Here is a 57,671-nt window from a genome sequence, read left to right on the forward strand (position 1 = left end):
CAATTGCTACCACACTAATGGCAATTGGAATGAGGATATACTGTGCGCTAAATATGTACATCATCATCATACTACCCACTGCTAATAGTGCAGCAATTCCATATACTAGCCAAGTTTTTGAACTAGTTTTTTTCTTAACAGGTTCATCAGTTGCTGTATTATCATCATCTCCTCCAGTATAAAGGGTCGTTAAAAAGTCACAGTAATGCTCTGGAAGTAATTTATTCGTTTTCCAAAACGCAATTTCATGTAGAATGATGTCTTTTTTCTCCTCTTGCACGGTAAGTCACCTCCTCGCTAATCAACCTTTTGCGTCACAATATAGCGTTAAAGGTATCAGGCTTCTTCTAATTCATCGGCATAAATTGTTTTATCTTTTACTATTTTCAGGAAAATTAGCGAAAAAGAATTTAAGACACAAAAAAAGAGGCTAAGTATTAACTTAACCTCTTATATTTTATTCCAAGAAATCTTTTAGACGTTTACTACGTGATGGGTGACGTAGTTTACGAAGCGCTTTTGCTTCAATTTGACGAATACGTTCACGTGTAACACCGAAGACTTTACCTACTTCTTCAAGTGTACGTGTGCGACCATCATCTAGACCAAAACGTAAACGAAGTACGTTTTCTTCACGGTCTGTTAATGTGTCTAAAACATCTTCAAGTTGTTCTTTTAATAATTCATATGCCGCATGATCTGCTGGAGATTGTGCTTCTGAATCTTCGATGAAATCACCTAAATGTGAATCATCTTCTTCACCAATTGGTGTTTCAAGAGAAACAGGCTCTTGTGCAATTTTTAAAATTTCACGAACTTTTTCTGGTGTTAAATCCATTTCTTCACCAATTTCTTCTGGTGTTGGTTCGCGGCCTAAATCTTGTAGTAATTGACGTTGTACACGGATTAGTTTGTTGATTGTTTCAACCATGTGTACTGGAATACGGATTGTACGTGCTTGGTCCGCAATCGCACGTGTAATTGCTTGACGAATCCACCATGTTGCATAAGTTGAGAATTTGAATCCCTTACGGTAATCGAATTTTTCAACGGCTTTGATTAGACCCATGTTACCTTCTTGAATTAAATCAAGGAATAACATCCCACGACCAACATAACGTTTCGCAATACTTACCACTAAACGTAAGTTTGCTTCTGCTAAACGTTTACGTGCTTCGTCATCGCCTTGTTCAATACGCTCTGCAAGTGCGATTTCTTCTGCTGCTGAGAGTAAGTCTACGCGTCCGATTTCTTTTAAATACATACGAACAGGGTCATTGATTTTCACACCTGGTGGCACGCTTAAATCATTTAAGTCAAACGTTTCTTCTGCTTCTTTTAAAAGAGGTTCTAAATCAGAATCTTTATCACCATTTAATTCGATATTATTCGCTTCTAATTTGTCGATGAACTCTTCAACTTGATCAGCTTCTAACTCATAAGTTTGTAGCTTATCTGCGATTTCCGCGTAAGTTAGTTCACCTTTCTTTTTACCTGCTTCTAGCAAGCTTTTTTTCATTTCTTCTAAAGTATGTTCTTGTTCTGCTTTTTTATTCGCTGCTGTACGTTTAGACTTTTCTGCCATTAGGTGTATTCCTCCTTATAACATCTTTAGCTACATGCTTGCTAAAGATTTCGTTAACTCTATTACTTCTTTTGAAAGTGTCAGAGCACGTTTAAAATCATGCATTTTTTCAGCTTCTTGGAGCTGTTGTTTTTTTTGTGCAACTTGCTGCTGCACTTTATATTTCGCCACTTGTCGTAAGCAATCATCCCACTCTTCTTCTAGATGGTCTAAATCGCGCTCTACAAGGGCTGCCTCCATCACAAGCTTACGAAGTTCTGAGTCGGTTAGCATCTCTGCAAACCGCTGAAAATCCGGCTTATAATGATGGGCATAAAAGCTGAGTAAGTGAATATAAATTGCGACATATTCATCTCGAACAAATGGTGGTTCCACACCATCTAACTGCAAGCGCTCCACGATATCAATATCGTTTAACATACGTGCTAAAATGAGACGTTCCGCACGGTCTATTGCAGTTAATTTCCTGCTAGATGTAGGCTTTTGTTCAACACGAACAGTACGTCTTTCAGGTTCAGTTCGTCGTTGTGCTTCTTTATGACGTAATTGAGTTGTCAATGTTTCCTGCGTAATACCGGTTTCTTGTTGCAATTGCTTTAGGTGTAATTCTCGCTTTACAGCAGATGAATCAAGCGCTACATATTGCAGTGCCTCCTCTACATATTGCTCGACATCGGTCGCATACTGGAAATTTTTATTGCGTTTAGAATAACTCATCATAAAACTCGTAAAATCTAGGGGCTCTCCGATGATTTTATCTCGAAAAGCTTCCGTACCATATTGCTTTATATAATCATCTGGGTCTAAGCCTCTTGGGAGAACGGCTATTTCAACTGATAGTTTCTCTGCGTGTAATAAGTCCGCAGCACGTTTTGCAGCCTCCCAGCCAGCATTATCGCCATCATAACAAACAATGATATCATTCGATAGTCGCTTCAGCTTTTGTACATGTTCAAGCGTCAAGGCTGTCCCCATTGATGCGACGCCATTGTGTACATTAGCTGTTTTTGCACTTAATACATCCATAAACCCTTCAAAAAGTACAACTTTCCGTTCCTTACGAATAATCGGACGTGCTTGATCTAAATTATAGAGTATCTTTCCTTTATGGAAAATGGGCGATTCTGGGCTATTCATATACTTAGCATTTTCGCCTTCTGTATCGATTACTCGTCCAGAGAAACCGATAACCGTTCCCGCTTCATTACGAATCGGAAACATGACACGCCGACGAAAACGATCAAAATAGCCATTACTGTCTTCTTTTTGAATAACGAGTCCGGCCTGGGCCATTTCCGCTAAATCATAGCCTTTACGTGACAGTAATGTTGTTAAGGCATCCCAACTTGGCAATGCAAAGCCAATGCCATATGCCTCAATCATCTCCCGTGTAAAACCACGCCCCTCTAAATATTGAAGCCCTTCTTCACCATCTTCTGTATTCAATAGTAAATGTTGAAAATATCGTAAACAAAATTGATGCGCCTCAATCATACGCTGTTGTTCAGGAGATACTTCTGTCTTATTCACATGCTGATGTTGATGCTCGGCAATATCTACTTCAATTCCTGCTCGCTCACCTAAACGAGCTACAGCATCCTGAAACGGAATATTATCAATATCCATTAAAAATGTAATGGCGTTTCCGCCTGCACCGCAGCCAAAGCAATGGAAAATCTGCTTGTCGACAGATACAGAAAAAGACGGTGTCTGTTCCCCATGAAATGGGCACAGACCAAAGTAATTTCGACCACGTTTCGTCAGTTGCATATACTCACCGATTACATCGACAATATCTGTTTGCGAACGAATTTGCTCGATTGTTTCTTCTGGAATTCGTTGTGCCATCTCATCACCATCTTTGCTTCTAACTCTTTAATTCGAGATATTACCGTAAAAATCCTTCTTTCTCGAATAAAAAAATTCTTTTTTCTTTTAAAACTACTTAATTTCTTTTTACCACAATTCTTCATTATAAAACATATTGCTCATTTATTCTATCTATTTTCATAATAAAACAAAAAAACTCCCCTACTAAAAGGGGGGCTTGTATTACTCTTTTATTCGACGCAAAATGTCATTTGCTGTTTCTTCAACAGCTTTATTCGTCACATCAATGACAGGACATCCAATACGGTCCACAATGCGATAGAAATGATTGATTTCTTCATCAATTCGTTCAACTTTTGCATAACTCGCACTATCATTTAAGCCGAGTGCAATTAAGCGCTCTTTCCGAATATTGTTTAGTTTTTCTGGTGAAATAACTAAACCAAAGCATTTTTCCTTTGGTACATGGAATAGCTCTTCAGGGGGCTCGACTTCTGGCACTAATGGTACATTCGCTACTTTTAAACGCTTATGCGCAAGAAACTGCGACAATGGCGTCTTCGATGTACGCGACACGCCAATTAATACGATGTCTGCCTTCAATAATCCTCTTGGATCCCGGCCATCATCATATTTTACAGCAAATTCAATCGCTTCAATCTTTTTAAAGTAATCATCATCGAGCTTACGAACAAGACCTGGCTCTTCAATCGGCTCTACTTGTAGTGCTGTTGTAAACATCTCCATAGTAGGACCCATTAAATCAATATTCGGGATATTTTTACGTGCACATAATGTCTTTGTAAAGTCGCGCATTTCTTCTTTAACGAGTGTATAGACGACCATCGCTTGTTGCTCGATTGCAAACTGCAGAATTTCATTAATTTGTTCGCGATTTTCAATATGTGGGAAACGTCTTACAGCAACATCCTGCATTCCTGGACGAAATTGACTAATAGCAGCCTTTGCTACTAATTCACCCGTTTCACCAACTGAATCTGAAACGATAAAAAATTGAGATTTTTTTCCATTTAATGCACCCACCTCACAAATCATGGTTTTCGGCGAGCGATAAAAATGCTCGCGTAATATTCGTTTTCGTTAAACGCCCAATTACTTCGAGGCCATCTGTATGTTCAATGACAACTGGCAATGCATCAATTTGTCGTTCAATTAATTTATTTGCCGCCTGAATAAGACCATCTGTTTTAAAACAATAGGCAATATTCGGCATTCTCGTCATAATGATATGTACGGGAATATGATTTAAATCTTGACTTCCAATTGCAGTACGCAAAAGGTCCTTTCGAGATAAAACCCCTGTTAAATAAGAGTTTTTATCTACAACGAATAATGTTCCTACATCCTCTAAGAACATTTGACAAATGGCATCATAAACAGAAATATTTTCACTGACCACGACAGGAATAGATTGAAAATCCTTCACTTTCATATTGGTCATACTCTCTGCTACCGCTTGTCCTGTTTGTTTACCAGAATAAAAATAGCCTACACGCGGACGCGCATCTAAAAATCCAGCCATCGTCAAAATAGCTAGATCTGGTCGCAATGTAGCTCTTGTTAATGAAAGACGTTCCGCAATTTGTTCGCCTGTAATAGGGCCGTTTCCTTTAACAATTTCAACTATTTCTTCTTGACGTTTGTTGAGTTCGATCACGCTCACCGCCCCAAATGTTATATACTTTATTCTTAATAAGTATATACTATTTCATTCGATATTGCGAAGAAAACTATTGCATGGTACAATGTTGCCAAACGATATAAGGCGATGAATGAGTAATAAGTAGTTTGCAATAAAAGCGAGTAGTGATGGTGAAAGACTACACCGCAAACAAAAAGGCGCTCAGGAGCTAACAGTTAGAAAGTGGATCATCTTCTATGTTAATAGGATGATCAATCGGGGTGGAACCGCGGGCGCATACACAGCACTCGTCCCCGGGCAAAAGTTGCCCGGAGACGGGTGCTTTATTCTTTTTACTGGAGGTTTTTCAAATGGCAGAAAAAACAATGGAAAATGTAGTTAGTTTAGCAAAACACCGTGGCTTTGTCTTCCCAGGCTCAGAAATTTACGGTGGTTTAGCAAACACATGGGATTACGGTCCCCTAGGCGTTGAATTAAAAAACAACGTAAAAAAAGCATGGTGGCAAAAATTCATTCAAGAATCTGAATACAATGTTGGCTTAGACGCCGCAATTTTAATGAACCCTAAAACTTGGGTAGCTTCTGGTCACGTTGGTAACTTCAATGACCCAATGATCGACTGTAAATCTTGTAAATCTCGCCACCGCGCAGATAAACTAATTGAAGATGCTTCATTAGAAAAAACAGGTGTTGAAATTGTTGTTGATGGCATGACATTCGACCAAATGAAAGATAAAATGGAAGAATTAGATGTTCATTGCCCAGACTGTGGTGCAAAAGAATTCACGGACATCCGTCAATTCAACTTAATGTTCAAAACATTCCAAGGTGTAACAGAAGATTCTACAAATGAAATTTTCCTACGCCCTGAAACAGCACAAGGTATTTTTGTAAACTTTAAAAACGTTCAACGTTCTATGCGTTTACGTACTCCATTCGGTATCGGTCAAGTTGGTAAATCATTCCGTAATGAAATCACACCAGGTAACTTCACATTCCGTACACGCGAATTCGAACAAATGGAACTTGAATTCTTCTGTAAACCAGGTACAGAGTTAGAATGGCATGCTTACTGGAAAGAATTCTGTAAAAACTGGTTACTAAACTTAGATATGCACGAAGATTCTATGCGTTTACGTGACCACGGTGAGGAAGAACTTTCTCACTACTCAAATGCTACAACAGATATCGAATTCCGCTTCCCATTCGGTTGGGGTGAACTTTGGGGCGTAGCTTCTCGTACAGACTTCGACTTAAAACGCCACATGGAGCACTCTAGCGAAGACTTCACTTATATTGATCCTGTAACAAATGAACGCTATGTACCTTACTGCATCGAGCCTTCTCTAGGTGCAGACCGTGTAACATTGGCATTCCTTTGTGATGCATATGATGAAGAAGAATTAGAAGGCGGCGACTCTCGCAAAGTATTACGCTTCCACCCAGCACTTGCACCATTTAAAGCTGCGGTTCTTCCATTATCTAAAAAATTATCAGAAGAAGCACATGGTGTATGGGCAGAGCTTCGTAAGGCATTCCCTGTAGACTATGATGAATCTCAATCAATCGGCAAACGTTACCGTCGTCAAGATGAAATCGGTACACCATTCTGTATCACATATGACTTTGACTCAAAAGAGGACGGTCAAGTAACCGTACGTCACCGCGATACAATGGAACAAAAACGTATGCCAATTTCAGAAGTAAAAGCATATATCGAAGGTTTCCTACAATTCTAATTCAAACAAATAAAAGCCGTTACTTCATAAGAAGTAACGGCTTTTCATCTTCACTACATCAGCTCTTATTTTCGCTAGTATTCACCGAGAAATAAGGTCATTTCTTACAAAAATAAGTCAATACACCCAAAATGCTTGCATTATAAGACGTAAGATTTTATGATATTTAATATTTACGATGTAATTATAGATTTGGACCATCTATGATTCCTTTCGTCAAAGCCAACAACAGAAGAGACACGGTAACGATACTGGTTACCGTGTCTCTTTTTTATGAATAGCTATTCACCATCGGTATTGCTATACTAATAAAAAGCAAAAAGGAGTGAAAAGAATGATTGAAGTAGAAAAAAATCGTATTTTCTCAACATACGGACCATTAGAAATAGTCGAGCATATTGTGAAAATCCCAGGCGCACCCATGAATGTCTATAGCTTTTTATTAGATGGCGTCCTCATTGATACGGCTTCTCCTGGGTTACGCACACAATTTTTTGAATTTATTGAGCATAAAACCGTTGACCATGTGCTGCATACACATTTTCATGAAGACCACATCGGTAATACCGCTGAAGTGATCCAAAAATTCGGTATCGAAGCTTACATACATCCGATAAGCGTCACAAAAACGACGACTGAAATGCGTCTACCCCGTTATCGCCAAAACGTTTGGGGGCCACCACCAACGCCTTTTACAAGCCATGCCTATAGTTCAACATTTGCTTCTAAAAATAGCGTCTGGGACATCATTCCGACACCCGGGCATACAGAGGATCATGTCGCGCTTTATAATCGGCAGCATGGCTATTTATTTACCGGTGATTTATTCGTGACGCCAAAGCCAAAAATCGTACTCGTCGATGAAAATATTTTAGCGACAATGGCTTCGTTAGAAAAAGTACAGAAACTTGATTTTGATACAATGATTTGTCACCATGCAGGTGTGCTTGAAAATGGACAGGCATTAATTGATATGAAACTGAATTATTTAAAAGAGCTCCAATATCGTGTTCAAAAGTTCATGAACGAAGGGCTAGATGTTTTCGAAATTACCAAAACCATTTTTCCAAAACAATACCCTATCGTCGAGCATTCTAATTCTGAATGGTCAGCTATGCATATGATTCGCGTCTTTATGAATAACGGTTGACTAAAAACAGTGCCTCTGTTGGCAATAAAAAGAAGGGTTCGCGCTGACGCAAACCCTTTTTTTCTTATAATTATTTTTTCCAACCGGAACTGTCTATTTATACTAGCTTTTTTTATATTGATTTACCAATGTAAGAAATTCGCGCCAATCCGTTAAGCGTGTCCACGTTTCGTCGCGATTATACGCCTGGTCACGAATAATCGAAAGCGTTTGAACATCTTTTAATGTACGTAAAACGGTTGGCTTATCATCTACATAAACATCTAACTGCAATGTTTGAATCGTCGCGATTTTTTCAGCATCCTCCATACCACAGAAAAAATGCCCTTCTGCAATCGGATAGCCTTGCTCTTTCATCCATGCTTTAGAACGTGCACAATATTCTTTCGGACGCGCCGTAATATAAAATACCTCATGACCATCCGCTACAAGCTGCTGTAGTGTTTCTTTAGCGTATGGAAAGCTTGGACAGGTAGTGAAATAAATCGCTTCTAAATGCGCTTTCCACGCCTCATAGCCCGCTTCATCTGTTAGGCCGAACGGTTCATGAATTTCCACACGCTTAATCTGTTCAAAAACATCCATACTAAGCGTTTGATGAAATGTTTGATTGTACAGTGAAAATGCATGACGACGTAAATCAATTAACGTATCATCAATATCAAAACCGAATCTCATAAAATCCTCCTAATGCACCGCTTCAAATTGCTGCGCAAAATGCTGTTCTTCTCGTAGCTGCTCATGCTGTAAATGGTGAATCGTCGAACGACGCGATGCTTCGAACTGCTCGATTTGTGCATTCGATAACGTTCCTTCATCCGTGATAATGGCTGCTAAGTACTCTGCATCTACTAAAGCACTATTCAACCCAAATGCTCCTGTTGGTGTCATCGTATGTGCTGCATCCCCTAATAAGACAACGCCATTACCACCCCAACGATCTGCATAAGAACTGTGCACATCAAGTAGTACAAAATCGCTCCATGACTTAATTGTGTCATCTACAACATCCGTTAACGTTGGAAATGCCTCTTTTAACTGTGCAATAAAGGGCTCAAATGGCTGTTTACGCCATTCTTTAAAACTTCCCTTATCGATGTTCCATCCGACTTGAATGCGGTCCTCAGCCTGCGTAAAGAGCGCTAACTGTTTCCCATCAATTAAAGCCATGCGAATAATTGGCTCCCAATCCTTTGGACGTGGAATACGTGCCCACAATAAATCATAGCCATGCTCCCACGTATGATACGGAATATGCGCTTTTTTGCGAACTGCTGAATAACGACCATCCGCTCCGACAACGAGCTTACTATGTACGCTAATGCGTTCTCCGTTCATTTCTACAACTGTTCCAATAACTTGTTTATTATCATATAAAAGTTCTCTCATACGCGTATTCAACAATAATTCGAAATTAGGCGCCTGCATAATTGGCTCTAAAATCGCCGCTAATAAATAGCGTTGAGGTACATGAATTCCTAGATGCCCCACTGTAATTTCTGGAAAAATCGTGTTATAACATACGCCGTCTTTCCAATTTTCCAAGCGTGTCATCGGAAGCATTCCACGTGCTTTGACACCAGCTAATAACGCGTGACGCTCAAGCACCGCTTCTCCTTGTTCATTCACATGCTCTCCTCGAAAAGCTTTACCAAGTGAGGGACTACTTTCAATCAGTGTAACATGTAAGCCCCGACGCACAAGCAATGTTGCCAGTAATGCGCCGGCAGGTCCTGCTCCAACGATACAAATATCCGTTGTTCTTTCCACGTTAAAAGCCTCCTAGTGCTTTGGGTAAGCAACGATGCGTAAGTCATTGCCTACAAAGTTTACCGTATCAAATTCAAAATCACGCGCTTCACTCATTTGCTGTGCATCACTACCGCCAACAGGTGTAATACTATTCGTCCCGCCTAACACTTTTGGCGCCATATAAATAATGACCTTCTGTACAAGCTGTTGACGGAAAAATGAAGCGTGTACACCTGCTCCCCCCTCTACTAGAATGTCTGTAATGCCCGCTTCATAAAGTGCATCAAGCGTTGCCTCTAAATCTAAGCCATCTGTTGTTTTTTCAACACGAATGATTTCAACACCTTGGGCAAACAATGCCTGTGCTCGCTCTGCAGGTGCCTCATTCGATGTCACAATAATCGTTCTTGCTTCAGCTGTTTGTGCAACCGCTGCAGTTGGTGGTGTTTGAAGTTCGCTATCTAAAACGATGCGAATAGGGTTTTTGCCTTCTTTTGAAACAAGACGTGTTGTAAGTGATGGATTATCTGCTAAAACCGTACCGATGCCAACAAGAATCCCATCCATTTCATGACGATATTCATGCACATCTTCACGTGCATCATCACCTGTCACCCATTTGGAATCACCTGTAGCAGCCGCAATTTTACCATCTGCTGTCATCGCATATTTTGCTACGACAAACGGACGCGCTGTCAGCATGTTATGAATAAAACGTTCATTTAATTTATACGCCTGTGCTTCTAGTACACCTACCTCTACTTCGATACCGGCATCACGTAATAGCGCAATGCCGCGTCCTGCGACACTTGGATTGGGATCAGTCATTGCGACAACGACACGTTTTACGCCCGATTCTTTTACTAAATTGGCGCAAGGCGGCGTTTTCCCGAAGTGTGAGCACGGCTCTAGCGTGACATACAATGTAGCACCTGCTGCATGGTCTCCCGCCATACGAAATGCATGTACTTCTGCATGAGGCTCTCCTGCTTTTCGGTGTAGGCCTGTACCTACAATCACATCATTATTAACAATGACGGCACCTACCATTGGATTGGGATTTGTGTTCCCTCGTGCACTCGATGCTAAATCAAGCGCTAACTGCATATAATATTCATCATTTCTAAGCATACCTGTTCCCCCTAAATCGCTAGCGAATATGTCCTGATTTTTCACGTTTCGTTTCTAAATAGTAATGGTTTGTCGCATTTTCACCACCCCATAATGGTACATGCCCATTCGTAGATAAACCATGTGCTTCAAGTGCCGCTAATTTTTTCGGATTGTTTGTAATTAATGTTACGGGTTTTTGACGTAGTGATTCTAATACTTTTAACGACTCTTCATATGAACGTGTATCATCTTCAAAACCTAATGCATGATTTGCCTCTACTGTATCAAGTCCTTCTTGTTGCAATAAATAAGCCATTGATTTTGAAAATAAGCCAATGCCACGGCCCTCATGATTTGCTAAATAGAAAATAGCCCCTACACCGTTATCAACAACCATTTTCATCGATTCATGTAATTGGTAGCCACAGTCACAGCGTTGACTTCCGAAAATATCACCCGTATGGCAAATACTATGCATCCGTACAAGTGCATCAGGCGCATGTTCAAAATCACCGTATACTAATACCGATGATTGTTGCCCAAAGGCTAAATTCATTGTATTTAAATGATTGATAACTTCTTTTTTAGACCAAGATTTTTGTACTGTTGTCCAACAGTACCAATTAAAAGTTGCTTCAAAATCCCCCTGTTTAATTGGTAACTTAACCGGCCCTACCACACAAATATTTTCTTCATTAGTAAGCGGCACGAACGTCATCTTTTCTTCTATCATAGTTAAATTTGTTTGTGTCATTTCCATATAGCGTCGCTCTTTTCATTTCGTTTTATTTGTTACTTTTCGTAACTTACTATATTGTAGTAAGTTTTGAATGTCAACTATTTCAATCTGAAAATAGTTTCATTCGATTTTTCATGCAAAAACCTCTATACTGAATTGTATGTGAAAAAGAGAGGATGATTATTGTGGGATTTCCTACCCATCATAAAGTGTACCGTATTTACGCTCAAGGCACCGTAGTTGTCCTTTTTAAAGGTGCCTTAACAAATCCATCTGATTTAGAGGAAGATTTAACCGTCTCAAACGGTTCATTTGATATTGAGCTTAAAATCAAAAACGCCTCAATTGTATCATCAATTGCCCCTGATATGTTAAACCTTACAGTGGAGACGATTTTTAGCTATACAGCCAAAGAGCCTTTATCAACGAAAGAGCTTCATCAAATGCAATTATCAATTTTAAACGGCCAAAATATTATGATTAAACCAAATTCGTTCCCATATGATGTTCCCGTTGTTTCAAGTAATATTTTTTGGGATTCGATGAGTTATCGCGAGGTCGAGCATTTAGATGCTTATCGCTAATCATACGAAAAAGCCTCTCATACACATATGAGAGGCTTTTTTTATTCGTCTTCTTGTTCTTTAAATAGCAGCGGTGTACGTTCTAATTGATCAATAAATTTCTTTGATTTAAAGCGCATACCCGTTTGCTCCTCATAAATTGTTGAAACAATATTTTTGATAAATCGCTTTGTTTCTTTTTTTAACGTTAACGAACCTACTTGCTCGATCGGCATCTTATAAAACATCCGAATTAATTTGAGTTGCGTTGGCGTTAAACGAATAATATACGGGTCTTGATGAAAACAGCGATGACATAAAAAACCGCCACTTGAAAATGAAAATGCAAATTCCCCTTCTGTAGCACCACATGAAGCACATTGATGTAAAATAGGTTGCACCCCTGTATACGGAAGCATCTTCCATTCGACAAACAAACTAATCGATTCTGGGTCATACCCTTCTTCGATTGCATGAAGCGCTTGTAATAGCACATTATAGGCGTACTCATCAGGCGTATCTTGCTCGGTTAGACGGTCTACAATTTCAACACAATAACTCGCATACGCAGTCGCGACAATATCGGTTTGAATATGTCGCATCGAATCAATGGCCTCACCTTGTTGCAATGTCCCCATACCACGCCCATGATGAACAATAAAGATTCCATGCATGAATGGTTGACAAATACCTGCTAGACGACTAGAGGGCTTTTTCGCACCTCGCGCCATCGCAGCTACTTTCCCCGCCTCGCGCGTTAGCAATGTCACAACCTTATTTGATTCTCCGTACGGTTTTGTTTTTAAGACAATGCCTTCCCATTTATTCAGCAATTGCCCCACTTCCCTTATTAGTATTCATCATCACGGTAGCCGTAGTCACGTAATTGTGAAGAACGGTCACGCCAATCTTTTTGTACTTTTACCCATAGTTCTAAATACACTTTCGAGCCAAGTAAATTTTCGATATCTTTACGTGCGCGTGTACCGATTTCTTTTAGCATTGCGCCACGTTTACCGATAATAATCCCTTTTTGTGATTCGCGTTCGATAATGATTGTCGCCATTACATGGACACGGTCCTTATCTTCTTCACGACGGATTTTTTCAATTTCCACTGCGATTGAGTGTGGCACTTCATCGCGTGTTAAGTGTAATGCTTTTTCACGAATTAATTCTGCAATAATAAAACGTTCTGGGTGATCGGTTACTTGGTCAGCCGGATAATATTGTGGACCTTCTGGTAAATATTTTTTAAGCGTTGTTAATAGATTGTCCACATTATTTCCTTGAAGTGCCGAGATTGGTATGATTTCCGCAAAATCAAATTCGTCTTTATATTGGTCAACGATTTTTAAAACTTCGTCTGGGTGAATCGCATCGATTTTGTTAATAATTAAAAAGACAGGTGTTTTTGTGCCTTTTAACATATCGATTACATAACGGTCACCCGTACCTAATTTTTGTTGTGCATTGACCATGAACATAATGGCATCTACTTCACGTAAAGCGTTTTTTGACACTTTTGACATGAATTCACCAAGCTTATGTTTTGGTTTATGAATCCCTGGTGTATCGATGAAAATCATTTGTGCATCATCTTGCGTTAATACACCTTGTACTTTGTTACGTGTTGTTTGTGGCTTATCCGACATAATCGCAATTTTTTGTCCAATTACACGGTTTAAAAATGTTGATTTACCAACATTCGGGCGACCGATAATTGAAATAAAGCCTGATTTAAATTCTGACATAAAATAAGTTCCTCCGTTGTTTAAAACCATTTTGGTAAAAAAATGATGCACGCGATGACGACACTCGCAAGTGCATAAACAAGCACTGCTCCTGCAGCAATATCTTTTGCTGCCTTCGCAAGTGGATGAATATCTTGCGTTGCTAAATCGACGACTCGCTCAATTGCACTATTCACCATTTCAAGTGCAAGCATACCGGCAATTAATAAAATGATGATACACCATTCTAGCGCAGATAAGCCTGTTAAAAAACTAACAGCTAAAACAAGAATTGTCGCTACTAAATCCACGCGAAAATTCTGCTCAGCTGCAGCTTGTTTCATTCCACTTAGTGCGTAGCGAAATGAACGTATAAATTTAGTGACGTTCATTCGTGTCGCGCGATAAGCCATATGATTCTAAAATTTCATCTTGTTTACCAAACATGATTTTTTCATCTTCAGGAACCATATGGTCGTAACCTAACACATGTAGTAAGCCATGGACAGCTAAAAAGCCTAACTCGCGCTCAAATGAATGACCGAACTCTTCTGCTTGTTCACGTGTACGATCAATTGAAATGATAACATCCCCTAAAATACGAGGCATACCCTCTGCAATAATCGCTGTTTCACCTTCACCAAGTTCTTCTAGCGCAAATGAAATCACGTCTGTTGGGGCATCTTTATGACGATACTCCTTGTTGATTTCATGAATTGCTTCATTCGTAACGAATGTTACCGATAACTCGGTACCATCTTCTACTTGCTCGATTTTTGCAGCATGTTGAAGTAATCCTTCTACAAGCTCTAAATCTTTGTCTGTTACTTTTCCTGTTTCATCTAAAAAATCAATATTTAACATATGTGCCTCCTAAGCAATCCATAAGTCTTATTCGTTTGGCTCTGGATATTCAATACGTGAATGGAATGTACCATTCAATGTTTCACAGAACACTTGCTCAATTGTATGCAACTCTTGAATCGTTAAATCACATTCATCAAACTGGCCATCCTGCAACTTGTCTTGCGCGATAGCATGGACCAAGTTTTTAATCTTCTCTGGTGTTGGATCTTTCATCGAACGCACAGCTGCCTCCACACTATCTGCTACTGTTATTATAGCAATTTCTTTCGTTTGTGGCTTGGGTCCTGCATACCGATAATCAGATTCTTTTACCGTCGGGTCTTGTTGCTTCGCCTTATAATAGAAAAACTTCACTGCCGTTGTCCCGTGATGTTGACGTGCAATATCAACGATTTCTTTTGGCATTTTATGTTTTTCCAAAATACGCACACCATCTGCCGCATGAGCAATAATTATATCGCGAGATTTCTCTGGTGGCAAATGGTCATGCGGATTTAAGCCATTTGTTTGATTTTCAACGAAAAAGCCGGGGCGTTTTGTTTTTCCAATATCATGATAATAGCAGCCAACACGTGCCAATAAACCATCTGCTCCAACTGCCTCACAAGCGGCCTCTGCCAAGTTTGCGACCATAATACTATGATGATACGTCCCTGGCGCTTCCATTAAAATCTTTTTTAGTAATGGATGATTTGGACTTGATAATTCGATGAGGCGCAGGCTAGATAAAATGCCAAATACCGTTTCAATAAATGGTAATGTGCCGATTGTTAATGCACCTGACAATAATGCGGAAACAATCGCTGCTACTAAATAAAATAGCAATTCTTTTGCTGTATAGCTTGATTGTGTCATTAATAAGTAAAATGCGATAAACAAACTATTGACGATTGCAACACCAAAGCTTGTTTGCAGCACCTTCGAACGTTTTTGCATATTGCGTACAAAATACAAGGAGCTTATACCACTTAAAATCATATACAGCGCAATCTCCATCTGCATAACCGTAGAATAACCTTCTTGGAAAATAACGCCTGCAGAGATTCCTAGCATCATTGTCACCAATACCGCAATTCGCTCGCCTACAAGCATGCGGATCATCATTGGTGCAAGGGCAGCTGGAAATAGAAAACCTAGTAAAAGGTCAAATTCTCGGTCGACAATGCCTAGTAGTTCCATAAAGCCAATGCTTAATACATAAATAATCGATACAATTAAAAGATTACGAATTTTATGCTCGATTTTCATATTTTTCGCATTATTAAATATCATATAAAAGAACAACATTTGGATAATAATTAATAATGCGAGACCAACATAAGGTTTAAGAGATTGATGTGTAGCAAGCATACCGGTTACTTCTAATTGATGATATACATCGCGGTCAATCACTTCTCCCTCTTGTACGATGATTTGGCCTTGTAAAATACGCGTCGGATCTATTGATTCAATAGCCTGTTGACGTTTTTGCTCCGTTGCATCTTCATCTAATAATTCATTCGCTACCATCGCACTTCGCGCAATACGAATACTCACGTTCATCAAATCCGTTGGAAATGAATAGGTCAGACGAATGGCATTTCCAATTGATTCCCGCTTTTCTGCCACATCTGCTTCACGAACCGGTTGTTGCAATACGGATGTTACTTTTTCAACAACCGAATCTCTGCCATCTTCGAGTTCACTTTTCGTTGCAGCTAATAATACAGCTAAATCTTCATCAGATAACTCAACATTTAATTCCTTACTATCTAATGATTTTTTTAGCGCTTCTAGCTGTTTTTTTTGTTGTGCCTTCGCTGCTTTCGCGGAATCGCTCGTCGCCTCAATTTCCTTTGCATCTAGCGCATAATTATAAATAGAGCGAACGACGGATGCCTGATTTTTTCCAACCTCTTCTGAATATGTATATACCGGCTCTACGCTATCTGCAGCGGCTTGTTTGTCTAGCTTCGTCTGTTCTGTATCTTCGACTGTTTTAACAGCGCGAATCGTTTCAGGCGACACTTGAAATAACTTCACATTATAGTTTTGCCCCTGAATATTCCCCATCATTAAAAGAAATTGTAGGAGTCCTACAACACTAAGTGCAACGATTAGTAGTAGACGAAATGGTAATAATCGCTGTAACTTTTGGATGATTGTGGTCAATCGACTCATTCCCTTCTCACGAGCTGTCGACTACTGATTGGTATCATACGCATTAATAATTTTTGCAACAATTGGATGACGAACGATATCGCCTGCTTCAAGTACTTGGAATGAAATTTCCTTGATATCTTTTAACATATGTTCTGCATGCATCAAGCCTGAAGCCACACCATTTGGCAAATCAATTTGTGTTTTATCACCCGTAATAACCATTTTCGAGCCAAAACCTAGTCGTGTTAAAAACATTTTCATTTGAGCCTTCGTCGTATTTTGTGCCTCATCTAAAATAACAAAAGCATCATCCAATGTGCGACCACGCATATACGCAAGCGGCGCAATTTCAATCGTTCCACGTTCAATTAAACGTGTCGTTTGATCAAGGCCTAATACATCGTGAAGTGAATCATACAGCGGACGTAAATAAGGGTCTACCTTTTCTTTTAAATCGCCAGGTAAAAAACCTAATGATTCTCCTGCTTCTACAGCTGGTCGCGTTAAAATAATGCGCTTCACATGCCCATTTTTTAGCGCTTGCACAGCCATCACAACCGCTAAATACGTTTTACCGGTTCCTGCTGGTCCAATACCAAATACAAGGTCATGCTTTTGCATCGCACGAATATATTGGCGTTGACCAATTGTTTTCGCACGAATTGCGCGCCCTTTCGTTGTATGAGCAATCGCTTCATTATATAACTCAGCAAAATATTCGATTTTCCCCGTTTTCGCTAACTCAATCGCAGATACAACATCTCGCTGATTAATATTTATATTTTTTCGAATTACACGTAAGAGTTGATCGATCAGTGCAGCTGTTAGCTCTTTTTCAGCTTCATCACCAACAATATGAACCGTATCGCCACGTGTAATAATTCGTACACTAAACGCTTCTTCGATTAATTTCAAATTAGCGTCCGATGTACCTAGTAGCATTACGGCTTCATTTGGGTCTTTTAATGTTAATTGAATCGGTTGTTGTTCAGTCATGTTCATTCTCCTCAATCAAGAATTGCCTAGCTTAGTTTTACTGTAGCATTATCACTTCATTGGTGCAAAGTATACCCATAAAAAAGAGGGTACTGCTAACTTCCTAGTACCCTCTTTTCTTATTATTTACGCTTGGCTTTTGGTGGCCCTAAAATCTCAGCCATTAATACCGCACGTTTCACGTCATTTTTCGTATGAAATAACGGATTTTTTTGTTTTTTTGTAGTGGAATTTTGCTGTTGTAGCATTTCGTCCATTGATTTAATGCGGACTTTTCCAACACCATTTGAATCTGTTAAATCATGAGCACCTATTTTTTGTTCAAGTGCATCAAAACGTTCTTTATAACGTGGGTCTTGCGCCAATTGCTCCGCACGTTTTTTCGCTTGTTGCGCCACTTTACGTGCTTGCTCTTGTCTTTTAGATAACGGCTTTGCATCATCTTCAATTTCACTCATTTTGTCTTTCATTTGTTGCACAAGATCATCTAAGCGACCTTTATTCGGGCTATTTGCTGAGCGTCGACTGGAATTTTTCGTTGGCTTTTTTTCTCCTTTTTTATCAGAAAAGAAATAACCAATCAATGAAACAATAATAAAAATAATGAGTCCTTCCATTAATCAGACCCCCTTATTTTTCTTCTTGATGTGAATCATCCATCTTACTTAATGATGTACGCATTGATGTATCTGCTTGGACATTTTGATAATTCATATAATCCATGACACCAATATTTCCTTTTTTGAATGCTTCTGCTAAAGCTAGCGGTACTTCTGCTTCTGCTTCTACCACTTTCGCCTTCATTTCTTGTACACGCGCAATCATTTCTTGTTCATTTGCTACGGCCATTGCACGACGTTCTTCTGCTTTGGCTTGCGCAATGTTTTTATCCGCTTGCGCTTGTTCAATTTGTAATTCTGCACCGATATTTTTGCCAATATCCACGTCTGCGATATCAATCGATAGAATTTCGAAGGCTGTCCCTGAATCTAAACCTTTTGATAATACGGTTTGTGAAATCATATCTGGGTTTTCAAGTACTTCGGTATGATGTTTTGCACTACCAATTGTCGAAACAATCCCTTCACCTACACGAGCGATGATTGTTTCTTCACCAGCACCACCGACTAAACGGTCAATGTTGGCACGTACTGTAATACGTGCTTTTGCTTTTACTTCAATCCCGTTCATCGCAACCCCTGAAATAAATGGTGTTTCAATAACTTTTGGATTTACCGACATTTGAACCGCTTCTAATACATCACGACCTGCTAAATCGATTGCTGCACAACGTTCAAATGTTAAATCAATATTAGCACGATGTGCCGCAATTAATGCATTCACAACGCGGTCTACATTACCACCTGCTAAGTAGTGACTCTCAAGTTGATTAATTGTTACTTCAATGCCCGCCTTATGTGCCTTGATTAACGGATTTACGACACGTGACGGAATAACACGACGTAAGCGCATACCGATTAATGTAAAGATACTTACTTTGACGCCTGCTGCTAGAGCTGAAATCCATAATGCAACTGGTACAAAAGTAAATAATAAAACCAGTACGACAAATACGACGACGATTGCAATAATTGTTCCGATTGCCATCAGTTTTTCCCCTCTTTCTCTATGCTTCTTTTATTTTTGCACGCACAACGATACGCGCTCCTTCAACCTCAATAATCACAACTTCTGTACCGGCTGCGATAAAGCCTCCTTCTGTTACGACATCAAGGCGCTCATCTCCATACATTGCTGTACCTGATGGGCGTAATGGCGTAGCTGTAATCGCTACTTGCCCTAAAAGTTCCGTACGGTTGACGTTCGATACATAACCACTCTTCGTATCTGTTGCATCGGATAAAACCATCTTATTAAAGACATTCAGTTTTTTACCGAAAAATTTCATCATAATCACCATTCCTACTACTGCGACGATAAGCGCAGTCAAAATTGAATACAGCATATACGGCGCATGCGGTGCTATCGACATCAAACTCATGACAATAAATGCAAAGCCAATGGTCCCAATGATGCCACCTGGAACAAATAATTCTAAAAATAATAAAATCATTCCAGAGATAAGCATTAATACTGCAAGCGCTGTCAAACTTCCTTCTACGAAAAAGATACCGTAAACAAAGCTAATCGCCAATAGGTGTACGATAATTGGTGCAACGCCACTTGCCGAAAATAATGAAAAAACTAAGCTAAGACTAGCAATGCACAAAAGAACAGTAATGATGAGCGGGTGCGTCAATGACAACGACTGAGCCGACTCATGCGTACATCCACTAAGCAATAGCACACTTCCGATGAAGGCCATTCGTTTCATTGTTTTCACCCTTTCGTTGCTGTGCTTACTTTATTTACGGATTTACCTAGAAAAAGTTTCATAATTTTTCAAATTCTTTTCGAATAACGCAATGCCTGGACAGACAATCTAACAAGAATGACTGCACTCAAAAACAAACCAACAAAGGCTGCTGTATTTAAATATACAGCGTACATGCCATCAATAAACTGAGCTATGGCTAATAGTGCCACTGAAATAAAGCTAAATGTAATGGCCACTGTTAATAAAATAAGCAGTGATAGCCAGTGTGAAATAAAAGTGGCATTTTTCGTATCTGCAAAAATATCTGCTTTTACTGTCATTTCACCACGCTCGAAATTTTGAAAAATTTGATCTACACGTCTTGGCATATCACGTAGTTGTGGCATCAACAAAATCATTTCCTGAACCGCTGTTGTTTTCAACTCATCGACTGTTAGTGTTTGTGCAAGCTCCTGTTTATTATCAATTGAAAAGCGCTTCGCTTCATTAAAAATATCATAATGTGGATCGACAGAGCTTAATGTCCCATCCATCGTAATTAATGCTCTAAGTGCCATACTAACCATTGGATAAAGCTTTAACTCATGACTTTTCATAATATCAAATAAACGTTGGATAAGCGTTTCTGTTGAGATTTTATCCATATATTGAATGCTAATTAACAGTTGACTCAAATCCTGCTCTAGTCGTGCACGATTTTTCAAATTACCATCTGTCACTAAGTTTTCAAGCCCTTGTACCATAATTTTTACATCATTACGTGCAATACCTATTAATAAGGTGCGTAGTCCCCTGTTTTGAAGAGGCCCAATGCGACCAGCTGCACCAAAATCTAAAAATACCGGTTCCCCCGTTTCCTCCATGACATAAACATTTCCTGGATGTGGATCTGCATGAAAAACACCGGCCACAAGTAGTTGTTCTAAAAAAGCACCATATATTTCACCTAAAACTTTTTGCTGTGAAATCCCTCGTTGCTTCAATAATGGTGTTGCTTTCGTAATCGATACGCCTTTAATATACTCCATCACTAAAATTTTTCGATTTGAAAGCTCAGGGTACACTTTTGGAATACGTACATTATGATCTGAACCTTTTAATGCATTAGTAATTTGTTCCATATTGCGGCGTTCAATATCAAAATTAATTTCTTCCCGCAAACCCGAAGCAAACCCTGTCGCTAATTGATAGAACCCTAAATTTTCAGCCCAAATAGATTCTTCTTCTAACCACATCGCAAAATGAAGTAAAATATCCAAATCCTTATTCATAATACGAGTCACATCAGAACGTAGTACTTTTACAATTACCTCTTCATTTGTATCTCGAAGTCGTGCGCGATGTACTTGTCCAATAGAGCCTGCTGCAAGAGGCGACTCTGAAAAGTATTTGAAATAAACACTTGGATCCTCTCCAAATTCACGACGGATAATTTGCTGCACTTCATCACTTGGCATAGCCCGAACATTTTGTTGTAATTTAGAAAATTCCTCAATAAATACGGGTGGTAAAATATCTTTACGCGTCGACAGCACTTGTCCAAACTTAATAAAGATACCACCTGTTTCTTCTAAAATATTTCGCAGTACAACAGCAATATAACGATCATTCTCATACGAACGCTTATATTGTAATGCCTTCCCAATCCCTTGCTTAAATGCAATTCGAAAAACTTGTGCAAGACGGCGTTTACGATAATAATTACTACGAATTTTTAAAAATGTATTTTCTTGATTTGCTTGAAAGTCACTTTCCTGCTTTGGATCAAACAATTCAAAGATTAAATAAAATAGCATTGAGATAAGCAACATACTACCAAACCAAACAAGTGTTGTAATATTTGATACTTGCTCAACTACATCTTGATTAAAAAAATTCGTATGACGGAAATAAGAATACCAGAAAATAAATGTTGTAAGCCCGACACTAAGCACAGCTGACAAAATCCGTTTAATCATATTTAATTTTGTCCCCATCAAACGCCCACTTAAAAAGTAAATGAAAAAGCCCATTACGAGCAGTTGTATGATTGTCACGACGATACTCAATTCTAGCACCACCCTTTCTACTCTTTAAGCATACAATCCTTTCCAAAAAAAGTCGCATATCTAGCTGAAAAAAAGAAAAGAAAGCACTGCCTAGATACCGAGACAGTAAAAAACACTTCCAAAGGTTTTTCCTTTAAAAGTGTTTCTCGTTATATTTTCTTAGTTTTTTAATTCAGTAAGTTTAACCATCACTTTGTTTTTTATTATGCATGTGATTTTTTACGATAATACATATCAAAACCTACCCAGGAAATAATAAGTGCCGGTACACCAAAGTAAAAAACACTACGCTGACTTGGGTCTAATAATAGTCCTAGTGTAAAGATAGTTAATAACACAAACGCTACGATTGGCATCAATGGATATAGTGGCACTCGAAATGCCAGTTTCTTTACATCTCCACCATCACGTATATATTTACGGCGGAACATATACTGTGCTCCTACAATGCCCATCCATCCAACGACACAGCCAAATCCAGCAATTGCTACTAGCATTACATAAACCGTTGTTGGTGCGTAAATACTTGAAAGTAAGCATAGACAAGAAATAAGCATACAAATAATTAACGCTGGCATTGGAATTCCACGTTTATTCACCTTTAAGAACATTTTGGGCGCCATACCTTCATTTGCTAACGACCATAGCATACGTGTTGATGCATAAAGACCTGAATTCGCTACAGAAATAAGTGCTGTAATAATAACAATATTCATAATGTCCGCTGCATACGGAATCCCAATCATATCAAATACAGTTACAAATGGACTCTCTGATACACTTGCATCTTGCCATGGTAGTAAAGCCCCTAAAACGATGACAGCCCCCACAAAGAAAAATAGTGTGCGCCAAATAATATTTTTAATAGAGCGTGGAATATCTTTCCCTGGATTTTCACTTTCCCCAGCGGTGATCCCAATGAGTTCTGTTCCAGCAAACGCAAAACTGATTGATACCATCGCAATTAAAATAGGTGCTACACCATGTGGTAATAGTCCGTCTTCACTCATAAAGTTCGAGAAAAGAGGTGCTTGTTCATGACCTGTAATTGGTACAATGCCAAAAATAGCCGCTGCACCTAAAACAATAAATACTAATACTAGAATAATTTTTAAGCTAGCAAACCAAAACTCACTTTCGGCAAAAAATTTAACAGAGAAGGCATTAAAAGCAAAAATAATGACACCAAAAATGACACTCCAAATCCATACCGAAATATCTGGAAACCATCGTTGCATAAGCAATCCGACAGCCGTAAACTCCGATCCTACTGTAACGACCCAGTTGAGCCAGTATATAATACCGACAGCAAAACCTGCCCCTGGACTGATAAAACGTGTTGCATATTCATGAAATGAGCCAGTAGTTGGGCTATGTACAGCAAGTTCTCCGAGGCACATCATCACAAGAAACATTGTGAGACCCCCAACTAAATAAGCAAGCAATGTCCCAAATGGGCCCGCTTCATGCATAATATTACCGGTACTCAAGAAAAATCCCGTGCCGATAACTCCCCCTAATGAAATCATAAACATATGTCTACTTTTAATTGAGCGTTTTAACTGATATTGTTGCTCCATATGTATCCCCCTGTTGTGCTGATTAGAAAAACAGATGTTTCCCATCATTCTTTTCTAATTTTCAAATTTTTTCAGCAATACAACCATATCGAATATTTATTCATATTTCAATATAAAAATTCAATTTTATACAAAAAAAGAATAATTCATATCATTTCAACACATAAAAAAAGACCTAAAGGATAAATCCTTTAGGTCTGATTCATTTGCAATTTGTTAAATCATGATAGTGCGTGTTTATGAACGTAGGGATTGTCTAGGAATGGAAATTACCACTTACGTTTACGAGCAGCTTCTGATTTCTTTTTGCGTTTTACGCTTGGTTTTTCATAAAATTCGCGTTTTCTTACCTCTTGAATAGTACCGCTTTTAGAAACAGTACGTTTGAAGCGACGAAGAGCATCTTCAAGCGATTCGTTTTTTCTAACGACAGTTTTTGTCATCTCTTTTCCCTCCCTCCGAACACACATCAACACAACATGATACTATTATATGTTCATATCGTTGTGTACTTAAAAAGTATACCAGATTATATTTCTGTGGTCAATAGGTATCAAAAAATTTTAGTCGAATAATGTTTTGTTGCTTAATAATCTGATTCTGCAGCTAAACCTTGCATAATTTTCACGCCAGAACTTGCACCAATACGCGTTGCTCCTGCTTCGATCATTGCTTTTAAATCTGCTAAAGAGCGCACGCCACCTGAAGCCTTAACACCAAGGTCTGGACCTACTGTTTTACGCATAAGCGCTACATCTGTAGGTGTTGCACCACCTGTTGAAAAACCAGTTGATGTTTTCACATAATCAACCCCTGCTTCAACAGCTAATTCACATGCTTTTACTTTTTCTTCATCTGTTAATAAACATGTTTCGATAATAACTTTTACAAGTGTGCCGTTTGCCGCTTCGACAACCGCTTTCATGTCATTTAATACTAGTTCATAGTCGCTACCTTTTAATGCGCCAATGTTTAATACCATATCTACTTCATCAGCACCTTTAGCAATCGCATCTTTCGTTTCAAATGCTTTTACATCTGATGTATTTGCTCCAAGCGGGAATCCAATTACTGTACATACTTTTGATACAGCGCCTTCTAATTCTTTTGCAGCTGTTTCAATCCATGTAGGATTAACACAAACAGAGGCGAAATCATATTGCTTTGCTTCTGCGCATAATGCGATAATTTGTTCTTTTGTTGCCTCTGGTTTTAATAATGTGTGATCAATGTATGATGCATAATTTTCAGTCATGAAAAAAAACTCTCCTTTAAATAAAGTTGTCCGTACCTCTCATTAGAATAGCATGTTGCGTTCTAAATAGAAAGCGTTTACTAAAATTATACCCACTCCAATTTAGACAAAACGTTTTGCTTCGACAAAAAAAGGAATTACCATTATTTCGCGGCTTGTATACCGTTCGCAATTCTTTTTACTAGCTTCTCCATATAAACGTTATCAGCTAATTTTTTATCATCTTTTACATTCGTTAAAAACCCTAGCTGAATCGAAATTGCAGGTGCTTTCGTATAATTAAATAGCGCTAAATCCTCTCGATAAAAATGTCCTGTTGAGAAAACCTTACCTTTTGTGGAAACCTTTTTTAAAATGGCATTGGCCTGCTGATTACTTTCCTTGTATCGTTTAGACGTCGTTGATTTCTTTGAAGGGCTCATTATATAAAAGCCGTTCTGATAGCTTTTCCCACCATCTGCATGCAATGAAATAACTAACGTTGCTCGCGCTTTATTTGCCACTTTAGCACGTTCTTTATTGGAAAGCTTCACATCATGCGCAGAACGCGTTAAAACGACCTTATAGCCCTTTTCTTCAAGCTGTGTACGCAACGCTTTCGCATAGTTCATTGTTACGTGATATTCCTTTTGCTTCGTCACAACCCCTATAGCACTCGCTAATTGTTTTGCGCGCCGTTCTGTCGATTTTGGTGCAATTGGTTCTGTTGTTAAGTCCTTCGTTCTTTGATGACTTGCATCAATGACAATGACTGGTTTGCTTATTTTTTCTTTTCTTTACTAACTACAGATTTTTTTGCACCTTGTTTATCCTTTTTAGATTCCACCTGCTTTATAATTACGTTCTTTTCAGGCTTTGCTACTAGTACATGTTCTTTATCTAGTGTAGCCAATGAATCTTTCCATACAGGCTGTAGTAGCGTAAAAAAGGCTAAAGGAATAAGCACTGCTACTGTTAAAAGTGCTAAATGAAGTTTTTGCATGGCTATCACACCCTTCTGTAAGTTAAATTATACCCTACCCAGACATACTTAAAGAGATGTCAAAAATCCTCTCTTTTATAAAATACCACAAAAAAGGAGCAGTAGTTACCTACTCCTCCCTTCTAACATTGCTATAACTCTACAGGTTCATCATCCATTACACGAACAAATTGTCCGCTTGAGATTGGGTATCCTGCCTTGGTTACCTTCACTTTGACAATTTGACCAATCATATCAGGCGTACCTTCAAAGGCTACCTTCATATAATTCGCTGTATGCCCTAGTAACATACCTTCATGCGGTTCGCCAGCCTTGACGATTTCTTCAGGAATAACTTCTAAGACATCTTCTTCAAAACGACTTGCATATTGTTTTGCTAATTGATCATTAAGTGATAATAAGCGATGTACACGCTCATTTTTCACTGTTTCATCAACCTGATCCTCCATACGCGCTGCAGGTGTGCCTGTACGTTTTGAGAATGGGAAGACATGAAGCTCTGCAAATTCATATTCACGAATGAAATTATAGGTTTCCATAAACTCTTCTTCTGTTTCACCCGGGAACCCTACAATAACATCTGAAGTAATCGCTAAATCTGGTAATACTTCTTTCAATTTAGTTAAACGTTCTCCAAAAAATTCCATCGTATATTTACGACGCATACGTTTTAACACCGTATCAGATCCGGCTTGAATTGGAATATGCAAATGATTGACAATAATTTTTGAATCTCTTAAAACATCCATTACTTCATCAGTAATTTGCGAAGCTTCAATTGATGAAATACGCAAACGCTTAAGACCCGTTACTTTCGTTTCAAGATCACGTAAAAGCATTGCTAAATTATAATCTTTTAAATCTTGACCGTAGCCACCTGTATGAATTCCTGTCAATACAATTTCTTTATATCCTGCATCAACAAGTTGTTGGGCTTGTTTTACAACCTGTTCAGGGTCTCGCGAACGCATTAAGCCTCGAGCCCAAGGAATAATACAAAATGTACAGAAGTTATTACAGCCTTCTTGTATTTTTAAAGATGCTCGCGTACGGTCTGTAAAATAGGGTACATCAAGCTCTTCATAAACACGATTTTTCATAATATTACGTACTGCATTAATGGGTTGACGTTCTTTTTTATACTCTTCAATTAAACCTAATAATTTTTGACGGTCTTGTGTTCCAACAACAATATCAACACCTGGAATTGCCATAATTTCTGCTGGTGATGTTTGTGCATAACAACCAGTTACACAAATAACAGCATCTGGATTTTTACGAACAGCTCGGCGAATCACTTGACGGCTTTTTTTGTCTCCACTATTCGTCACTGTACATGTATTAATCACATATACATCTGATTGGTGGTCAAAATCGGTACGCTCGTAACCATCTTCTTTAAATAATTGCCAAATTGCTTCTGTTTCGTAATGATTTACTTTACAACCTAATGTGTGAAAAGCCACCTTAGACAAGGTTGCGACACCTCTTTCTAATTACTCAAATTCATATGAAATTGCAGACAGCATATAAAGTGGTGCTGTTTCTGCACGTAAAATTCTTGGCCCTAAAGAGGTTGTAATGACACCTGCTGCACGGAGTTTTTCTGCTTCATCACGCGCAATACCACCTTCTGGTCCAAAAATAACCAATATCGATTTGCAATCGTAAATTTTTTTAGTTTATCAACGAGTCGTGTGCGCTCTTTTAGTTTTGCATCTTCTTCATCTGCTACAAAGACAACATCATACTTTGCACACTTTTTAACAAGTTGCGCAAAAGAAACTGGCTGTTCTACGACCGGAATATGTGTGCGGTGAGATTGCTCTGCTGCTTCTTTTGCAATCTTTTGTAAACGTTCTATTTTTTTCGCGCTTTTCTTAGCATCCCACTTCACAATAGAACGTGCCGCTTCAAATGGTAGTATGCCATACATACCCAATTCTGTACCCTTTTGAACAATCAAATCTAACTTATCACCTTTAGGTAATCCACAAGCAATTGTTACATCGATTGGTAATTCAGGTGATGGAATTGTACGTCCCGTTTGTTGAACCAAAACATCGTGCTCGTTAAAGGCAGTTATTGCACAAATATGTGCTGTTTCCTCACATTCAACAACAATGATTTCTTCTCCTTCACGCATGCGCATTACTTTTGTAATATGACGTGCATCGTCTCCAGTTAACGTCACTGTACCTTCATGAAATCGTTCTTCTATAAAATATCGTTGCATCGTCTTACTCCGGTTTACGTGACACAATCGTTACCCAGTCTTCCATCATCATCACTTCATCGATGACAAATCCTGCTTCTGTAAGAGATTGTTTCACGTCTTCTTTTTTCGTTTCAATAATACCTGATGTGATGAAAAGACCACCTGGTTTAACAACCGTATATGCATCATTTGTAAAGGTCATAATGATTTCAGCTAAAATATTTGCGACTACGATATCTGCAGGTTCTCTTACGGTATCAAGTAAGTCCCCCTCGACAACGTCGATTGTGCCTGTAATATGATTTAGTGCAATATTTTCCTTTGCAGCCGTTACTGCAATAGGGTCTAAATCAAGTGCGTGTACATGACTTGCACCTAACATTGATGCGCCGATTGCTAAAACTCCAGAACCAGTACCAACATCTGTTACGTACATATCTTTTTGTACATATTTTTCTAATGCTTGTAAACTCATGACAGTCGTTGGATGTGTCCCCGTACCAAATGCCATTCCTGGATCTAATTCAATCATCAATTCATCGCTTTCAACAGGCTCGTAATTCTCCCAAGATGGAACAATTGTAAAGCGATTTGAAATTTTCACGGGATGATAATATTGTTTCCAAGTAGTAGACCAATCTTCTTCATCTACTTCTGAAAGTGATACAAGATTTTCACCAACATTAATATTGAAGTTCTTAAGATTATTGATTGCAAGTTTGATTTCTTCGACTGTTTCAGCTAAAAAACTTGATACGGGTAAATATGCTTTGACGATAACTCCATCTGCAGGAAAATCTTCACGATCTAACGCATAAATTTCTCCGTATTGTTGGTCGCGTTGTCGTTCAAAATCTTGTGAGTCCTCAATCACGACGCCACTAGCGCCGGCCTCATGTAAAATATTCGAAATTGCGTCTACCGCTTCTTCCGATGTGTGAATGGATAGTTCTGACCATTTCACTTGCAATCAACTCCTAATTTTAGTCTTTTAAATCATTAATTTTACGTTTAATCTTATCAAATAATGAGCTACCTTGTTCTTCCGGAATGTCACCAGAAATTTCCGCAAACTCACGTAATAGTTCTTTTTGTTTTGCATTTAATTTTTTAGGTGTAATAACTTTTACAATGACATGTTGATCCCCTTGCCCGTAACCTTGAACATTTTTAACACCTTTGCTACGTAAACGGAATCGATCGCCGCCTTGTGTACCAGCAGGAATTTTCATTTTCACTTTACCGTGTACAGTTGGTACTTCGATTTCATCTCCTAATGCAGCTTGCGCGAATGTAATTGGTAATTCGTAGTAAATATCATCGCCATCACGTTCGAATTTATCGCTTTGTCGTACACGTACTGTTACGTATAAGTCACCGTATGGTCCACCATTTAATCCAGCTTCACCTTTACCACTTACACGAATTGTTTGACCGTGGTCAATCCCTTCAGGAATCGAAACTTTAATTTTTGTACGTTTTTTCATTTTACCTGCACCGTGGCAAGTATCACATTTTTCTTTAATAATCGATCCTGTACCACCACATACTTGACAGGCACGACGATTTGTCATTTGACCGAATGGTGTATTAACGGTTTCATTCACTTGTCCTACACCATGACAGTGAGAACATGTCTCTTTTGTTGTACCTGGTTTTGCACCTGAACCATGACATGTGTCACATGTTTCGTCACGCACAAGTTCGATTTCTTTTTCAACCCCAAAAATAGCTTCTTCAAACGTTAAGACGATTGAATGCTCGATATCTGCACCTTTACGCGGTGCATTTGGATCACGACGTCGGCTGCTTCCGCCTCCGAAGAATGAACTAAAGATGTCTTCAAATCCTCCGAAGTCACCGCCACCTCCGAAGCCGCCAAATCCGCCGCCTCCAAAGCCCTGCTGTGCTCCAGCATGACCAAATTGATCATATTGAGCACGTTTCTGGTCATCACTTAACACTTCATATGCTTCTGCGATTTCCTTAAATTTTTCAGCCGCACTAGGTTCTTTATTAATATCTGGGTGATACTGTTTTGATAATTTTCGGTATGCCTTTTTTATCTCTGCTTGTGTCGCTGTTTTTTCGACGCCAAGCACTTCATAATAATCACGTTTTTCCATTTGTGTTCTTCAACTCCGCTCTATTCACATAGCTATTATTGTATCATGTTTTTTTCTGTTTCGATATATTGAAAAGAGCCAAAGCCCGGATACGGTCTTTGGCTCTTTATATACGATGGACTTTTACTAAAAGCTATTTAGTTGTCTATCTTTCGATACGCCAATTAGGCATCATCATTATTTTTTGTCTTCGTCTACTTCAGTGAAGTCTGCATCTACAACGCCATCATCTTTTTTAGATGCTGTGTCAGCACCAGCCTCGCCTTGTTCTGCTTGTTGTGCAGCCGCAGCTTGTTCGTAAACTTTCATTACTAGTGGTTGTAATAACCCTTCTAATTTTTCTTTTGCAGCTTTAATGCCTTCAAGTTCGCCAGCTTCGATTGCTTTTGCTAACTCATCTTTCGCTTCTAAAACTGGTTTTTTCTCATCTTCTGTCACTTGTTCACCAAGGTCAGTTAATGTTTTATCAGTTTGGAATACTAATTGATCTGCTTCGTTTTTAAGATCTGCTTCCTCTTTACGTTTTTTATCAGCGTCTGCGTTTGCTTCTGCTTCTTGTACCATACGTTCGATATCTTCTTCAGATAAACCTGAATCAGATTGGATTGTAATGTTTTGTTGTTTTTGTGTACCTAAATCTTTAGCTGTAACACTTACAATACCATTTTTATCAATATCAAATGTTACTTCGATTTGTGGAATACCACGTGGTGCAGCAGGAATATCTGATAATTGGAAACGACCTAATGTTTTGTTATCAGCAGCCATTGAACGTTCACCTTGTAATACGTGAATATCTACAGCTGGTTGGTTATCTGCAGCAGTTGAGAATACTTGAGATTTAGATGTTGGGATTGTTGTATTACGGTCGATTAATTTTGTAAATACGCCACCCATTGTTTCAATACCTAGAGAAAGTGGCGTTACATCAAGTAATACGACGTCTTTTACATCCCCTGTAAGTACGCCGCCTTGAACTGCAGCACCTAATGCCACTACTTCATCAGGATTTACACCTTTATGAGGTTCTTTACCTGTTGCTTTTTGTACAGCTTCTTGAACTGCAGGGATACGAGTAGAACCACCAACAAGAATTACTTGATCGATTTCTGAAGCAGAAAGACCAGCATCTTTAAGCGCTTGACGAGTAGGAACCATTGTACGTTCTACTAAATCAGCAGTTAATTCGTTGAATTTTGCACGAGATAGAGATACTTCTAAGTGTAATGGACCTTCTGCACCCGCAGTAATGAATGGTAGTGAAATTTGAGTTGTAGATACACCAGAAAGTTCTTTTTTCGCTTTTTCAGCAGCATCTTTTAAACGTTGTAATGCCATTTTATCTTGAGCAAGATCAATGCCGTTTTCCTTTTTGAATTCTGCTACTAAATAATCAATGATTTTTTGGTCGAAGTCATCACCACCAAGACGGTTGTCACCAGCAGTTGCTAATACTTCAAATACACCATCACCTAGTTCAAGGATAGATACGTCAAATGTACCTCCACCAAGGTCAAATACTAAAACTTTTTGGTCAACGTCTTGTTTTTCTAAACCGTAGGCAAGTGCTGCTGCTGTTGGTTCGTTGATAATACGTTCTACTTCAAGACCAGCAATTTTACCAGCATCTTTTGTTGCTTGGCGCTCTGCATCGTTGAAGTAAGCAGGAACAGTAATAACCGCTTTTGTTACTTTTTCGCCTAAATAATCTTCAGCATATTCTTTTAAATGTGTAAGAATCATTGCTGACACTTCTTGTGGTGTATATTCTTTATCTTCTACTTTTACTTTATAATCCGTACCCATATGACGTTTAATTGAAATAATTGTGTTAGGGTTTGTGATTGATTGGCGTTTTGCTACTTCACCAACTTGGCGTTCGCCATTTTTGAAAGCAACAACTGAAGGAGTTGTACGTGCGCCTTCTTTGTTAGCGATTACGATTGGTTCGCCACCTTCTAATACTGCTACACATGAATTTGTTGTACCTAAGTCAATACCAATAATTTTAGACATATTGAATTTTCCTCCTATATTTAAGCGCCTATTTTAGACGTTTGTTCCATTATATTTATATATTTATTATACGTTCTTGACTGCGAATGGTTTCAGTTATTCATTAACTTTTACCATAGCTGGTCGTAAAACGCGATCTTTTAATTGATAGCCACGTTGAAGCTCTTGAAGTACGATGCCAGATTCTTGCTCTGGATTTGATTCTTGCATAACAGCTTGATGGATATTTGGATCAAACACTTCACCTTCTGTTGCAATAATTTTTAAACCTTCTTTAGTTGTGGCTTCAACAAGCGAACGATAAACCATATCAATACCTTTTTTCATATTTTGCGCTTCTTCAGAAGTCGCCTCTACTGACAAAGCACGTTCAAAGTTATCAAGCACTGGCAGTAGATCTGTTAATAATGTTTGGGCACGATATTTAGCTTGCGCCTCGCGGTCTAGTTGACTACGACGTTTTAAGTTATCGAAATCCGCACGAAGACGTAAATAGCGTTCTTCTTCAGCTACAAGTTTCGCCTCTAGCTCAGCTACAGGATCCACTTCTTCTGCAACTTCCTCTTCGACCATTTCTTCAACAGCCTCAGAAGCCTCAGATGATTCTGTTGTTTCAATTGTTTCTTCAACAGCTTCATTTTCTTCCATTACTTGCTCTTGATTTTCATTTTTCTCAGTCACTGGTCATCCTCCTTCAAGATGTCGGCTTAGCGATTGTTCGTTAGCAGTCGGCTTAAATCACCGCTCATAAAATCGAGCAATGTTACGACACGCTTGTAGTCCATACGTTTAGGACCAATAATTGCAATTGAGCCATGTTGATTATCGCCTGCATCAAACGACGCCGTAATAATACTACAATCCTCCATTGCCAATAAATTATTTTCCGAGCCAATTCGAATTTGTACGCCTTGTTGATTTCCTGCCTGGAAAAGTGTTTGTACTTGTGGCGTTTTATCCATCAAGTCTAATAACATGCGCACCTTATTAATATCATGAAACTCAGGTTGGTTTAACATATTTGTTTTACCACCGTAATAAACGCGTCCTTCTTCTTGTGCAGAGATTCTATTAAATAGACTCGACACAAAATCACTGTACGCACCAACATGTTCTTTAATAAGCTTTGCAATTTCACCATCCATACGTAAAGGGATTTCAACAAGTGGCTTGCCTACTAATCGTTCATTTAAAATATTCACGACTTTCTCAATACGACGCATTGAAAAATCCTCTGGTAATGTAAACACACGATTTTCAACATGCCCACTATCTGTCACGATAATCGCAACCGCTTGCGTAGAAGATAGTGGGACGATTTGGAATCGTTTGACCTTATGCATATGGACATCAGGACCTAAAATAACAGACGTATACGTTGTTAAATCGGACAAAATATTAGCGGATTCACGAATCATTTGCTCAGTTTCCATTAACTGATCTGCATAGATCGAGCGAATGGATGCAATTTCTTGGTTCGTAATTACTTGAGGTTTTAGCAAATGATCCACGTAAAATCTATATCCTTTTTCCGATGGCACACGCCCCGAAGAAGTATGTGTCTTTTCTAAAAAACCTAAGTCTTCTAAATCCGCCATTTCATTGCGAATCGTAGCAGAACTAAATGACACATTGTCTTTTTTCGCAATTTGACGTGAACCGACCGGCTGTCCAGAAGAGATAAAATCGTCAACGATTACTTGTAACACTTGAAGTTGTCGATTTGTTAACATGATCATCACCTCTTTTTTAGCACTCGTTGTTAGTGAGTGCTAACACTATATTCAATATAACGAATGTTACTTTTTATGTCAACGTATAAGCTTATGAATCTAACAAAAATTGTTGAAAAACTTCATTTCCAACAAAACGCCCCTTATAACTTAATTTCAATGCATCTTCCGTATTTTCCACTAATGCTTCTTTCACAAGTTCCTCAATATGATTTGAAAACAATTGCTCCATTGGTAAGTCAAATTTTTCAATAAAATGTTGTTTCGATACACCATCGATTTTACGCAGCCCTAAAAACATTTCTTCTTCAATAGACTCCTGCTTCGTTACAACATGTGTATTTAATAGAGGAAAGTCTCCATTTTCTATTGCTTCAATATATTTTTTTAACGGTCCAATATTTTGATAGCGAACTCCATCTAAGTAACCGCTTGCACCAGCACCAAAACCTGCGTATTCATCATTTTCCCAATAAATACAGTTATGTGTCGATTCAAAGCCTGGTTTAGCAAAATTACTAATTTCATATTGTTTTAATCCATGCGCTTCCATTTGATGCATCAGCATATCATACATTTTTGCTTCTGAATCTTCTCCCGGTAAACTCAATTTACCTTTATTCATGAGGTTATAGAAAATCGTTTTAGGTTCTACAATAAGTGAATACGCTGAAAAATGCGGAAGCTCTAATGAAAAAGCAATATCTAATGTTTCTTGCCACTGTTCAATGGTTTGTCCCGGTAATCCATACATTAAATCGATGCTAATATTATCAAAACCTACCTCTTTTGCATCGCGAAGTGTCGAAAAGACATGGTCATTTGAATGCGTACGGCCTAATTTTTTTAAAATCTCTTGGTCAAATGATTGTACACCTAAACTCAATCGATTGATGCCATATTTTTTTAATACAAGTAATTTATCATGTGTTAATTCATCTGGATTCGCTTCTGAAGAAAATTCTGTCACGTTGTTTACCGGTAAATATAAATGAATTAACTCCATTAATCTTGTTAGTTGTTCAACTGATAAGGATGTCGGTGTCCCGCCTCCTAGAAAAATCGTTTCAATATTTACGAATGCTGTCGGATTTTTTTCAACAGTCATACGCATTTCTTGTCCAATTGCTTCAATATATTCACCTACTGGCTGATTTTTAAAGAACACTTTATTAAAATCACAATAGTTACAAATTTGATGACAAAAAGGAATGTGTATATAAACACCTCTAGCCATTTGTAGATCCCTACTTTCTTTCTCGTTAAAGTTCTGCTTAAGTGTACCGTATTTTCAGCTAAAACTATACCGACAGCTTTTCTCATAAATAAAAGAACGCATCACACTTGCTTTTACAAGTATGATGCGCTCTTTTATATCTTTCTATTTTTATACGGCCGTTGTACGCCATAATTTATTCGATGGTTCAATTCGTTGATTTTGGATTGTTTTTAACTCCGCAATTTTCTTTTGCATGTGAGAAATGTTTTTTTCAAAATGATTTAGACGTTTCTCAATTGTCAAAATTAAACTGTCTAGACGTGCTTCATCTTTGTCTAACATGTTTCTCACCCCTTCAATTTCTACTATGCTAATAGGATAAACCAATGATAGCAGATAGCAGAATGTTTGTATATAACTTTTTACTCATGATTTTGCGCTTTTTCGACGTTACTTAAAAAGACTAAAAGCCATAAATATTGAAATTATTTTTTTACCTAAAGTCTCACTATAATATTCATAAAACTAGATATAGTTATTTTATACTTGAAAAAACACCAAATAATCACAAAACAATTCTTCCTATACTAGTCTTTTTACCCTCAGTCCATATTTTAAAACAATTTCCTAACACTTATTGTATTTTTCTATCAATTCCATTCAAACAGTCTTTTTCGTTGGATAGACGATTTGTGCTTCGACGCGTTGCTCTTGTAATAATTTAAGCTGCCAACGCCAGGCATCCTGACACATTTCTGTTAAATTTTTAAGGGGTTGCCATCCAAGGATTTGCTGTGCTTTTGTAATATCTGCAAAACTTATTGCAATATCGCCAGGACGACGATTGCCAATGTTATATGGTACTTCAATTTTATTCGCAGTTGCAAAGGTTTCAATTAATTGCAACACACTATAACCTGTACCTGAACCTAAATTAAATGATTCACAGCCCATGTGTTCCATACTGTAATACAGTGCTTTTATATGCCCCTTTGCAAGATCCTCTACATGAATAAAATCACGAATTCCAGAGCCATCAATCGTATCGTAATCATTGCCAAACACTTCAAGAGGTGGACGTTTACCACTTACTGCATCCATTAAATATGGTAATAAATTATTCGGAACTTCAAGCGGTTTCTCTCCTATTTCTCCTGATGAATGAGCTCCAATAGGATTGAAATAGCGTAAAAGAACAGCAGAAAATGTTGGATGAGCATCACATAACTCTCTAAAGAAATTTTCAATTGCTAATTTTGTACGCCCATAGGGACTAGAACTTTTCAATTCTGCAATTTCTTGAATCGGGCAAATAGATTCAGGATGATACACGGTTGCCGATGAACTGAAAATTATTGAGTGAACACCGTATTGCTGCATCAATTGAACCAGCATTACCGTACCAATTAAATTATCGTAATAATATTGCAGTGGATTTTCAATTGATTCTGTAACGGATTTTTTCCCCGCCAAATGAATCACGCTATCGAATGAGTAGGTGCGGAAAACGACTTCCAATGCATTACGGTCTGTAATATCTACATTGGCGTATTGCACCATCTTTCCTGTAATACTCATAATCTTTGTAATAGCACTTGCATCGCTGTTTGAAAAGTTGTCGACAATAAATAGTTCATGTCCTTCATTTAATAATTCAATACATACCATTGAACCAATATAGCCTGCTCCACCTGTTACGAGTACTCTCATATTGTCCAACTCCTTTCATTTTCTAACTTGTCTACAAGCTCCTGCATATTTTGACTTTCAAAATTATATTGTTGTCTTAAAAACTTGTAATGCTTCAGTATATCCTCAAGCGCTTTAAAATTCCGATAAACATTTTTCCCTAAATTATGCGGGTGCCACCATAAATGATAAATTTCATCATGCTTTGCTGCATATGTCATGGCTTCTTTAATTCGGCGAATACGCAGTCGCTCCAAAAAATGTAATTTCCGATGATATGGTCGTAAAAAAGCACTTGCTGGAATATTCCAGATAGGTTCTTTCTTAAGCGTTTGAATTGAAAATGTATGATATCCTGTCAAATTCCAATACGTATCGGCAATCTGAAGTACACGACGCCATTTCCAGCCACTTTGATGGCAATGTGGTGTATAAAGAACATGCGCTGGATTGCCTCGATAAACGCGTAGGCCAAGTTCCTTACAAATGGATAAGTAATGTGTATTTGCTTGGTTACGTGGAAAGATAATCGATGTATAATTTCTTTTTGCAATGGCCATTGATGCTATTAAATCTTGTTTAAATTGAGCTCCTGTCTGACCTTCTTCTAAACAATAATAATGACTAAATGTATGTGTCCCCATTTCCTGATTTGGTGTTGCCAGCACTTGTTTAATAAGTGATGACCCAAAATAACGAACATCATTCGAATGAATAAGTTCTTTATCAATTAACTCGTATGGACTATATGAGTTCTTTACATAGCTCGGTCTCTCCACTGGTATATACTTCTTTAAATCCTCAATTGACGTTGCAAATAGCGCGCCTACGGTTGCCCATGTAGCATGAATTTCATACATTTCAAAAAGCTGTAGCATTTTTGGCACAACATCGTATACTGCCAATATATTCTGGTCGTAATTGCCGTCTCGATTAATATCTTGTACACCCCAACCTAACTCAAAATCAAGCGAAACAACAAATGTACCTTGTCGCTGTACCACTGACATTCACCTCACTTTGTTAGTGATACTTTCGTAGCATCAATTATCTCAAAATCATCACAAACCATTTTTTTCTGTTTAAAAAATCTCGATACATGCATTGTCGTCACATGGGTAAATCCAATATTCTTCAAAATATTTTTCAAAGATTCATTTGAAGCGTCGACTTTCGTATAAAGCGTTTTATCATTGAAATTCCGTGCCACATCCTCTGCATAGCTTAGCGTCAAATTCGGAATATAGCGTTCATCTTTTTTCAATAAAATAGTGTAATACCAATCATCATCCTTACATGTACGTTCATTCACTTGAACGACTGCTCCTCCCACACGATAAAATTGGTATTGTCGATATAATAAATCAATTTCAATAGACGATAATGTACCTTGAAGTTCACGGAATGGAACTTCTTTAGCAGTTTTTAACGGTTTGATTGATCGAGCTGGCAAGCGATACAATTCTACATCTGTCGTAAAAACATTATTTTGTGTATACGTCGGTAATTCTCGATAATTTCGTAACCAATAATTCGCTTTTCCTAATGTATTACGTTTAAAGCTCACCATTTTCGATGATTTCTTTGTTATTTCAACACATTTCCCTACTAGTGCTTTCCGTTGCCACATTGACCTTCCTGCTGCATTTGCAATATAGTATGTTCGCACAAACTGACTATTTGTTGCCCAGCGATATTTATAATCTTCATAGCCAATACTAAAATCTAAAATATCAATCCCTTCTTCATAACGTCGAATAGTCATATAGTAATCCAATAAATTTCCTGCTCCGAAACGACGATAATCTTCGTCAAAGGAATGTAAATAACAAACAAAGCGTGAACCTTTTGCAAAGCAATAACTAAATCCTATCAACGTATCGTCAAGCTCTAGCACCTCAACTTTTGTAATATCATAGCGCATCATTGCTCTAAAGAACGCTTGTTTTTCTGGAGAAGTAAATCCACTTGTATCCATTTTCTTTTGCCACCTTTTATCAAAAAGTGCAAACACTGCTGATAAATCATCTTCCGTCGCATAACGAAACTTTAACTCACCCACTTTTTCAAGTCGTTTAATTCGTTTTTTTAATACGGATTTATTAACAGGTGCATAGGATTCTCTAGGATTTTCAATTAAACTCGTATACGGTGAAACGGTGCGTGTAAAATTGTAAAGATACTGTTCTTTTATAAATGTATGTTCTAATACTTTATTAGTTGAACTATTTTCTTCTATCCCGCGAAGTTCTAATAAGACCGGATTTCCAGATGCTAATAATTGTTCTAGGAAGACTGGAATAATTTCCGGTTTTTGATGTTCTCGAATGATAAAGTCCATATAGTTCAAATCTAAATCACCAATAAATCGATAGTGTTCTCCCTGCTTTGTGTCCATACGCTGCAATGGCCAAAACCCTTGTACTTCACCATCTTTTTTACATAAATGAATTTCTACATGATGCGCTTTCCCTACATGCTTCCACCATGTATCAAGTAAATCAAATTCTAAAAAAGGATTATCCGCACCATTGTTCTCAATAATTTGTTGCCACTCATGTTTATAGAGTGCCCATGTTTCACGTGTTGTGATAACTTCAAATTCATACATACCTAGCACCTCACCTGTTCATAAATTTTCATCGTTTTTTCATAAGTAGCTTCAAATTGAAAAGCTTGCTCAAATAAAACCCGACTTTTTTCTCCCATTGTGTACCTTAAAGATTCATCTGCTAATAATTTTGTTAAATATACTTGCAACTCTGATAATGCATTGTCTACAAGAAAACCATTTTCATTTGCTGTGACAAGCTCACGAACCCCACCTACATCGGAGGCAATAATCGGTAAACCCGCTGCCATCGCTTCAATAATGGAGATTGGAAGCCCTTCGAAATTCGACATTAAGACGAAAATAGAAGCTTCTTCTAAATACGTTGTAACAGATTGTTGATTACCAGCAAAAAGTACTCGTTCCTTTACGCCAAGTGTGTCAGCTAGTTTTTCTACTTCTTTTTTTGTTGGACCATCTCCAACAAACGTTAATGTCGTTGCTTTATCTTCTAAAAGAGCAAAAGCTTGTAACAATAAATCCTGTCTTTTAGGTAATTGAAAACGTGCAACCATCACAATATTTTTCTTTCGAACAGCAGATGGTTTTTCGGTACTTAAAATGCCATTATGAACAACGTGTAACCCGTGCTTTGGAAGAATATGAGCCTTTCTTGCTAAATTAGCATCATAATTAGATACAGTTATAATTGCATCTGTGCGCTTTGCCAGTCCCTGTTCAATTAAACGATAGAGTTGTTGCTTTTTCCATGGAATGCCTTCAGTGAAAGACCATCCATGTGCTGTAAATACACTCGGAACATGCATCGATTTTGCTGCTATACGCCCAATTGTTCCAGCTTTTGAAGAATGTAGCGCAACAATATCTGGTCGCAACAGTCTAAAGCGCTGTCGTACTTCACGTATAGCCTTTACATCTTCAATTGGATGCAGCGGATGTACAAGATGTACGACTGTAATAAAAGTAATATATGGGTGTTGTATACGATACGCTTCATGTAATTTCCCACCATGCATAATAAAAACTTCATGGCCATCTTTCGCCAACATCCTACTCAAATTCATGAGATGTGTTTGAGCGCCCCCTAATACGTCCATGCGTGTGATCATCTGAATGATTTTCATTATTCTCTCCTCCTAATGGTATCCACGCTAATGCAAGTACAACCCAGAAATGGCGCCAGTGTAGCGTATCAATAAAAAAGCCATTAATAATGTGCCCAACTATGACCGCAAAGCAGATACGATAAATATAACCAAAACGCACCGAGTGAAATTTACGCACACACACTATGAGTGTTGTAATTAAAAATAGTAGCAATGTCAAAATCCCTAACAAGCCATTTTCAAAAAAGATCCGGGCATAAACATTATGTGGTGCTATAGCTAGTAACACTTCTGACTGCCCAGGACCACTGCCGAGTGGCGAGATAACACCGCCACGCCAAGCTGCTTCCTGTGACGCAAAACGTTCATTATCATATTTTTGTAAAGAAGCACGCTCTGTAAATTGCGTCAACAATGTTTGATTTTTCAAAATCACTAGTACACCAGCAAGTACGACTAATGTTAAATAAACGCTAATACCTCTGCGCCAATTAGCCTCTTTAGCCCGCGGTAAAATATAAAATATAAAAACAGCAATAGCAAGATTTAACCAAGCAGCGCGAGAAAAACTAATCAACACGGCTCCAACAAAAATTATTAATAGCACGAAATATAGCGCTCGATGTCTTTGTTCTAAAAGCCCTAGCATATACACCGCTGGAAGAACAAAATAAGGGCCAAAAACATTTGGGTCCTTAAAGAACATTTTAATACGCTCAAATAAAAACCAATCAGGTTTACCTGGCATAATACCAAAGTAAACACTAAGCGCCACAAGTGCTGTGATAAGAGCTCCTATTGTATAAAAAGTCATTAATTGTTCTGCTAAACGTGTTCGATAAATTTCACCAAACCCGACTACACCAGACCATGTAATAATTAAATATAGTGTGATCACAAAATAACTTATGCCGTCTATTGCTTCATATGCCATCCATGTTGAAATAAAATTTGCGACAATAAAACCAACTAAAAATAACGTACCAAGTAACGTTTCTTTTGAAACATACAAGCGCTTTAAAAGAATAGCGAGGATGGTTGCCAAAATTAACAATAAATCTGTTGGTGCAGGTTCCATGACAACATAGGAGCTTGTTAGCATGCTAATGATTAAACATAGCATAATCATCCGATCAGATTTCACGCTGTTCTGAGTTGTTGATAACGTTGTCACGCTTATCACCTGCCTTATTCATCACTTGCCACGCAAAGATGGCACATACAATATAGCCTAATGTTGTCATAATACTAATCATCCAAAGCGCTTCAAAATGCGTCATTTTATGGGTGGATGCAAAAAACAATGCCAAAATAATAAACACAAGGCGAATGGACTCTGCAGTAATTTGCATATAAAAAGCCTCACATACTTGGAAAACGCCATTAATTGGTTGTAACACCATTTTTGTGAAATACATTAATGATAGTATTTGAATAAATGTTACCGTCGTATCCCAACCATGACCAAAGAAAAATGTAAAACCAATTGGTGCTAAAATATCGATGCTAGCGATAATAACAAATGCGATAATAAATAGATGCTTCACTGTCTCTAAGCAATGTTTCTTTAAATCTTGTCCTTCTTGCATCATTTTGGCAGCTTGTGATAGATAAACTTGTGTTGCGGAAAACCCAACAAGATTTTCTGGCACTGTTAAAATTTTTTGTGCCAGATAATAAAAACCTGCTGTAGCAACATCAAAATAAGCCGCTAGAAATAATGCCGGTAAATTAACAGCAACGCTATAAATAACATTTGAAATGCTTGATATAAGTGGAAATTTTTTATAGCGTACAAGTATTTCTTTCGCCTGATGAAACGTTGTATGATTCGCTTGTTGTAAATCTTTTTTATAATAGCGTACATACTGTATCATGCCTGTTAACCGCCCCAGCATTTCTCCGAGCAATAAGCCGATGACACCAATATTTAAAAACCCAAATACTAATTGTCCAAAACCTTGTCCGGTATTCATCGAAATTTTTGCTCGATTAATAACGTCGTACTGCTCATAACGCAATGCCCAATTATTCATCGATTGGAAAATGCCTACAAATAATAAGCTCAGCCCTAAAATCCAAAAGAATGAATGCGTTTCACCAATGCCAATCCAAGTCGTAAAAGGGGTCGTCACAAGAAGTAAAATAACGATTCCTGCTACGATAAATGTACTAGCATTTGCAATGAATAATAAAGCCAGCGCCGCCTTTTTTCTTTTGGCAACACAAGAGCCGCTTCATAACGCAACGAGACAATAATCATCAACACATATAAAATCGACGTAAAAATGGACAATACCCCAAAATCTTCCGGTGTATACAGTCTCGTTAAAACGGGTGTGATGCAGAGCAGAATGATGCTTGAAACTGCTGAACCAGCAACTAATACAGATAACGCACGAATAAAACGATGCTTCATTTGCTTCTGCAACCACTTCTTCATAGTCAGCTCCCCCTACTTCGCAATGACGATTCCTAAACGATGCATCTTCAGTTGAACGACCTTTTTTAAAATGGATTTCGCTTGCTTTAAAGTGGTTTTTTTCGCATCAACGCAATAAATAAACTGTGTTTGATTAGAGGCCACTAACATCGTTTCTGCGCTATCTAACTGTGATGTTTCAACGAGTACAATATCGTACTGTTGTTCTAACTCATTGTATTTTTGTTGTAATGCAGAGAATGGTGTTGCCGTACTATAGATGAATGCATCGGGCTCGCCTTCATTTGTTTTAACAAAGTGGGCATTCCCTTCTATTTGCTTTAATACAACTACCTGCTTATGCTGCGCTAATAATTGGCTAAGTTGTTGTAAATAACCGCTCTCTTCCTTTGCCGAATTTAATAATAAAACGGTTTTTTTACCCAATTTTACTTCTCCTTGAATTAGCGCCGCTATATGATAAAGCCACTGTTGAGCTGAGTCCTTCTTTGTAACTTTAGCAAGTAAAGGCACATTCAGACGTTGCACATTTGTTTCCGTATCTACCTTTGTGCTATAAATCTCTCGCAGTAGACAATAACAAATTGCTAACAGGAGACCAATTACGCCACCAATTAAAATGCTTACTAATTCGTTAAATGTACTATCTTGATTCGATGTACTTTGTGTCGCTGGATTTAGCACAAGTGCTGTATTAATTTTTGAATAATTCGTCAATTCTTTTTTGAACACTGTCGCAATTTTATTAACTAGTTTTACAGGCTCCAGCTCATTATCTGCTTTCGCTGTAATCGTAATTAGTTGTGACGTGTTAATCATCGTAATTTTCACTTGTTCATTGTACTCATTTGTTGTTAAATCAAAATTTCCTTGCTCATTTACTTTCTTAATTAACGCACTACTTGTTAAAACTTCGCGATATGTCTCCATCATATTTTGCGTATACAATAGATTGTCGCTTTTATCTGTCTCAATTAAAATTTCTGTCGTCGCCTCATACTTAGGTTTCATTTGAGTAGAAATAACATACCCTAAGACAATTCCTAAAATTGTAATTAAAAGAATAAGCCATTTTTTACGCCATAGTACTAGTAACAATTCTTGTAATGAATAGGGAGGTTCTAGCGTTTTCATCCGTTAATACGCCCCCTTCCGTTTAATAACTTGCATAATCGTTTTTTGTACAATCTCCACATCCATCTTAAAATTAAAATGTTCTACATAATAACGATCAAATTCAATTTTTTGTCCATGATTAATAGTAGAACGCCCATTAACTTGTGCCCAACCAGTTATACCAGGTTTTACATCTAAGCGTTTTGTTTGATAAGGTGAATAATAGAATGCATAGCTAGGTGTCTCAGGACGTGGACCTACAATACTCATTTCTCCTTTTAAAACATTTAACACTTGTGGAAGCTCATCAATACTCGTTTTACGCAACCACTTCCCTACTTTTGTAATGCGCGGATCTTCTAAACTATTTTTGAACACGAATGTATCTGGGATACCATTTGACCAAGAACTCCGATTTTCTGAATTAACCGGTAAGCCCAATTGATTTGTATACATTGTTCTAAATTTCCACATTGTAAATATTTTTCCTTTTTTACCAACTCGCTGTTGTTTAAAAAAAACAGGACGTCCATCGTTTACTAAAATCACAATAACCGCCAGCAAGAAAATAGGTACTAAAAATGGGAGCGCAAGAAGTGAAAATATTAGGTCGAATGTTCTTTTCCCAAATAATTTATATTGCTGCATAAATCCACCTCTTTATCTTCTTTCTATATTCTTTAGTTAAACTAAAATAAGGAAATCAAAACCCAATTTGTTATATTCCTTTGTAAATTGCTATAAAATGAATGTATTTTTACTTTTTTTACATAAAAATATTTTTTAGAACTATTATATTTTTAAAAATTAAAACTAACAATATAAAACTAACTACTTATTACTTAATTATAAAATCACTTATTAAAACTTAAAAAAATATAGGTATTTTAGGTTAACAATTATTTCTTTATTGGTAAATTTTAAAGTAAAAAAGAAGACCCCCTTACGAAAGGTCTTCTTCATATTTTTAATTATTTTTTCGGTTGATCATCGTCCATTTTAAGAACAGCCATGAACGCTTCCTGTGGAACTTCTACTGAGCCAACTTGTTTCATACGTTTTTTACCTTCTTTCTGTTTCTCAAGAAGTTTACGTTTACGTGAAATATCGCCGCCGTAGCATTTTGCTAATACGTTTTTACGCATCGCTTTAATTGTTGAACGCGCAACAATTTTATTTCCGATTGCTGCTTGAATTGGCACTTCAAATTGCTGACGTGGGATTAACTCACGTAGCTTATCAACAATTACTTTACCTCGTTCATATGCAAAGTCACGGTGTACAATAAAGCTTAATGCATCAACCTGTTCAGCATTTAATAAAATATCCATCTTCACAAGTTTCGAAGGTTGATAGCCAATCATTTCATAGTCGAATGATGCATAGCCTTTTGTTGACGATTTTAATTGGTCGAAGAAATCATATACAATTTCAGATAATGGCATTTCATAGAAAATATTAACACGTGTCGTATCAATATAATCCATTGTTAAGAAATTCCCACGTTTACGCTGGCAAATTTCCATAACAGCACCAACATAATCATTTGGAACCATGATATTTGCTTTTACATAAGGCTCTTCGATTTGCTGAATCTTTTGTGGATCTGGCATTTCAGATGGATTCGCTACTTGAACTTCTTCGCCATCTGTCATTTGTACATGATAAATTACAGATGGTGCCGTTGTAATTAAATCAATATTAAATTCACGTTCAATACGCTCTTGAATAATTTCCATGTGTAGTAAGCCTAAGAAACCACAGCGGAAACCGAAACCTAATGCTTGTGATGTTTCTGGTTCATATTGAAGGGCTGAGTCATTTAACTCTAATTTTTCTAATGCCTCACGTAAATCATTATATTTTGCAGTATCAATTGGATATAATCCACAGTAAACCATTGGATTTAGTCGACGGTATCCTGGTAATGGCTCTGCTGCTGCATTGATAACAGAAGTGACTGTATCACCGACACGCGTATCACCTACATTTTTAATAGAGGCTGTTAAATAGCCTACATCCCCTACTGTAAGGAAGTCACGTGGCGTCATTTTTGGGGTATGCACACCTACTTCTATAACTTCGAACTCGGCACCTGTCGCCATCATACGAATTGTATCGCCTGGTTTTACAGTTCCTTCTGCGATACGAATAGAAATAATTACACCGCGGTAGGCATCATAAACAGAGTCAAAGATTAATGCTTGTAATGGTGCTTCCGGGTCTCCTTCTGGTGCTGGAACTTTTTCTACGATTTGCTCTAAAATATCTTCAATACCAATCCCTGCTTTTGCAGAAGCTAATACTGCTTCTGATGCATCAAGACCGATAACATCTTCTACTTCTTGACGTACACGTTCTGGATCTGCAGAAGGTAAGTCGATTTTATTGATAACGGGCAAAATTTCAAGATCGTTATCAAGTGCTAAATAAACATTGGCTAATGTTTGAGCTTCAATACCTTGTGCAGCATCTACAACTAAAATAGCGCCTTCACAAGCAGCTAAACTACGTGATACTTCATACGTAAAATCGACGTGTCCTGGTGTGTCGATTAAATGCATTGTATATTCTTGACCATCTTTTGCCTTGTAGTTCAATTGCACGGCATTTAACTTAATTGTAATTCCTCGTTCTCGTTCCAAATCCATTGAGTCTAATAATTGATTTTTCATTTCACGAGATGTTAGTGCTTCAGTTTTTTCTAAAATACGATCGGCAAGCGTCGATTTACCATGGTCGATATGCGCGATGATAGAAAAGTTACGAATATGTGATTGTCTATCTAATAGTTCTTGTCGATTCATTTATTTTCACTCCTATTTAAACTACTAGAATTATAGCAGTCGCAGTAGTACATTGGCAATATTCCGTGCATTTCCTACGAAATTCTTAAAAAAAATGCACTTTTTTTCTGTCAAGTAAATATTCTTTGCATTTCTCTCTTGCATTTACATAACTTGCTTTGCTATAATAATGCTTGTTGTATTAGATACAGACACAAGTTGAGAATTTTGCTCATCTCGATTTATCCTAGGAGGTGAATTTCATGCCAAACATCAAATCTGCTATCAAACGCGTTAAAGTTGCAGAAAAAGCGAATGCTGCTAACGTACAAGTTAAATCTGCTATGCGTACTGCAATCAAAAAAGCTGAAACTGCTTTAGTTGCTAAAGACGAAAACGCTGCTGAATTATTAACAGCTGCAGTTAAATCTGTAGATAAAGCTGCTTCAAAAGGCTTAATCCACAAAAACGCTGCTTCACGTACAAAAGCTCGTTTAATGAAAAAAGCTTAATTCTATATAATATAGAAAGAAAAAAGACGTTCCGATCGGAACGTCTTTTTTCTTTTATTTTATATTATATCCAATCGGTTTCATCAAGAAAAACTCTAAAAATCGCGCACGATTGCCACTCATTGTTTTTAATTGTAAATCTACTTCACCTAAACCATAAAGGGCATCAAGCAATTGTTGGTCGCCAATATGCCCTCGTTCTTCAACAATTCGCTTCACGCGATACGGGTTTACTTTCAATTGTTTTGAAATTTGTTGTGGGTGATACCCCTTTGTCAGTAAATAATACACGTTAGACATTAAGCGCACTTGAGATGATATTAATGCTACAAGCGCAATCGGTTCTTCTTTTTGTCGCAATAAATCATGATAAGTTGCTAAAGAAGTCGTTTTGTCTCCTCGGATATACGCATTCAGCAGTTTAAAAACATCTTGTTCAAGTGTTTTGGCGACCATTTCTTCTACTAATGGTGGTTCAATCAATTCATTTGAATTTGCTGTATACAATGCTAGTTTATCAATTTCTGAACGTAGTTGTAGCATATCCATCCCAACCATTTCAATCAGTTGCGCAATTGCCGCATCTGATATCATCGCATTACGATTAGTTACTTCATTTTTCAGCCAGATAGCCAGATCGCGTTCTTTTGGTGTTTCAGCAAATAAATAAAGTGCATGTTCTTTCATCTGTTTCGTTATTTTTTTACGTTCATCCAACTTGGGATATGGTGCAATAAACACTGTTACAGAGGTATCTGATGGAAACTGCAAAAAACGCTCTAATTTCTTTAAATCATGATTCAGTTTCTCTTTCCCTTTTTCCGTTGCCTTTAAAAAAGAAGCATTTTTTGCAATCACTAACTTTTTATCGGAGAAAAATGGGATTGTATCTGCTTCATCGATTACTTCATCCACAAGATGCTCTTCTAAATCATAATTCATAATATCAAGTTCGCCTTGTTCTGCTAATTTATCTTTCAATCGACGCAGCGTTTCGTCGATAAAATATGTCTCTTCGCCAACAATAATGTAGACAGGTGCGATATGCCCGTTTGTGATTTCTTTCCATACTTTTTGAAACATATAACCAACTCCTATAATACGTTAAGTATACACAAAAAAAATGCCCACAGTCACCTTCCTCTATTGCTTATATCGAAAATCATACAAATTAACGATTCGTTAACACATACCAAGAGTCTTTCACAATCACCTCTATCGTTCCATCCTCTGCTGTATTTAACGTTGGAATTGAATTTGCGTCAAAACGCGCTCGAATTTCTTGCGCAGGGTGACCATAGCGATTATTAATACCTGTTGAAAAAATAGCAAGCTGCGGCTGCGTTGTTTGTAAAAATGCTTCTGAGCTTGACGTTTTCGAGCCATGATGACCTGGCGATAGAATGGTTGTATGAAGCGTTTTATCATCAAGAAGCTGTGATTCCCCTTCTATTTCAATATCGCCTGTTAAAAGCGTTGAAAATGCGCCTTTCGACACTTTTAGCACCAGTGAATCATTATTTCCTTCATACGTCGTATCACGTGGCCAAATATACGAAAAAACCACCTCTCCTTTGTTAAAAGTATAACCCGCCATTCTTTCTCGTACAGGAATATGTTGACGCAATGCTTCATCCATAACATCTTTCATAACTGCTTTTTGTGAAGAATTCGGTGTAATATGCACTTCCTTCACTCGAAGCGATTGCATGACTTCCTCTGCTCCTTCTACATGATCAGCATCTGCATGTGTCAAAATAAGCGTATCAATTGTGGTAAGTCCTCTTCCTTTTAAATAGGGAACGACGACTTGTCGCCCAACTTCATACGGCGAATCACTCGTTTTCCATGCTTCATCTTGAAAACGTAATACACCACCTACATCAATGACATAAACACCTTGACGATGCGGCAATTCAATAATCGTACAATCTCCCTGTCCAACACTTAAATACGTAATACGAAGCTCATCATTTAATAATGGATTTATTTCAAGCATCATGACAGGAATTAATATGGTACAACTAACTATAATATAGCGTTTTTTTTCGAATGCCAAAAAAAGAATAAATACTCCAACCATCGCAATGCCCAACCACAGCATATCTGGTTTACCCGGTTGCCAAAGTTGATAAGGCTGTTTTGACATCCAAAGTAAAAACGTCGTTAAGTGTTCGCGTAGAGGCTCATAAATACTTAAAAACAGCGCGTTTAACTGTGGCGATAGATACGACAGCATCAAAAAAAAGATATTAAGTGGCAACACAATAAATGAAAATAAAGGCACCATCAGAATATTAACAAAAAACGAGGATAAACTAAGTTCATAAAAATGATGTAACAGAAGCGGATAAACAAGCATCTGACATACAAAGGTTAAAAAGAAAGCATTTTTTAGCCAATGACTTGTCATTAAAATTTTTGTTGAATAAATAAGCGCGACTGTAGCCAAATAAGACAGCTGAAATCCTACTTGATAAATTACACTTGGATTATAGAGAACAAATCCAATAAAAGTTAATGATAATGCATCTGCAGCAGTTAATTTAGTTTGTCTAAGCTGTAATAATACGACAACCATCGTCATAGCTGCCGAACGCCAGACAGATGCTGAACTCCCTGCAAGAACTGCATAAATTGGCAAAGCTATGAGCAAAATTATTTTTGCATGATGAAGACGCAAACCACAAAAAAGTAAAAGCTGATAAAATGCTCCTCCTAATAACGCAATATGAAGACCAGAAATTGCAAATAAATGCGTAATGCCTAATACTTGATAAGCACGAGATAAATCCGAATCGATATCCCGCTGATCACCAAATAATAAAGCCTTTGCCTCCGCTTGTAGCGATTCCGGAAAAGTTTCATCAATATGTTTTAAAAGTGTATAACGATACCTTCCAAGCTTTGTCATAATTCCTGTTTTATAGCGAATAACATTAAAATCCTCAATGTCATATATACCGATAGCATGCTGACTTTTTAAATAATCTATCATTGAAAATTGGTAGCGATGCAATGGCTTATTCGGTTCTGTTAGTTTCCCTTTTGCGTGAATTGTTAGACCTGCTAGTGCTGTATTTTCAAGTTGTTCTTTTTGTTTTGCACTCTCTATCGCATATGCCACATAAACTCGACCGTATTCGGACATTGCAAAGCCACGAAGCGTGCGACCGTTGATTTTTGTATTATCTTGAAATGTTAGTTGAATGGTTGATGGGAGGGTTGTAGGTAGCTGTGAGGTCGTATGTGTACGCCAAGCTATTAAAAGTATTAAAAGAAGTAGCGTTATTAGAAATAACGTATTGTGACGACGCCAAATAAGGAAAATGACGTAGGGAATAAAAATCAAAAAAAGCTTTGGCGACACCGAAGCGGCTACTGTCGCTAATAATGTTGCCAAAGCCAAATAAATTACTTCGTTTCTAAAATGTGTTTGCCAAATAATTGCTCCACCTTCTGTTCATAAGGTGCCAATTCTTCTGACGTTGCTCCTTTATCGCGCAGCTCGTTGAGTAATGAAAGGTATAACGTGACTTTTTCATCGCTTAAGAAGTCAATCTTACGTTCATCAAATGGTACATGTACAACATTAACACCTGCTTGTTTAAACAGTTCAATCGCATACGTATTATTTTTATAGTCTTTTGCATAATATAAATTTTTAATACCTGATTGAATAATTGATTTCGTACAAGGTAAACAAGGGAAATGCGTTACATATAAATCGGCGCCATTTGTTGGTGTACCATATTTTGCACATTGCAATAATGCATTGGTCTCTGCATGAACTGTTCTTACACAATGATTATCAACCACATAGCATCCTTTATCGATGCAATGGTCATCTCCTGATATCGAACCGTTATAGCCCCCTGCAATAATTCGTTTATCACGCACAATTGTCGCACCTACTGCTAGACGTGTACATGTGCTACGTAGCGCTAATAAATGACTTTGTGCCATAAAAAATTGATCCCATGTAATACGCTCCATATGAATGCCTCCTAATGATGTCCTACTGTCTAGTTTATCCTTTGACTCTTTTTGACGTCAATGGTTTTACAAGAGGTCAGACTATTGTACAGTAACAAGAGGTCTCAAACGTTCAACAGTTTTATCACCAAAACCTGAAACTTTTTTCAAATCATCAATGCTTTGAAAAGGACCATTTTCTGTACGATATTGAATAATTGTTTTTGCTTTTGCAGGCCCAATTCCATTAATCGTTTGCAAGCCTGCTTCGTCTGCCGTATTAATGTTAACGGCGGTTGTTGAAGATTGTGGTTCTGTAGACTGTGATGTAATCGCTACAGTAGGTGTTTCTATCTCTTCTCCCCGTTTTGGCACATAAATGACCATTTCATCTTGTACATGTGCCGCATGATTAATCGTTTTAGAATCCGCATTGTTTTTATAGCCACCTGCAGCTATTATCGCGTCGTATACGCGGTCTTCTGCATTTACAGTATAAACGCCTGGATTTTTGACAGCGCCCTTAACATCGATGGCTATTGTTGTTTGAATAGATGTCTGAGTAGTAGATTCTGATGTTTTAGATAAAACTTGTTCGTTAGAAGTAGTTGAGAGTTGTTCGATAGGTTCTAAAGGGGTTGTGTGTTCCGTAGATGATTGTTTGAAGAAATAGAAAAGGATGGCAACTAAAACAACGCTGCCAATTAAAAAATATTTTTTATTTTGCATAAAAAAAGGAATTAGCTTCACACCTTTCTTTCGGCATTCATAGAAGCTAATTCCAATATACAATATTTTCTAATTTTTACAAGTTTATTTTACACAATGAAAGAAAATTCTTTCTGAATCAATAGCCGGTGCTTCATCAGTAAAATCTGCTGTCACCGTTATATTCGTAAAACCAGCTTGTTGTAACATTGTCATGTACGTTTCAATCGCATACGTACGTTGATAATGTTGTTCCTCGAAACGTTCATACGTTCCATCAGCTGTCACAACATAAAATAACATATCATGCTTAACAGAATGAGCCGCTTCACCTGGCTCAGTATCCCATAAATACGTAATGTCTCCATCATCGTATGTGAATGGGCTATCCATGAAAATTTCATCCATTTTATAAAGTGAATGGACATCAAAGAACAAGTGACCACCTGTTTTTAATGCTTCATATACATGTGTAAATGTTTGTTCTACCGCTCGTTGTTCTGGCACATAGTTTAATGAATCAATTGGAATTGTCACGACATCCAGGTCATTAAATCCATCTAATTCATCCATCGATTGGCATACGAAGAAAACATTCACATTTTCCTCATAGCAGCGTTCACTTGCAATCATCAACATTTCCTCTGATAAATCCAAGCCACTTACATTGTATCCTGCTTTGGCAAATTCAACAGCCATTACGCCTGTACCACAACCAATATCTAGTAAATTTTGATTGTTTGCAGCCGGTGCATGCTCTTTAACCCATTCCACATATGTTGCATACGGAATATCTGTCATTAACGCATCATACACTTCTGCAAAACGACCATAGCTATTACTCATTTGAATCAGTTGCGACGAATGTTTCTGGTGCATCGCCCCATAAACGTTCTAAGTTGTAGTAGCTACGTTCATCTTTGTGGAAAATATGCGCAACAACATCGCCTGCATCAACTAATACCCAGCGACCTGCGTCAAAACCTTCCATACGTTTAACTTCATGCCCTGATTTTTCTGCTTGCTCTTTTACTTCACGAGCGATTGCTTGAACTTGACGTTCAGAACTACCTGTACAGATTAAGAAATAATCTGATAGTAAAGAAATACCTTGCATATTTAATACGACGATATCCTCGGCGCGTTTGTCATCTACTGCTTTAAAAACTGTATCTAAAAGTTTGTGTGTCATTGTTAAATTCCCTTCTTAGTTAGCAATAAATCATTGTAACAATTAAATGAATCTGGAAAAACAGGTTGGTGTTTAGACATCAAAAATTGAATGGAATGACTAAGACATGTAATCATTAAGTCATTTAACTCCATTGATTTTGATGCTTCACGCAACATATCGACGTCTGGAAATTTACGATTTGGTTCAATCATGTCTGCAATATAGATAATCTTTTCTAAATCGCTCATTCCTATTCGACCTGTTGTATGAAAACGAATCGCATTGAGCATATCTTCATCTTCTACACCAAACTCTTGTTTCGCTACATAAGCACCTACTGGTCCATGCCATAATTCATGATGATATACCAATAAAGTTGGATCCATTTTCTGCTCAATAATTGTTTGCTTCATCCATTCGCGGTCTGCATATTTACATGAATCATGTAAAATTGCTGCAATTTCCGCTTTTTTCGGATTTTGTCCGAATTGCTCCGCTAGAGCCATTGCTGTGTCTGTTACGCCAATTGTGTGAATATAACGTTTCTCAGGCATACGGTCTTTCATCGCGGCAAGTAAATTAACGCGTTCCATATAATCCTTCCTCTCGAATATATTGTTCCACTGCTTCTGGCAGTAAATAGCGCACGGTTTTTCCCGTTTGTAGGCGCTCGCGAATAATCGTTGAAGAAAGGTCTATTAGAGGTGCTTCAACGAGCTCCACATCATATGTCGTCTCGCCAAAAAAACCAGGACGTTGTACCCCGACAAAATGCACAATTTTCATAAGCTCATCTATATGATACCATGTGCCAAGTGCATCAATACTATCTCCACCAATGATAAAGTAAAACATTACATCCGCTTCACGTTGCATTAACAATGTCATCGTTTCAAATGTATACGAGACTCCACCGCGCTCGATTTCAAAAGGCTCAAGCTTAAAACGGGGATTGTCCGCAATCGCAAGCCTCGTCATTTCGAGGCGTTCTTCTGCAGTCGCATCACCTTGCTTTATTTTATGTGGAGGTACAGCATTTGGCATAAAGCGCACTTCATCAAGTCCAAGCTGGTCGGCGACTTCATTTGCCATTATTAAATGAGCAATATGGGGCGGATTAAATGTACCACCTAATAGACCAATTTTCTTCATAACCATCATCCTTACGCGTGTGGTAATTCGATTTTACGGTTTTCACGTTTTGACGCTTGTTTATATAATACGACTGTTAAGCCGATTAATTGTACTAATTCTGCATCTGTGCCTTCTACTAATTCTGCTGCAACAACTTTTTTGTCATCTTCGCAGTTATCTAAAATACGCACTTTTAATAATTCGCGTGCATTTAATGCTTGGCGAATTTGTTCGCATTGTGCTTCATTGACGCCGCCTTTACCTACTTGGAAAATCGGGTCTAAATGGTGCGCTTCCGCACGTAAAAATCGTTTTTGTTTACCTGTTAACATCTATTTGTTTCCTCCTAAATTTGCGAGCAGAACGTCCTCTACGACGGCTGCTTTGGGATACACGTCAGTCCAGTAACTATAGGCAAGTGCTCCTTGATGGATAAACATGCCTAATCCTGTCACGACCGTGGCTCCCTTTTCTTTTGATTGTGCTAAAAATGGGGTCATTAATGGATTATACACAATATCCGCGACAATTGCAGTCTTAGATAAATTTTCGAGCGATAATGGCAGCGCAAATTCGCTATGATTAAGTCCTGCAGAAGTCGTTTGTACGATAATATCGAATTCACCAAGTTGTGTTGCCGCTTCATCTAATGACAATGCTTCTGCATTTGTGTCAAGTTCATTACAAATTGCTTGTGCCTTCGATACAGTACGATTAGCAATTGCAATATTTGTATAGCCCTCCTGTACGAGTGCAAAACAAATTCCTCGTGAAGCCCCACCTGCACCAATGATTAATAGACGTTTGTTCTTATGCTGTGTACCTACCGCATCTTCTAACGATTTCACAAAGCCAAGTCCATCGGTATTATATCCTTTATACTGACCATTTTCGAGACGAACGACTGTATTAACAGCCCCCATCTTCTTAGCTAATGGATCTAGTTCATCTAATAGTGGAAGAATCGTTTCCTTATGTGGAATCGTAATATTAAAACCACTAATGCCTAAAACTTTCATCCCTGTAAATGCCTGCTCTAAATTTTCCGGTAGTACATGTAGCGGTAAATACGCCGCATCACGTTCTTCCACTGTCATCCACGTATTATGCATAAGTGGTGACAGTGAATGTTCTATCGGATTCCCAATGACTGCATACCATTTTTTCACATTAATTCCCCCTAAATAAGTGACGGACGAACCATTACTTCTACGCCAGCTGGTGCATGTGCTGCAATGACAACATCTGGATTTTGAATTGTAATCCAACCAAGACCAGAAAATACGATATCTGTTTTTCCTTCTTTGATTGAAAATTCATGACGCACTAGTTCTGGTAATTGCTCGATAAACTCTTTCGTTGGTGGCGCAAGAAGCCCCCCTTTATGTGTTGCATAAAGTTCATCTGCATTTTCTAACTTCGTACGGTGAATGTTTAAGTCATTCGCAATGTGCACAGTAAAGTTTGAACGCATTCCTTGAATAAAATCAAAACGTGCTAACGCGCCAATAAATAACGTTTGTTCTGCATTTAATTGGAATGTTTTCGGTTTAATTTCTTTCTTCGGCATAATATATTTTAACTCTGACGGATCAATATAGTGTGCCATTTGGTGATGATTAATAATCCCAGGTGTATCAAAAATTGCTTTTTTATCATCTAATGGGATTTCAATCATATCAAGTGTTGTACCTGGGAAGTATGATGTTGTAATAATATCTCCTTGTCCAGTTGCTTGTTTGATAATACGGTTAATGAATGTTGATTTTCCTACATTCGTACAGCCAACTACATAGACATCTTCACCGCGACGATATTCTTCAATTTTTGTCATTGCTTCTTCAATGCCTGTCCCTTTGTGAGCAGATACGAGTAAGACATCAATTGGTTTTAAACCAAGTTGTTTTGCTTCTTGACGAAGCCAGTTAACAACTTTTTTAGGATTAATTGATTTTGGTAATAAATCGACTTTATTCGCGATTAAGAGTACCGGATTATTCCCTACAAAACGGTGTAAGCCTGGCAACCAACTTCCGTTAAAGTCGAAGATATCTACAATTTTCACAATCAATCCTTTTTGTGTACCAAGGCCATTTAAAATACGTAAGAAGTCATCATCTGTTAATGCGACTGGTTGTAATTCATTATAATTTTTTAAACGGAAGCATCGTTTGCAAATAATTTCTTCTTTTTCTAAAGCAGATGCTGGTGCAAAACCAGGTGCTTTTGAATCTTCCGTTTGGATTTGCGTGCCGCAACCAATGCAGTGTGGCATTTCGTTCATAATTTATTTTTCCCTCCAAGTTTCAATACCTTTTTTGCGTAAATAATTAAATACGCGACGTTCAAGGCGACGGTTTAATTTTGTAACAAGGCCGTCTGATTGAGCGACAGGTTTCACTAAAATTGTATGCAGATGAAGTGCATTCGCACCAAGCATATCCGTCATCATCTGGTCTCCTAGCATCAACACTTGGTGTGATGGTAGATTCATCAATTGTAAACCACGCTGAAAAGCATTTGTTAATGGTTTTCTAGCTTGGAAAATGTACGGTAAATCAAGTGGTGCTGCAAAATGCTTCACACGTGCCTCTTTATTGTTTGACACAATGACCACTTGAATGCCTGAATCACGAATAAGCTTTAGCCAAGCCATTAATTCTGGCGTGGCATCTGCGCGGTCCCATTCTACTAATGTATTATCAAGGTCTGTAATAATCCCTCTAATTCCTAAAGCATGTAATTTCTCAGGTGTCACGTCATAGACAGAATCAACAAACTCTCTTGGCATAAAACGTTTATACAAAACTATTTCCCTCATTTTTCGATTATTCATTGTGCAACAAGTTACTTAAACGATTATAACACATCCGCAAACGCTTCACCCACTCGGATTGATGCGTTCCTTTGAACATTATTTAAGAATGTTACACAATCTTTTTCAAATAGCATAATCACTGTCGAACCAAATTCAAAATAACCAACTTCTTCGCCCTTTGTCCATTGCTCTGTCGTATTTGTCAGTTTAATTGAATTAACAAACATTGCACCCACTTTAATAAATGCAGCG

58 protein-coding genes and 2 pseudogenes (1 of these 60 only partly in view) are annotated in these 57,671 nt (G+C 37.8%); 4 read left to right on the top strand and 56 right to left on the bottom strand.

The window, feature by feature from the left end:
* From KTHG_RS21130 to ccpN, 5 genes and pseudogenes are all read right to left on the bottom strand, one after another.
* Positions 1 to 280, bottom strand: a pseudogene (locus KTHG_RS21130) (hypothetical protein); the annotation flags it as partial.
* Between the two features lie 177 nt (positions 281 to 457).
* Positions 458 to 1,585 (bottom strand): RNA polymerase sigma factor RpoD, encoded by a 1,128-nt coding sequence (gene rpoD / locus KTHG_RS06895; protein ID WP_126990303.1) that lies wholly within the window; start codon positions 1,583 to 1,585, stop codon positions 458 to 460.
* Positions 1,586 to 1,615: 30 nt separating this feature from the next.
* Positions 1,616 to 3,433 carry a DNA primase gene (gene dnaG / locus KTHG_RS06900; protein ID WP_139992383.1) on the bottom strand — a complete coding sequence of 606 codons (1,818 nt, stop codon included), beginning with the start codon at positions 3,431 to 3,433 and terminating at the stop codon, positions 1,616 to 1,618.
* A 204-nt stretch (positions 3,434 to 3,637) separates the two neighbouring features.
* Complete coding sequence (locus KTHG_RS06905) at positions 3,638 to 4,459, bottom strand: pyruvate, water dikinase regulatory protein (RefSeq protein ID WP_255512401.1); 822 nt, start codon at positions 4,457 to 4,459, stop codon at positions 3,638 to 3,640.
* 1 nt (position 4,460) lies between these two features.
* Positions 4,461 to 5,099 (bottom strand): transcriptional regulator CcpN, encoded by a 639-nt coding sequence (ccpN, locus tag KTHG_RS06910; protein ID WP_126990306.1) that lies wholly within the window; start codon positions 5,097 to 5,099, stop codon positions 4,461 to 4,463.
* Positions 5,100 to 5,428: 329 nt separating this feature from the next.
* On the opposite strand from ccpN, the gene KTHG_RS06915 reads away from it, so the two are divergent.
* Positions 5,429 to 6,817, top strand: a complete 1,389-nt coding sequence (locus KTHG_RS06915; protein WP_139992387.1) for a glycine--tRNA ligase — start codon at positions 5,429 to 5,431, stop codon at positions 6,815 to 6,817.
* A gap of 334 nt (positions 6,818 to 7,151) precedes the next feature.
* A complete protein-coding gene (locus KTHG_RS06920; protein WP_139992389.1) occupies positions 7,152 to 7,967 on the top strand; it encodes an MBL fold metallo-hydrolase in 816 nt (271 codons plus the stop codon).
* A gap of 102 nt (positions 7,968 to 8,069) precedes the next feature.
* Here KTHG_RS06920 and KTHG_RS06925 read toward each other — a convergent pair whose 3' ends face one another.
* Genes KTHG_RS06925 through KTHG_RS06940 form a run of 4 tightly spaced genes read right to left on the bottom strand, consistent with a single transcriptional unit; the run spans position 8,070 to position 11,592 of the window.
* The gene (locus tag KTHG_RS06925) at positions 8,070 to 8,645 is read right to left on the bottom strand and encodes a 5' nucleotidase, NT5C type (RefSeq protein ID WP_126991172.1); all 576 of its coding nucleotides are present in this window, start codon (positions 8,643 to 8,645) and stop codon (positions 8,070 to 8,072) included.
* 9 nt (positions 8,646 to 8,654) lie between these two features.
* Positions 8,655 to 9,737, bottom strand: a complete 1,083-nt coding sequence (locus tag KTHG_RS06930) for an FAD-dependent monooxygenase (RefSeq protein WP_139992391.1) — start codon at positions 9,735 to 9,737, stop codon at positions 8,655 to 8,657.
* A 12-nt stretch (positions 9,738 to 9,749) separates the two neighbouring features.
* Positions 9,750 to 10,850, bottom strand: coding sequence for a bifunctional diaminohydroxyphosphoribosylaminopyrimidine deaminase/5-amino-6-(5-phosphoribosylamino)uracil reductase RibD (gene ribD / locus KTHG_RS06935; protein ID WP_126991170.1), 1,101 nt, complete (start codon positions 10,848 to 10,850; stop codon positions 9,750 to 9,752).
* Between the two features lie 19 nt (positions 10,851 to 10,869).
* On the bottom strand, positions 10,870 to 11,592 hold the full coding sequence (locus KTHG_RS06940; RefSeq protein WP_126991169.1) for a GTP cyclohydrolase II: 723 nt from the start codon (positions 11,590 to 11,592) through the stop codon (positions 10,870 to 10,872).
* Between the two features lie 164 nt (positions 11,593 to 11,756).
* Here KTHG_RS06940 and KTHG_RS06945 point away from each other — a divergent pair, with 164 nt between their 5' ends.
* Positions 11,757 to 12,155, top strand: a complete 399-nt coding sequence (locus tag KTHG_RS06945; protein ID WP_255512402.1) for a hypothetical protein — start codon at positions 11,757 to 11,759, stop codon at positions 12,153 to 12,155.
* Positions 12,156 to 12,196: 41 nt separating this feature from the next.
* On the opposite strand, the gene recO is transcribed toward KTHG_RS06945, so the two are convergent.
* From recO to lepA, 34 genes and pseudogenes are all read right to left on the bottom strand, one after another.
* Positions 12,197 to 12,967, bottom strand: coding sequence for a DNA repair protein RecO (recO, locus tag KTHG_RS06950; RefSeq protein ID WP_126991167.1), 771 nt, complete (start codon positions 12,965 to 12,967; stop codon positions 12,197 to 12,199).
* A 17-nt stretch (positions 12,968 to 12,984) separates the two neighbouring features.
* Entirely contained in the window at positions 12,985 to 13,887 is a 903-nt protein-coding gene (era, locus tag KTHG_RS06955; RefSeq protein WP_139992395.1) for a GTPase Era, read from the bottom strand.
* 20 nt (positions 13,888 to 13,907) lie between these two features.
* Entirely contained in the window at positions 13,908 to 14,258 is a 351-nt protein-coding gene (locus KTHG_RS06960) for a diacylglycerol kinase family protein (RefSeq protein WP_139992397.1), read from the bottom strand.
* Complete coding sequence (ybeY, locus tag KTHG_RS06965) at positions 14,245 to 14,730, bottom strand: rRNA maturation RNase YbeY (protein WP_126991164.1); 486 nt, start codon at positions 14,728 to 14,730, stop codon at positions 14,245 to 14,247. The genes KTHG_RS06960 and ybeY overlap by 14 nt, the downstream gene beginning before the upstream one ends.
* Before the next feature lie 27 nt (positions 14,731 to 14,757).
* Positions 14,758 to 16,884, bottom strand: coding sequence for an HD family phosphohydrolase (locus KTHG_RS06970; protein WP_139992399.1), 2,127 nt, complete (start codon positions 16,882 to 16,884; stop codon positions 14,758 to 14,760).
* Positions 16,885 to 16,914: 30 nt separating this feature from the next.
* Positions 16,915 to 17,871 carry a PhoH family protein gene (locus tag KTHG_RS06975; RefSeq protein WP_139992401.1) on the bottom strand — a complete coding sequence of 319 codons (957 nt, stop codon included), beginning with the start codon at positions 17,869 to 17,871 and terminating at the stop codon, positions 16,915 to 16,917.
* A 122-nt stretch (positions 17,872 to 17,993) separates the two neighbouring features.
* Positions 17,994 to 18,488, bottom strand: a complete 495-nt coding sequence (locus KTHG_RS06980; protein WP_139992403.1) for a hypothetical protein — start codon at positions 18,486 to 18,488, stop codon at positions 17,994 to 17,996.
* A gap of 13 nt (positions 18,489 to 18,501) precedes the next feature.
* Positions 18,502 to 19,479 carry a flotillin-like protein FloA gene (gene floA / locus KTHG_RS06985; RefSeq protein ID WP_126991161.1) on the bottom strand — a complete coding sequence of 326 codons (978 nt, stop codon included), beginning with the start codon at positions 19,477 to 19,479 and terminating at the stop codon, positions 18,502 to 18,504.
* A 19-nt stretch (positions 19,480 to 19,498) separates the two neighbouring features.
* Positions 19,499 to 20,206: an NfeD family protein gene (locus tag KTHG_RS06990; protein WP_126991160.1), complete on the bottom strand. Its 708-nt coding sequence runs from the start codon at positions 20,204 to 20,206 to the stop codon at positions 19,499 to 19,501.
* A gap of 68 nt (positions 20,207 to 20,274) precedes the next feature.
* On the bottom strand, positions 20,275 to 22,266 hold the full coding sequence (locus KTHG_RS06995; RefSeq protein ID WP_255512403.1) for an ABC1 kinase family protein: 1,992 nt from the start codon (positions 22,264 to 22,266) through the stop codon (positions 20,275 to 20,277).
* A 194-nt stretch (positions 22,267 to 22,460) separates the two neighbouring features.
* Positions 22,461 to 23,837, bottom strand: a complete 1,377-nt coding sequence (locus tag KTHG_RS07000) for an amino acid permease (RefSeq protein ID WP_126991158.1) — start codon at positions 23,835 to 23,837, stop codon at positions 22,461 to 22,463.
* A gap of 269 nt (positions 23,838 to 24,106) precedes the next feature.
* The gene (gene rpsU, locus KTHG_RS07005) at positions 24,107 to 24,280 is read right to left on the bottom strand and encodes a 30S ribosomal protein S21 (protein ID WP_010287987.1); all 174 of its coding nucleotides are present in this window, start codon (positions 24,278 to 24,280) and stop codon (positions 24,107 to 24,109) included.
* Positions 24,281 to 24,423: 143 nt separating this feature from the next.
* Positions 24,424 to 25,092: a deoxyribose-phosphate aldolase gene (gene deoC, locus KTHG_RS07010; protein ID WP_126991157.1), complete on the bottom strand. Its 669-nt coding sequence runs from the start codon at positions 25,090 to 25,092 to the stop codon at positions 24,424 to 24,426.
* A 143-nt stretch (positions 25,093 to 25,235) separates the two neighbouring features.
* Positions 25,236 to 25,856 carry an N-acetylmuramoyl-L-alanine amidase family protein gene (locus KTHG_RS07015; RefSeq protein ID WP_139992407.1) on the bottom strand — a complete coding sequence of 207 codons (621 nt, stop codon included), beginning with the start codon at positions 25,854 to 25,856 and terminating at the stop codon, positions 25,236 to 25,238.
* A complete protein-coding gene (locus KTHG_RS07020; RefSeq protein WP_139992410.1) occupies positions 25,853 to 26,074 on the bottom strand; it encodes a hypothetical protein in 222 nt (73 codons plus the stop codon). The genes KTHG_RS07015 and KTHG_RS07020 overlap by 4 nt, the downstream gene beginning before the upstream one ends.
* A gap of 131 nt (positions 26,075 to 26,205) precedes the next feature.
* Positions 26,206 to 27,549: a tRNA (N(6)-L-threonylcarbamoyladenosine(37)-C(2))-methylthiotransferase MtaB gene (gene mtaB / locus KTHG_RS07025; RefSeq protein WP_139992412.1), complete on the bottom strand. Its 1,344-nt coding sequence runs from the start codon at positions 27,547 to 27,549 to the stop codon at positions 26,206 to 26,208.
* Between the two features lie 21 nt (positions 27,550 to 27,570).
* A pseudogene (locus KTHG_RS07030) lies at positions 27,571 to 28,310 on the bottom strand (16S rRNA (uracil(1498)-N(3))-methyltransferase).
* Between the two features lie 4 nt (positions 28,311 to 28,314).
* The gene (prmA, locus tag KTHG_RS07035) at positions 28,315 to 29,256 is read right to left on the bottom strand and encodes a 50S ribosomal protein L11 methyltransferase (RefSeq protein ID WP_139992414.1); all 942 of its coding nucleotides are present in this window, start codon (positions 29,254 to 29,256) and stop codon (positions 28,315 to 28,317) included.
* Between the two features lie 19 nt (positions 29,257 to 29,275).
* Entirely contained in the window at positions 29,276 to 30,418 is a 1,143-nt protein-coding gene (gene dnaJ, locus KTHG_RS07040) for a molecular chaperone DnaJ (protein ID WP_139992416.1), read from the bottom strand.
* Between the two features lie 177 nt (positions 30,419 to 30,595).
* Complete coding sequence (gene dnaK, locus KTHG_RS07045; protein WP_139992418.1) at positions 30,596 to 32,434, bottom strand: molecular chaperone DnaK; 1,839 nt, start codon at positions 32,432 to 32,434, stop codon at positions 30,596 to 30,598.
* Positions 32,435 to 32,530: 96 nt separating this feature from the next.
* Complete coding sequence (grpE, locus tag KTHG_RS07050; protein WP_139992420.1) at positions 32,531 to 33,115, bottom strand: nucleotide exchange factor GrpE; 585 nt, start codon at positions 33,113 to 33,115, stop codon at positions 32,531 to 32,533.
* Positions 33,116 to 33,141: 26 nt separating this feature from the next.
* Entirely contained in the window at positions 33,142 to 34,167 is a 1,026-nt protein-coding gene (gene hrcA, locus KTHG_RS07055) for a heat-inducible transcriptional repressor HrcA (protein ID WP_126991149.1), read from the bottom strand.
* A gap of 91 nt (positions 34,168 to 34,258) precedes the next feature.
* Positions 34,259 to 35,404: a radical SAM family heme chaperone HemW gene (gene hemW, locus KTHG_RS07060; RefSeq protein ID WP_126991148.1), complete on the bottom strand. Its 1,146-nt coding sequence runs from the start codon at positions 35,402 to 35,404 to the stop codon at positions 34,259 to 34,261.
* Positions 35,405 to 35,554: 150 nt separating this feature from the next.
* Positions 35,555 to 35,728, bottom strand: coding sequence for a hypothetical protein (locus KTHG_RS21135; RefSeq protein WP_158621038.1), 174 nt, complete (start codon positions 35,726 to 35,728; stop codon positions 35,555 to 35,557).
* A gap of 318 nt (positions 35,729 to 36,046) precedes the next feature.
* Entirely contained in the window at positions 36,047 to 37,096 is a 1,050-nt protein-coding gene (gene galE, locus KTHG_RS07065) for a UDP-glucose 4-epimerase GalE (RefSeq protein ID WP_139992422.1), read from the bottom strand.
* Entirely contained in the window at positions 37,093 to 38,079 is a 987-nt protein-coding gene (locus tag KTHG_RS07070) for a polysaccharide deacetylase family protein (protein WP_186439519.1), read from the bottom strand. Before KTHG_RS07070 ends, galE begins: the two co-directional genes overlap by 4 nt.
* 11 nt (positions 38,080 to 38,090) lie before the next feature.
* Positions 38,091 to 39,686: a GNAT family N-acetyltransferase gene (locus tag KTHG_RS07075; RefSeq protein ID WP_139992426.1), complete on the bottom strand. Its 1,596-nt coding sequence runs from the start codon at positions 39,684 to 39,686 to the stop codon at positions 38,091 to 38,093.
* Positions 39,687 to 39,688: 2 nt separating this feature from the next.
* Positions 39,689 to 40,771 (bottom strand): glycosyltransferase family 4 protein, encoded by a 1,083-nt coding sequence (locus KTHG_RS07080; RefSeq protein WP_139992428.1) that lies wholly within the window; start codon positions 40,769 to 40,771, stop codon positions 39,689 to 39,691.
* On the bottom strand, positions 40,698 to 41,927 hold the full coding sequence (locus tag KTHG_RS07085) for an O-antigen ligase family protein (RefSeq protein ID WP_139992430.1): 1,230 nt from the start codon (positions 41,925 to 41,927) through the stop codon (positions 40,698 to 40,700). Before KTHG_RS07085 ends, KTHG_RS07080 begins: the two co-directional genes overlap by 74 nt.
* Positions 41,887 to 42,954: a lipopolysaccharide biosynthesis protein gene (locus KTHG_RS07090; protein ID WP_139992432.1), complete on the bottom strand. Its 1,068-nt coding sequence runs from the start codon at positions 42,952 to 42,954 to the stop codon at positions 41,887 to 41,889. Before KTHG_RS07090 ends, KTHG_RS07085 begins: the two co-directional genes overlap by 41 nt.
* Positions 42,912 to 43,196, bottom strand: coding sequence for a hypothetical protein (locus KTHG_RS07095; RefSeq protein ID WP_139992434.1), 285 nt, complete (start codon positions 43,194 to 43,196; stop codon positions 42,912 to 42,914). The genes KTHG_RS07090 and KTHG_RS07095 overlap by 43 nt, the downstream gene beginning before the upstream one ends.
* 12 nt (positions 43,197 to 43,208) lie before the next feature.
* Complete coding sequence (locus KTHG_RS07100; RefSeq protein WP_139992436.1) at positions 43,209 to 44,330, bottom strand: Wzz/FepE/Etk N-terminal domain-containing protein; 1,122 nt, start codon at positions 44,328 to 44,330, stop codon at positions 43,209 to 43,211.
* Between the two features lie 3 nt (positions 44,331 to 44,333).
* A complete protein-coding gene (locus KTHG_RS07105) occupies positions 44,334 to 44,960 on the bottom strand; it encodes a sugar transferase (RefSeq protein ID WP_139992438.1) in 627 nt (208 codons plus the stop codon).
* Positions 44,961 to 45,283: 323 nt separating this feature from the next.
* The gene (lepA, locus tag KTHG_RS07110) at positions 45,284 to 47,119 is read right to left on the bottom strand and encodes a translation elongation factor 4 (protein WP_126991144.1); all 1,836 of its coding nucleotides are present in this window, start codon (positions 47,117 to 47,119) and stop codon (positions 45,284 to 45,286) included.
* Positions 47,120 to 47,361: 242 nt separating this feature from the next.
* Between lepA and rpsT the strand changes: the two genes are divergently transcribed.
* A complete protein-coding gene (gene rpsT, locus KTHG_RS07115) occupies positions 47,362 to 47,610 on the top strand; it encodes a 30S ribosomal protein S20 (protein ID WP_126991143.1) in 249 nt (82 codons plus the stop codon).
* A gap of 54 nt (positions 47,611 to 47,664) precedes the next feature.
* On the opposite strand, the gene holA is transcribed toward rpsT, so the two are convergent.
* From holA to KTHG_RS07180, 13 genes are all read right to left on the bottom strand, one after another.
* The gene (gene holA / locus KTHG_RS07120) at positions 47,665 to 48,693 is read right to left on the bottom strand and encodes a DNA polymerase III subunit delta (protein WP_139992440.1); all 1,029 of its coding nucleotides are present in this window, start codon (positions 48,691 to 48,693) and stop codon (positions 47,665 to 47,667) included.
* An 88-nt stretch (positions 48,694 to 48,781) separates the two neighbouring features.
* Entirely contained in the window at positions 48,782 to 51,019 is a 2,238-nt protein-coding gene (locus KTHG_RS07125; protein ID WP_255512405.1) for a DNA internalization-related competence protein ComEC/Rec2, read from the bottom strand.
* A gap of 5 nt (positions 51,020 to 51,024) precedes the next feature.
* The gene (locus tag KTHG_RS07130) at positions 51,025 to 51,606 is read right to left on the bottom strand and encodes a ComE operon protein 2 (protein ID WP_126991141.1); all 582 of its coding nucleotides are present in this window, start codon (positions 51,604 to 51,606) and stop codon (positions 51,025 to 51,027) included.
* Positions 51,607 to 51,687: 81 nt separating this feature from the next.
* The gene (locus KTHG_RS07135; protein WP_139992442.1) at positions 51,688 to 52,314 is read right to left on the bottom strand and encodes a helix-hairpin-helix domain-containing protein; all 627 of its coding nucleotides are present in this window, start codon (positions 52,312 to 52,314) and stop codon (positions 51,688 to 51,690) included.
* Between the two features lie 84 nt (positions 52,315 to 52,398).
* Positions 52,399 to 53,139, bottom strand: coding sequence for a class I SAM-dependent DNA methyltransferase (locus KTHG_RS07140; RefSeq protein WP_233600595.1), 741 nt, complete (start codon positions 53,137 to 53,139; stop codon positions 52,399 to 52,401).
* Positions 53,132 to 53,485: a ribosome silencing factor gene (gene rsfS, locus KTHG_RS07145; protein WP_126991139.1), complete on the bottom strand. Its 354-nt coding sequence runs from the start codon at positions 53,483 to 53,485 to the stop codon at positions 53,132 to 53,134. Before rsfS ends, KTHG_RS07140 begins: the two co-directional genes overlap by 8 nt.
* Before the next feature lie 2 nt (positions 53,486 to 53,487).
* Positions 53,488 to 54,060 carry a bis(5'-nucleosyl)-tetraphosphatase (symmetrical) YqeK gene (gene yqeK, locus KTHG_RS07150; RefSeq protein ID WP_126991138.1) on the bottom strand — a complete coding sequence of 191 codons (573 nt, stop codon included), beginning with the start codon at positions 54,058 to 54,060 and terminating at the stop codon, positions 53,488 to 53,490.
* On the bottom strand, positions 54,047 to 54,619 hold the full coding sequence (locus KTHG_RS07155) for a nicotinate-nucleotide adenylyltransferase (RefSeq protein WP_139992444.1): 573 nt from the start codon (positions 54,617 to 54,619) through the stop codon (positions 54,047 to 54,049). The genes yqeK and KTHG_RS07155 overlap by 14 nt, the downstream gene beginning before the upstream one ends.
* Before the next feature lie 11 nt (positions 54,620 to 54,630).
* Positions 54,631 to 54,933, bottom strand: coding sequence for a ribosome assembly RNA-binding protein YhbY (gene yhbY / locus KTHG_RS07160; protein WP_126991136.1), 303 nt, complete (start codon positions 54,931 to 54,933; stop codon positions 54,631 to 54,633).
* Positions 54,934 to 55,770, bottom strand: coding sequence for a shikimate dehydrogenase (gene aroE / locus KTHG_RS07165; protein ID WP_126991135.1), 837 nt, complete (start codon positions 55,768 to 55,770; stop codon positions 54,934 to 54,936).
* Positions 55,771 to 55,781: 11 nt separating this feature from the next.
* Positions 55,782 to 56,885, bottom strand: coding sequence for a ribosome biogenesis GTPase YqeH (gene yqeH, locus KTHG_RS07170; protein WP_139992446.1), 1,104 nt, complete (start codon positions 56,883 to 56,885; stop codon positions 55,782 to 55,784).
* Between the two features lie 3 nt (positions 56,886 to 56,888).
* On the bottom strand, positions 56,889 to 57,407 hold the full coding sequence (locus tag KTHG_RS07175; RefSeq protein WP_029499261.1) for a YqeG family HAD IIIA-type phosphatase: 519 nt from the start codon (positions 57,405 to 57,407) through the stop codon (positions 56,889 to 56,891).
* A gap of 53 nt (positions 57,408 to 57,460) precedes the next feature.
* Positions 57,461 to 57,671, bottom strand: the 3' end of a protein-coding gene (locus tag KTHG_RS07180) for a phosphatidylserine decarboxylase (protein ID WP_139992448.1). It continues 566 nt past the right edge of the window; 211 of the gene's 777 nt are visible here — the last part of the coding sequence; the start codon falls outside the window, past its right edge; it ends in the stop codon at positions 57,461 to 57,463.

This window comes from Kurthia sp. Dielmo (assembly GCF_000307285.2).
Taxonomy (GTDB): domain Bacteria; phylum Bacillota; class Bacilli; order Bacillales_A; family Planococcaceae; genus Kurthia; species Kurthia populi.

Excerpts from the sequence above, each read along its gene's own strand:
- rpoD (WP_126990303.1), bottom strand. The coding sequence starts at position 1,585 with ATGGCAGAAAAGTCTAAACGTACAGCAGCGAATAAAAAAGCAGAACAA.
- dnaG (WP_139992383.1), bottom strand. The coding sequence starts at position 3,433 with ATGGCACAACGAATTCCAGAAGAAACAATCGAGCAAATTCGTTCGCAA.
- KTHG_RS06915 (WP_139992387.1), top strand. The coding sequence starts at position 5,429 with ATGGCAGAAAAAACAATGGAAAATGTAGTTAGTTTAGCAAAACACCGT.
- KTHG_RS06920 (WP_139992389.1), top strand. The coding sequence starts at position 7,152 with ATGATTGAAGTAGAAAAAAATCGTATTTTCTCAACATACGGACCATTA.
- KTHG_RS06925 (WP_126991172.1), bottom strand. The coding sequence starts at position 8,645 with ATGAGATTCGGTTTTGATATTGATGATACGTTAATTGATTTACGTCGT.
- ribD (WP_126991170.1), bottom strand. The coding sequence starts at position 10,850 with ATGCTTAGAAATGATGAATATTATATGCAGTTAGCGCTTGATTTAGCA.
- KTHG_RS06940 (WP_126991169.1), bottom strand. The coding sequence starts at position 11,592 with ATGGAAATGACACAAACAAATTTAACTATGATAGAAGAAAAGATGACG.
- era (WP_139992395.1), bottom strand. The coding sequence starts at position 13,887 with ATGTCAGAATTTAAATCAGGCTTTATTTCAATTATCGGTCGCCCGAAT.
- KTHG_RS06960 (WP_139992397.1), bottom strand. The coding sequence starts at position 14,258 with ATGAACGTCACTAAATTTATACGTTCATTTCGCTACGCACTAAGTGGA.
- ybeY (WP_126991164.1), bottom strand. The coding sequence starts at position 14,730 with ATGTTAAATATTGATTTTTTAGATGAAACAGGAAAAGTAACAGACAAA.
- KTHG_RS06975 (WP_139992401.1), bottom strand. The coding sequence starts at position 17,871 with ATGACTGAACAACAACCGATTCAATTAACATTAAAAGACCCAAATGAA.
- KTHG_RS06980 (WP_139992403.1), bottom strand. The coding sequence starts at position 18,488 with ATGGAAGGACTCATTATTTTTATTATTGTTTCATTGATTGGTTATTTC.
- floA (WP_126991161.1), bottom strand. The coding sequence starts at position 19,479 with ATGGCAATCGGAACAATTATTGCAATCGTCGTCGTATTTGTCGTACTG.
- KTHG_RS06990 (WP_126991160.1), bottom strand. The coding sequence starts at position 20,206 with ATGAAACGAATGGCCTTCATCGGAAGTGTGCTATTGCTTAGTGGATGT.
- KTHG_RS07000 (WP_126991158.1), bottom strand. The coding sequence starts at position 23,837 with ATGGAGCAACAATATCAGTTAAAACGCTCAATTAAAAGTAGACATATG.
- rpsU (WP_010287987.1), bottom strand. The coding sequence starts at position 24,280 with ATGACAAAAACTGTCGTTAGAAAAAACGAATCGCTTGAAGATGCTCTT.
- deoC (WP_126991157.1), bottom strand. The coding sequence starts at position 25,092 with ATGACTGAAAATTATGCATCATACATTGATCACACATTATTAAAACCA.
- KTHG_RS07020 (WP_139992410.1), bottom strand. The coding sequence starts at position 26,074 with ATGCAAAAACTTCATTTAGCACTTTTAACAGTAGCAGTGCTTATTCCT.
- dnaJ (WP_139992416.1), bottom strand. The coding sequence starts at position 30,418 with ATGGAAAAACGTGATTATTATGAAGTGCTTGGCGTCGAAAAAACAGCG.
- dnaK (WP_139992418.1), bottom strand. The coding sequence starts at position 32,434 with ATGTCTAAAATTATTGGTATTGACTTAGGTACAACAAATTCATGTGTA.
- hrcA (WP_126991149.1), bottom strand. The coding sequence starts at position 34,167 with ATGTTAACAAATCGACAACTTCAAGTGTTACAAGTAATCGTTGACGAT.
- hemW (WP_126991148.1), bottom strand. The coding sequence starts at position 35,404 with ATGGCTAGAGGTGTTTATATACACATTCCTTTTTGTCATCAAATTTGT.
- KTHG_RS21135 (WP_158621038.1), bottom strand. The coding sequence starts at position 35,728 with ATGTTAGACAAAGATGAAGCACGTCTAGACAGTTTAATTTTGACAATT.
- galE (WP_139992422.1), bottom strand. The coding sequence starts at position 37,096 with ATGAGAGTACTCGTAACAGGTGGAGCAGGCTATATTGGTTCAATGGTA.
- KTHG_RS07075 (WP_139992426.1), bottom strand. The coding sequence starts at position 39,686 with ATGTATGAATTTGAAGTTATCACAACACGTGAAACATGGGCACTCTAT.
- KTHG_RS07080 (WP_139992428.1), bottom strand. The coding sequence starts at position 40,771 with ATGAAAATCATTCAGATGATCACACGCATGGACGTATTAGGGGGCGCT.
- KTHG_RS07095 (WP_139992434.1), bottom strand. The coding sequence starts at position 43,196 with ATGAAGAAGTGGTTGCAGAAGCAAATGAAGCATCGTTTTATTCGTGCG.
- KTHG_RS07100 (WP_139992436.1), bottom strand. The coding sequence starts at position 44,330 with ATGAAAACGCTAGAACCTCCCTATTCATTACAAGAATTGTTACTAGTA.
- KTHG_RS07105 (WP_139992438.1), bottom strand. The coding sequence starts at position 44,960 with ATGCAGCAATATAAATTATTTGGGAAAAGAACATTCGACCTAATATTT.
- lepA (WP_126991144.1), bottom strand. The coding sequence starts at position 47,119 with ATGAATCGACAAGAACTATTAGATAGACAATCACATATTCGTAACTTT.
- rpsT (WP_126991143.1), top strand. The coding sequence starts at position 47,362 with ATGCCAAACATCAAATCTGCTATCAAACGCGTTAAAGTTGCAGAAAAA.
- holA (WP_139992440.1), bottom strand. The coding sequence starts at position 48,693 with ATGTTTCAAAAAGTATGGAAAGAAATCACAAACGGGCATATCGCACCT.
- KTHG_RS07130 (WP_126991141.1), bottom strand. The coding sequence starts at position 51,606 with ATGGAGCGTATTACATGGGATCAATTTTTTATGGCACAAAGTCATTTA.
- KTHG_RS07135 (WP_139992442.1), bottom strand. The coding sequence starts at position 52,314 with ATGCAAAATAAAAAATATTTTTTAATTGGCAGCGTTGTTTTAGTTGCC.
- KTHG_RS07140 (WP_233600595.1), bottom strand. The coding sequence starts at position 53,139 with ATGAGTAATAGCTATGGTCGTTTTGCAGAAGTGTATGATGCGTTAATG.
- rsfS (WP_126991139.1), bottom strand. The coding sequence starts at position 53,485 with ATGACACACAAACTTTTAGATACAGTTTTTAAAGCAGTAGATGACAAA.
- yqeK (WP_126991138.1), bottom strand. The coding sequence starts at position 54,060 with ATGGAACGCGTTAATTTACTTGCCGCGATGAAAGACCGTATGCCTGAG.
- KTHG_RS07155 (WP_139992444.1), bottom strand. The coding sequence starts at position 54,619 with ATGAAGAAAATTGGTCTATTAGGTGGTACATTTAATCCGCCCCATATT.
- yhbY (WP_126991136.1), bottom strand. The coding sequence starts at position 54,933 with ATGTTAACAGGTAAACAAAAACGATTTTTACGTGCGGAAGCGCACCAT.
- yqeH (WP_139992446.1), bottom strand. The coding sequence starts at position 56,885 with ATGAACGAAATGCCACACTGCATTGGTTGCGGCACGCAAATCCAAACG.